At 30.6% G+C, this 57,671-nt stretch carries 56 protein-coding genes and 1 other annotated feature (2 of these 57 cut by a window edge); of the genes, 47 read left to right on the forward strand and 9 right to left on the reverse strand.

Going from position 1 to position 57,671, the window contains the following annotated elements; translation table 4 throughout:
* The 11 genes from G319_RS04735 to G319_RS09745 form a co-directional block, all read left to right on the forward strand.
* Positions 1-90, forward strand: partial view of a Gfo/Idh/MocA family protein gene (locus G319_RS04735; protein ID WP_051350876.1) — the 3' end only. Its footprint begins 873 nt before the window's first position; the window shows 90 of its 963 coding nt (coding positions 874-963); its start codon lies beyond the left edge, outside the window; the stop codon is at positions 88-90.
* 89 nt (positions 91-179) lie between these two features.
* Positions 180-1,901, forward strand: a complete 1,722-nt coding sequence (gene ptsP / locus G319_RS0103195; protein ID WP_026389640.1) for a phosphoenolpyruvate--protein phosphotransferase — start codon at positions 180-182, stop codon at positions 1,899-1,901.
* 95 nt (positions 1,902-1,996) lie between these two features.
* The gene (locus G319_RS0103200) at positions 1,997-2,473 is read left to right on the forward strand and encodes a PTS sugar transporter subunit IIA (RefSeq protein WP_026389641.1); all 477 of its coding nucleotides are present in this window, start codon (positions 1,997-1,999) and stop codon (positions 2,471-2,473) included.
* Between the two features lie 189 nt (positions 2,474-2,662).
* Complete coding sequence (gene infC / locus G319_RS0103205) at positions 2,663-3,208, forward strand: translation initiation factor IF-3 (protein WP_026389642.1); 546 nt, start codon at positions 2,663-2,665, stop codon at positions 3,206-3,208.
* Positions 3,209-3,232: 24 nt separating this feature from the next.
* Positions 3,233-3,427, forward strand: a complete 195-nt coding sequence (gene rpmI / locus G319_RS0103210) for a 50S ribosomal protein L35 (RefSeq protein WP_026389643.1) — start codon at positions 3,233-3,235, stop codon at positions 3,425-3,427.
* A 23-nt stretch (positions 3,428-3,450) separates the two neighbouring features.
* Positions 3,451-3,810: a 50S ribosomal protein L20 gene (gene rplT / locus G319_RS0103215; RefSeq protein ID WP_026389644.1), complete on the forward strand. Its 360-nt coding sequence runs from the start codon at positions 3,451-3,453 to the stop codon at positions 3,808-3,810.
* 67 nt (positions 3,811-3,877) lie between these two features.
* A complete protein-coding gene (locus G319_RS09725) occupies positions 3,878-4,228 on the forward strand; it encodes a hypothetical protein (protein ID WP_026389645.1) in 351 nt (116 codons plus the stop codon).
* Positions 4,229-4,368: 140 nt separating this feature from the next.
* Positions 4,369-5,691: an ATP-binding cassette domain-containing protein gene (locus tag G319_RS09730; RefSeq protein ID WP_026389646.1), complete on the forward strand. Its 1,323-nt coding sequence runs from the start codon at positions 4,369-4,371 to the stop codon at positions 5,689-5,691.
* Positions 5,681-6,706: a hypothetical protein gene (locus G319_RS09735; protein WP_026389647.1), complete on the forward strand. Its 1,026-nt coding sequence runs from the start codon at positions 5,681-5,683 to the stop codon at positions 6,704-6,706. The genes G319_RS09730 and G319_RS09735 overlap by 11 nt, the downstream gene beginning before the upstream one ends.
* Positions 6,699-7,655, forward strand: a complete 957-nt coding sequence (locus G319_RS09740; RefSeq protein WP_026389648.1) for a hypothetical protein — start codon at positions 6,699-6,701, stop codon at positions 7,653-7,655. The genes G319_RS09735 and G319_RS09740 overlap by 8 nt, the downstream gene beginning before the upstream one ends.
* A 1-nt stretch (position 7,656) precedes the next feature.
* Positions 7,657-7,860, forward strand: a complete 204-nt coding sequence (locus tag G319_RS09745) for a hypothetical protein (protein ID WP_026389649.1) — start codon at positions 7,657-7,659, stop codon at positions 7,858-7,860.
* A gap of 41 nt (positions 7,861-7,901) precedes the next feature.
* On the opposite strand, the gene G319_RS09750 is transcribed toward G319_RS09745, so the two are convergent.
* Complete coding sequence (locus G319_RS09750) at positions 7,902-9,074, reverse strand: formate/nitrite transporter family protein (protein WP_026389650.1); 1,173 nt, start codon at positions 9,072-9,074, stop codon at positions 7,902-7,904.
* A gap of 415 nt (positions 9,075-9,489) precedes the next feature.
* Between G319_RS09750 and G319_RS09755 the strand changes: the two genes are divergently transcribed.
* Positions 9,490-10,047, forward strand: a complete 558-nt coding sequence (locus G319_RS09755) for a hypothetical protein (RefSeq protein WP_026389651.1) — start codon at positions 9,490-9,492, stop codon at positions 10,045-10,047.
* Between the two features lie 35 nt (positions 10,048-10,082).
* Here G319_RS09755 and G319_RS09760 read toward each other — a convergent pair whose 3' ends face one another.
* Positions 10,083-10,274, reverse strand: a complete 192-nt coding sequence (locus tag G319_RS09760) for a hypothetical protein (protein WP_026389652.1) — start codon at positions 10,272-10,274, stop codon at positions 10,083-10,085.
* Between the two features lie 11 nt (positions 10,275-10,285).
* The gene (gene trpS, locus G319_RS0103260; RefSeq protein ID WP_026389653.1) at positions 10,286-11,296 is read right to left on the reverse strand and encodes a tryptophan--tRNA ligase; all 1,011 of its coding nucleotides are present in this window, start codon (positions 11,294-11,296) and stop codon (positions 10,286-10,288) included.
* Positions 11,297-11,637: 341 nt separating this feature from the next.
* On the opposite strand from trpS, the gene G319_RS0103265 reads away from it, so the two are divergent.
* The 4 genes from G319_RS0103265 (at position 11,638) to rbsK (ending at position 16,012) form a co-directional block, all read left to right on the forward strand.
* Positions 11,638-12,270: a coiled-coil domain-containing protein gene (locus tag G319_RS0103265; RefSeq protein ID WP_026389654.1), complete on the forward strand. Its 633-nt coding sequence runs from the start codon at positions 11,638-11,640 to the stop codon at positions 12,268-12,270.
* A 56-nt stretch (positions 12,271-12,326) separates the two neighbouring features.
* Entirely contained in the window at positions 12,327-13,055 is a 729-nt protein-coding gene (locus tag G319_RS0103270) for an SDR family oxidoreductase (protein WP_026389655.1), read from the forward strand.
* 169 nt (positions 13,056-13,224) lie between these two features.
* The gene (locus G319_RS0103275) at positions 13,225-15,036 is read left to right on the forward strand and encodes a ribonuclease J (RefSeq protein WP_026389656.1); all 1,812 of its coding nucleotides are present in this window, start codon (positions 13,225-13,227) and stop codon (positions 15,034-15,036) included.
* Positions 15,037-15,091: 55 nt separating this feature from the next.
* Positions 15,092-16,012: a ribokinase gene (gene rbsK / locus G319_RS0103280; RefSeq protein ID WP_026389657.1), complete on the forward strand. Its 921-nt coding sequence runs from the start codon at positions 15,092-15,094 to the stop codon at positions 16,010-16,012.
* A 28-nt stretch (positions 16,013-16,040) separates the two neighbouring features.
* Here the strand turns inward: rbsK and G319_RS09765 are convergent, their stop codons facing one another.
* From G319_RS09765 to G319_RS09775, 3 genes are all read right to left on the reverse strand, one after another.
* A complete protein-coding gene (locus G319_RS09765; protein WP_051350877.1) occupies positions 16,041-16,817 on the reverse strand; it encodes a BspA family leucine-rich repeat surface protein in 777 nt (258 codons plus the stop codon).
* Positions 16,818-17,091: 274 nt separating this feature from the next.
* Positions 17,092-18,576 carry an SGNH/GDSL hydrolase family protein gene (locus G319_RS09770; protein ID WP_026389658.1) on the reverse strand — a complete coding sequence of 495 codons (1,485 nt, stop codon included), beginning with the start codon at positions 18,574-18,576 and terminating at the stop codon, positions 17,092-17,094.
* Between the two features lie 160 nt (positions 18,577-18,736).
* The gene (locus tag G319_RS09775; RefSeq protein WP_026389659.1) at positions 18,737-20,359 is read right to left on the reverse strand and encodes an SGNH/GDSL hydrolase family protein; all 1,623 of its coding nucleotides are present in this window, start codon (positions 20,357-20,359) and stop codon (positions 18,737-18,739) included.
* Between the two features lie 196 nt (positions 20,360-20,555).
* Between G319_RS09775 and G319_RS09780 the strand changes: the two genes are divergently transcribed.
* Entirely contained in the window at positions 20,556-22,103 is a 1,548-nt protein-coding gene (locus G319_RS09780; protein WP_051350878.1) for a BspA family leucine-rich repeat surface protein, read from the forward strand.
* 46 nt (positions 22,104-22,149) lie between these two features.
* Here G319_RS09780 and G319_RS09785 read toward each other — a convergent pair whose 3' ends face one another.
* Positions 22,150-22,650 (reverse strand): hypothetical protein, encoded by a 501-nt coding sequence (locus tag G319_RS09785; RefSeq protein ID WP_026389660.1) that lies wholly within the window; start codon positions 22,648-22,650, stop codon positions 22,150-22,152.
* 401 nt (positions 22,651-23,051) lie between these two features.
* On the opposite strand from G319_RS09785, the gene oppB reads away from it, so the two are divergent.
* The 14 genes from oppB to G319_RS0103375 all read left to right on the forward strand — a co-directional run bounded on the left by oppB (position 23,052) and on the right by G319_RS0103375 (position 39,815).
* Complete coding sequence (gene oppB, locus G319_RS09790; RefSeq protein ID WP_026389661.1) at positions 23,052-24,395, forward strand: oligopeptide ABC transporter permease OppB; 1,344 nt, start codon at positions 23,052-23,054, stop codon at positions 24,393-24,395.
* An 18-nt stretch (positions 24,396-24,413) separates the two neighbouring features.
* The gene (gene oppC / locus G319_RS09795; protein ID WP_051350879.1) at positions 24,414-25,415 is read left to right on the forward strand and encodes an oligopeptide ABC transporter permease OppC; all 1,002 of its coding nucleotides are present in this window, start codon (positions 24,414-24,416) and stop codon (positions 25,413-25,415) included.
* 14 nt (positions 25,416-25,429) lie between these two features.
* Positions 25,430-26,989, forward strand: coding sequence for an ABC transporter ATP-binding protein (locus G319_RS09800; RefSeq protein WP_026389663.1), 1,560 nt, complete (start codon positions 25,430-25,432; stop codon positions 26,987-26,989).
* A gap of 1 nt (position 26,990) precedes the next feature.
* Complete coding sequence (locus G319_RS0103325) at positions 26,991-28,856, forward strand: ATP-binding cassette domain-containing protein (RefSeq protein ID WP_026389664.1); 1,866 nt, start codon at positions 26,991-26,993, stop codon at positions 28,854-28,856.
* 16 nt (positions 28,857-28,872) lie between these two features.
* A complete protein-coding gene (oppA, locus tag G319_RS09805; protein ID WP_026389665.1) occupies positions 28,873-31,677 on the forward strand; it encodes an oligopeptide ABC transporter substrate-binding protein OppA in 2,805 nt (934 codons plus the stop codon).
* A gap of 89 nt (positions 31,678-31,766) precedes the next feature.
* Complete coding sequence (locus G319_RS09810) at positions 31,767-34,676, forward strand: DNA translocase FtsK (RefSeq protein ID WP_051350880.1); 2,910 nt, start codon at positions 31,767-31,769, stop codon at positions 34,674-34,676.
* Positions 34,677-34,748: 72 nt separating this feature from the next.
* A complete protein-coding gene (gene uvrC, locus G319_RS04755) occupies positions 34,749-36,350 on the forward strand; it encodes an excinuclease ABC subunit UvrC (RefSeq protein ID WP_051350881.1) in 1,602 nt (533 codons plus the stop codon).
* A 79-nt stretch (positions 36,351-36,429) separates the two neighbouring features.
* Positions 36,430-36,900: a transcription elongation factor GreA gene (gene greA / locus G319_RS0103345; protein ID WP_026389666.1), complete on the forward strand. Its 471-nt coding sequence runs from the start codon at positions 36,430-36,432 to the stop codon at positions 36,898-36,900.
* Positions 36,901-36,973: 73 nt separating this feature from the next.
* A complete protein-coding gene (gene rsmI, locus G319_RS0103350; protein WP_026389667.1) occupies positions 36,974-37,858 on the forward strand; it encodes a 16S rRNA (cytidine(1402)-2'-O)-methyltransferase in 885 nt (294 codons plus the stop codon).
* A gap of 23 nt (positions 37,859-37,881) precedes the next feature.
* The gene (locus tag G319_RS09815; protein WP_026389668.1) at positions 37,882-38,235 is read left to right on the forward strand and encodes a hypothetical protein; all 354 of its coding nucleotides are present in this window, start codon (positions 37,882-37,884) and stop codon (positions 38,233-38,235) included.
* A gap of 83 nt (positions 38,236-38,318) precedes the next feature.
* Positions 38,319-38,398 (forward strand) — a sequence feature (ribosomal protein L21 leader region).
* An 8-nt stretch (positions 38,399-38,406) separates the two neighbouring features.
* Complete coding sequence (gene rplU, locus G319_RS0103360; RefSeq protein WP_026389669.1) at positions 38,407-38,709, forward strand: 50S ribosomal protein L21; 303 nt, start codon at positions 38,407-38,409, stop codon at positions 38,707-38,709.
* A gap of 13 nt (positions 38,710-38,722) precedes the next feature.
* Entirely contained in the window at positions 38,723-39,037 is a 315-nt protein-coding gene (locus G319_RS0103365) for a ribosomal-processing cysteine protease Prp (protein WP_026389670.1), read from the forward strand.
* A 1-nt stretch (position 39,038) separates the two neighbouring features.
* Positions 39,039-39,329, forward strand: a complete 291-nt coding sequence (gene rpmA / locus G319_RS0103370) for a 50S ribosomal protein L27 (RefSeq protein WP_026389671.1) — start codon at positions 39,039-39,041, stop codon at positions 39,327-39,329.
* A 105-nt stretch (positions 39,330-39,434) separates the two neighbouring features.
* Positions 39,435-39,815, forward strand: coding sequence for a hypothetical protein (locus G319_RS0103375; RefSeq protein ID WP_026389672.1), 381 nt, complete (start codon positions 39,435-39,437; stop codon positions 39,813-39,815).
* Between the two features lie 43 nt (positions 39,816-39,858).
* Here G319_RS0103375 and G319_RS09820 read toward each other — a convergent pair whose 3' ends face one another.
* Together G319_RS09820 and G319_RS09825 are read right to left on the reverse strand one after the other, a co-directional pair.
* Complete coding sequence (locus G319_RS09820) at positions 39,859-40,737, reverse strand: HAD hydrolase family protein (RefSeq protein WP_026389673.1); 879 nt, start codon at positions 40,735-40,737, stop codon at positions 39,859-39,861.
* A 95-nt stretch (positions 40,738-40,832) separates the two neighbouring features.
* Positions 40,833-41,705: an HAD hydrolase family protein gene (locus G319_RS09825; RefSeq protein ID WP_026389674.1), complete on the reverse strand. Its 873-nt coding sequence runs from the start codon at positions 41,703-41,705 to the stop codon at positions 40,833-40,835.
* A gap of 56 nt (positions 41,706-41,761) precedes the next feature.
* Here G319_RS09825 and G319_RS04760 point away from each other — a divergent pair, with 56 nt between their 5' ends.
* From G319_RS04760 to G319_RS0103480, 16 genes are all read left to right on the forward strand, one after another.
* Positions 41,762-42,700 (forward strand): J domain-containing protein, encoded by a 939-nt coding sequence (locus tag G319_RS04760; protein WP_035358866.1) that lies wholly within the window; start codon positions 41,762-41,764, stop codon positions 42,698-42,700.
* A 401-nt stretch (positions 42,701-43,101) separates the two neighbouring features.
* The gene (locus G319_RS0103400; RefSeq protein WP_026389675.1) at positions 43,102-44,454 is read left to right on the forward strand and encodes a Sapep family Mn(2+)-dependent dipeptidase; all 1,353 of its coding nucleotides are present in this window, start codon (positions 43,102-43,104) and stop codon (positions 44,452-44,454) included.
* 191 nt (positions 44,455-44,645) lie between these two features.
* On the forward strand, positions 44,646-45,446 hold the full coding sequence (gene rpsB, locus G319_RS0103405) for a 30S ribosomal protein S2 (RefSeq protein ID WP_026389676.1): 801 nt from the start codon (positions 44,646-44,648) through the stop codon (positions 45,444-45,446).
* A gap of 42 nt (positions 45,447-45,488) precedes the next feature.
* Positions 45,489-46,385 carry a translation elongation factor Ts gene (gene tsf, locus G319_RS0103410; protein WP_026389677.1) on the forward strand — a complete coding sequence of 299 codons (897 nt, stop codon included), beginning with the start codon at positions 45,489-45,491 and terminating at the stop codon, positions 46,383-46,385.
* 2 nt (positions 46,386-46,387) lie between these two features.
* Positions 46,388-47,071 carry a hypothetical protein gene (locus G319_RS09830; RefSeq protein ID WP_026389678.1) on the forward strand — a complete coding sequence of 228 codons (684 nt, stop codon included), beginning with the start codon at positions 46,388-46,390 and terminating at the stop codon, positions 47,069-47,071.
* Positions 47,072-47,187: 116 nt separating this feature from the next.
* Positions 47,188-47,901, forward strand: a complete 714-nt coding sequence (pyrH, locus tag G319_RS0103420; protein WP_026389679.1) for a UMP kinase — start codon at positions 47,188-47,190, stop codon at positions 47,899-47,901.
* Positions 47,902-47,919: 18 nt separating this feature from the next.
* Positions 47,920-48,468 (forward strand): ribosome recycling factor, encoded by a 549-nt coding sequence (gene frr, locus G319_RS0103425; RefSeq protein ID WP_026389680.1) that lies wholly within the window; start codon positions 47,920-47,922, stop codon positions 48,466-48,468.
* Positions 48,469-48,528: 60 nt separating this feature from the next.
* Complete coding sequence (locus G319_RS0103430; RefSeq protein WP_026389681.1) at positions 48,529-49,767, forward strand: hypothetical protein; 1,239 nt, start codon at positions 48,529-48,531, stop codon at positions 49,765-49,767.
* Positions 49,768-49,858: 91 nt separating this feature from the next.
* Positions 49,859-51,523 (forward strand): arginine--tRNA ligase, encoded by a 1,665-nt coding sequence (gene argS, locus G319_RS0103435; RefSeq protein WP_425277886.1) that lies wholly within the window; start codon positions 49,859-49,861, stop codon positions 51,521-51,523.
* Positions 51,524-51,537: 14 nt separating this feature from the next.
* On the forward strand, positions 51,538-53,037 hold the full coding sequence (locus G319_RS09835; protein WP_026389683.1) for an MFS cation transporter: 1,500 nt from the start codon (positions 51,538-51,540) through the stop codon (positions 53,035-53,037).
* An 8-nt stretch (positions 53,038-53,045) separates the two neighbouring features.
* A complete protein-coding gene (locus G319_RS0103445) occupies positions 53,046-53,627 on the forward strand; it encodes a hypothetical protein (protein WP_026389684.1) in 582 nt (193 codons plus the stop codon).
* 418 nt (positions 53,628-54,045) lie between these two features.
* Complete coding sequence (locus G319_RS0103460) at positions 54,046-54,882, forward strand: hypothetical protein (protein ID WP_026389685.1); 837 nt, start codon at positions 54,046-54,048, stop codon at positions 54,880-54,882.
* Between the two features lie 53 nt (positions 54,883-54,935).
* A complete protein-coding gene (locus G319_RS0103465) occupies positions 54,936-55,757 on the forward strand; it encodes a segregation and condensation protein A (protein ID WP_026389686.1) in 822 nt (273 codons plus the stop codon).
* A complete protein-coding gene (scpB, locus tag G319_RS0103470; RefSeq protein WP_026389687.1) occupies positions 55,750-56,388 on the forward strand; it encodes an SMC-Scp complex subunit ScpB in 639 nt (212 codons plus the stop codon). The genes G319_RS0103465 and scpB overlap by 8 nt, the downstream gene beginning before the upstream one ends.
* Entirely contained in the window at positions 56,388-57,140 is a 753-nt protein-coding gene (locus G319_RS0103475) for a pseudouridine synthase (protein ID WP_026389688.1), read from the forward strand. The genes scpB and G319_RS0103475 overlap by 1 nt, the downstream gene beginning before the upstream one ends.
* Positions 57,141-57,178: 38 nt before the next feature.
* A protein-coding gene (locus G319_RS0103480) for a deoxynucleoside kinase (RefSeq protein ID WP_026389689.1) crosses the window boundary here: on the forward strand, positions 57,179-57,671 show its 5' portion. It continues 134 nt past the right edge of the window; only the first 493 of its 627 coding nucleotides appear in the window; its start codon is at positions 57,179-57,181; its stop codon lies off the right edge, out of view.

Genomic DNA, 57,671 nt, shown 5'->3' on the forward strand with positions numbered 1-57,671 from the left:
TCAAATCAAGACTTTAAAAGAATGAAAAAGTATCTAGAAATGAACAAACAAACAATAAAAGTTTTAGAGAACACGGAAATGGGTAATTAATCGTAGAAATAATTCTAAATATCATATAAGACAATGGAAATAGAAATAATATAATTTATAATAATATACATAGTATGGAGAGAAAAAATATGAGTAAAAAAATGAACGGAATCGGAGCTAGTGAAGGTGTTGCTGTTGCAAAAGCCTTAGTACTAGCTGAAGAAGAAATTAAAATTGCTAAAAAAGTTATTTCTGACGTTGATGCAGAATTAGCTAAATTAAATGATGCTGTAACAAGAACTGTTGCAGATTTAGAAAGTTTAAAAGCTACTACTTTAATTAAATTAGGAGAAGAGAAAGCTGCTATCTTTGAAGCACATAAAGATATCGCTGCAGATCCTGCAATTAAAGAAGAAATCGAATCAATGATTAAAAACGATAAAGTGAATGCAGAATTTGCTGCACACACAATCACAAACAATTACTATGAAATGTTCGCTGCTATGGAAGATGCTTACTTCCAAGAAAGATCAGCTGATATTAAAGATGTTGCTTCAAGAATGATTAAACACATAATGGGAATCAAAATTATTGATTTATCAACAATTTCTGAAGAAGTAATTATTGTAGCTGAAGACTTAACTCCTTCACAAACAGCTCAATTAGATAAAAAATTCGTAAAAGGATTCGCAACTAATATTGGTGGAAGAACTTCACATGCTGCTATTATGGCAAGAAGTTTAGAAATCCCAGCTGTTTTAGGATTAAGAACAATCACAACAGATGTTAAAGATGGAGAAGTATTTGCATTAAATGGAGCAACTGGTGAAGTTACTTTAGATTTATCAGAAGCTGATAGAGTTGAATTAGCTGCAGCTGCTGAAAAATTTGCTGCTGAAAAAGCTGAATTAGCAAAATTCAAAGATGCTAAAACTTTAACAAAAGATGGTAAACATAAAGAAATCGAAGCAAACATCGGTTCTCCTTCAGATGTTGAAGGAGTATTAGAACATGGTGGAGACGGAGTTGGATTATTCCGTTCTGAATTCTTATACATGGATAACGATCACTTCCCAACAGAAGAAGAACAATTTGAAGCTTATAAAGAAGTTATGACAGGAATGAATGGAAAATTAGTAGTTATCCGTACATTAGATATCGGTGGAGATAAAAAACTATCATACTTCGAATTCCCACATGAAATGAACCCATTCTTAGGTTACCGTGCTATTAGATTTACATTAGATAGAAAAGATATCTTCCGTGATCAAATTCGTGCTTTATTAAGAGCATCAGCATTTGGACCTTTAGGAATTATGTTCCCAATGATCGCAACAATTGATGAATTTAAAAATGCTAAAGCATTCGTTGAAGAATGTAAAGCAGAATTAGATGCAGAAGGAATTGCTTACGATAAAGAAGTTCAAGTTGGAATGATGGTTGAAATCCCTGCAGCTGCAGTTAATGCAGATAAATTCTCTAAATATGCAGATTTCTTCTCAATCGGAACAAACGACTTAATCCAATACTCAATGGCTGCTGACCGTATGAGTGAAAATGTTTCATACCTATACCAACCATTAAACCCTTCAATCTTACGTTTAATTAAAATGACTATTGATGGAGCACACGCAAACGGTAAATGAGCTGGAATGTGTGGAGAAATGGCTGGAGAAGTTCAAGCATTACCAATTTTATTAGGATTAGGATTAGACGCATTCTCAATGTCAGCTACTTCAATGTTAAGAGCTAGATCATTAATGTCAAAAATTGATTCTAAAGAAGCTGAAGAATTAGCAAACAAAGCATTAGCAAGTGAAACAACAGATGAAGTTGTAGCATTAGTAGACGCTTTCTTAGCTGATAAATAAAAATAATAAACAAACCAAAACAAAGTTTTGGTTTTTTTTATTTAAATTGGAGTAAAATAATAAGTATAATACATAAAAATAAGGGGAAAAATATTATGGGATTATTTGGTAAAAAAAATAAAACTATCGAAATCTATGCACCAGTTGATGGTAAATTAGTAGGTTTAGATAAAGTTGAAGACGAAGTGTTTTCAGAAAAAATGATGGGAGACGGATTTGCATTTGTACCTGCTGCAAACGGAGAGTTCGTAGCACCTATCGAAGGGGAATTAGTAACTGTATTCCCAACTAAACATGCTTATGGAATCAAACACAAATCAGGTGTTGAAGTATTAATCCACATCGGATTAGACACTGTAACATTAAACGGTGAAGGTTTTGAAGCTTTCGTTGAACAAGGTGGAAAAGTTAAAGTTGGAGATAAATTAGTAAACGTTGATATTAAAACAATCAAAACTAAAGTTCCTTCAACAACAACTCCATTAATTTTCACAGATCAAGCTGGAAAAGAAATTGAAATTGTTAAAACAGGAAAAGTTGCTAAAGGTGATTTAGTAGCTATCTTAAAATAATCGAAATATTTACTTGTATTTAGTGTGTCATTCTTATACAATATTATTGTTTAAAGAAGAAGCACTAAGCTCACCATTAGCATTAAGCGATGTGGTAGTCAAATATATAGATTTATACTTATATAAAATGTGCTTTCTAATTCTTTAACGGCACATTTTTTTATATTTAAAAAAAGAGGAGAATCATACATGGATCAAAGAAATAGAAATTCGAGACCAGTTAAAAATCAAGATCCTATCAACGATTTCATTAGAGCGAGAGAAATCTTCGTTATTGATGAAAACGGTGATAAGAGAGGTGTTATGTCTAAACGTGAAGCTATTGAATTAGCTGAATCAAAAAACTTAGACTTATACCAAGTTGGAACACAACCTGATGGAGTTGCAATTGCTAAAATTGTTAACTTTGGTAAGTTCAAATATGAACAAGCTAAAAAGTTAAAAGAAGCTAAGAAAAACTCATCAAAAACTGAAAACAAAGAAATTCGTTTAACAGTTAATATTGGACAACACGATTTAGAAACTAAAGCTAGAAAAGCTCGTGAATTTTTAGAAGACGGAGACAGAGTTAAAATCTCATTAAAATTTAAAGGTAGAGAAATCGCATACTTAGATTTAGGACATGAAACACTTAAAAAATTCTACGCCTTAATCGAAGACATAGCTAAGATTGAAAAAGAACCTAAATTAAATTCTAGATTCTTAGATATGTACGTTGTGCCTAAGAAAAATTAGTAAAGGATAACAGGAGACAAAATTATGCCAAAAATGAAAACTAAAAAAGGTTTAGCAAAACGTGTTATTGCTAGAGCTGATGGTTCTCTAAAAAGAGGACAAACACGTAGATCACACCGTGCTACAGGTAAAACTACAAAACAAAAAAGACACTTAGAAAAAATGACTTTAGTACACAAAACAGATTTAAAACGTATTAAAGGTTTATTACAAAAATAGGATAGGAACGAGAGGAATATACAATGGCAAGAGTTAAATTCGGTAAAGTAACAAGAGCAAGAAGAAAACGTTGAATCAAACGTGCAAAAGGTTACTATGGAACAAAAAAATCTTCATACAAAAAAGCACATGAACAAGTAGTTCGTTCTATGGCTTACGCCTTCATTGGACGTAAACAAAAGAAACGTGATTTCAGACAATTATGAATCGTTCGTATCAACGCAGCTGTTAGACCTTATGGTTTATCATACTCAAGATTTATGAATGGTGTTAAATTAGCTAACATTGATGTTAACCGTAAAATGTTATCAGAATTAGCAATTAACAACCCTGAAGAATTTGAAGGATTAGTAAAAACTGTTCAAGCAGCTTTAGCTAAATAATTCATTAAACAACCGCAAGGTTGTTTTTTTATGCTTTATAATATTAATAGATTAAATGAGGTGTAACATGGCTAAAGTTAATGAAGAAAAAGGAATAATAGAATTCGGTTTAAGTGAATTTGAAGCGGCATGAAATAATGCTCCAGTACTTGTTAATAAAGACGCAACAGAATTTAGATTATGTTATATCTGCAAGTTCCACTTAGAAAGAAAGTTGTTTGCCGAAATAACAGAAGATGGTTTTGCTTGAACGATCGATTTAATTAACACAAAAAAACCGGTTCTTGAAGATTCTAACTATATCGCAATTCACCGTAATTGTGTTGGAAGTAGACCAAAAAAAGATGCATCTAAAATTTTAAAATACATCTATGCAACAGAATGAAAATTCGATGAAGGATACTATTCAGAAAAATAATTTAACAAATCCCTAGCTGGATTTGTTTTTTTCCATTTATTTGGAAAAAATATATCTATTTTTCAAACCAGTAGTAAAATAATTTTAAGAAGCAATGATAGATTCAAAAGGGGATTAGATAGCTTATCTAATAAAATAAAATGAGAGAAGTAGAGAAAAAAACAATAGATAAAAAAATCCAACCTGAACCTTTGGTTGAATTAAAAAACGTCTCAAAAGTTTTCAAGAAGAAAGTTTGGGCAATTAAAAATTTGGATCTTAAGATTTATCCAAAAGAATGTATTTCAATACTTGGTTCAAATGGAAGTGGTAAAACAACTTTGATGAGTTTGATTGCTAATGATGCAAAACCTACATTTGGAGAAATTGTATATTCACTAAATGAAAATGACTTAACAAAAGCTATTGGATTTCAAAAACGAGAACAAGAGTGACCCAATGGTTTCATCGTAAAAGATATCGCAAAAATATGAATAAATGCCTATGATGTCAAAGATGAAGAATGGATTGCCAATATTAAGAATGTATTTGGGGTTAATCAAATATGAGAGAAGAGCCTTTCAAAACTATCGATAGTTAAAAAACAATTATTTGCTCTATTCTTAATATTTTTATACAAACCTGAATTAGTTTTAATTGATGAATTATCATCTAATATAGATTGAAAATATACTGAGCAAATAACTAACTTTTTGGTTGAATATTTGAAGAAAGGTAATACTGTTATTTTGAATTCTCCAAGTTCAAGTTTCTTAGAAAAACTATCATCGAGAGTTATATACATTCATGATGGTGAAATCTTAGATGACTTACAAAAACGTAAAATAAAACGCGATCATAAATCGATTGCAAATTATCAAAAGACAGTTTTCAAAGAAGAATCTATCAAAGAAAGATCATCTAATAACAAGAGAAAAATATTTACACCAATTGAAAACAAATTAAATTCTTATATCAATGAGTTAACTAGGGTTATTGATGATATTGAAGGCTCAAGGTATGACCTGAATCAAATGGATGCACAAGTTAGAAATATTGTTTTCTATACAGCTGACCTTAAATGAATTATTCATGATTTCTCAAGAGCAGACATCAACAAACACACTACAAAAGTCGCTTTAAAGCGCATTAAAGCTACAGCGGCTGAACTTACAAGTATTTATAAGGAATTGAAGAAAAGCGATGAAATAGGCGCCCATTATGCCACAAAGATTTTAAGTAAAATTATTAATTTTGGACGAAACGATTTAACTGATGCTTTCTCTAACGAACGTAAATTGTACGAATTGGATTCTGCCGAAATCATACTTTCAGCAAAAGAGAAAAAAGAATTGAATAGATTAAAGAGAAAATATATAGCTGAAGAAATAAAACGTTTAAAAAACGAATCCAGAAAACAAAAATTGAAAGATTCCATTAAGTTAAAAAATACGAAACCCAAAGATAAGCATAATGCAAAATAGAAATAAGGCTAGGGTATTTGGTAAGTTGTTTAAGGCACAACTCTTGAATTACTTTACCGATCCTACAAATATTGTATTGAACTTCGTAATTACATCAGTTACCATGTTGGGGTGGGTTGCATTGAAACCAGTTGGAACAGATGGCTTTTCATCTGATCCATTCGTTTTAGCAAGTGCGATTGCGATAAGTTCAATTAGAAATTCTCAGCATACTTTAACTACAATTATGTCTGATTGAAGAGACAAGAGATTTTTCAAAAAGATATCAGCAACACCTGTATCTAACTATTTAACGTATAGTTGTATATTTGTGTTTAATTGATTCATAAATATATTAATGTTTGCAGTACTTTTTGGCTTAGGGATGATATTTGAGTCACAAAGAGCTGTATTATACAAAGTGGATATTCTCCCGTTCATAATAGGGTTTATCTTAAATGTAGTTTTATCAAACGTGATGGCATTAGTGATTGTCCAAATATTTAAAAATAGTCAATTTGCAGCCATTGTGACAATGCTTTCTTACTTCTTACCGATGTATCTATTAGGACTTGGTATTCCTTGAAATGTTGTTGGTCAAATTAAAGAGTTAAATATTGTTATGTATTTATTCCCACATAGATATCCGTTGAACCTAATTCAAGCTTCTTGATCTGGAGTTTCTAGTTCAATGGAATTCCCTGGGGTATCACCTGATACTTGATTGGGCCAACAAGGTTTTGGTTATGGAGGCAATGGATGGTGGTTACCATCTGTTATATCAATAGTATGGATATTTGGGTTTAGCTTTTTATTCATTTGATTAGTTAAAAGAAGTCGAAGCTATAAATCTAGATTGAGAAAATATAATAATGCGAAAAACTTTAACCAAAGAATTGAAAATATAAGAAGTATTAAATATGTAAGTTCTAAGAGTGAATTAGAAGAACAAATGAAGATTATAAAATCACAGAATAGAAGAGTTAAAAAACCAAAAAGAAAAACCAATTCTAAAGGTGGTGATCAAAATGTTTAAGAGTAATTTTAAAAGAGAGTGAAATACATTTTGATCTTTAATGCAATTGCAAACCAAAGCTTGATTAATGAACTACACAAATATCTTTTTGGGGGTTTTTGTGTCATTGTACACAATTCTTTGTTGGGTTGGATTTAAATCAAATGATCCGTTTTTATTGATATCAGGAGTTTGTGTTGTTGTTATTAGAAATTCAATGTATATATTCTTACGAACATTAAATGAGTGAAGAGATAAGAAATTTTGAGAAAGAACAAAGAAAACATCAATGTCTGTATGAACAAGACATTATGCTTTGATTTCATTCAACATTCTTTCCACGGCTGTGATAGCTGGAGTAATTATTTTAATTACAATTGCACTATTCCCATCACAAATAACCTTGATAGGACAGGCAAATCAACTAATGGTTTGAACTGGATTAATTTTATTATGATTAACATGTTATTTTGTGGCTTTGGTTGTTCATCAAAATGTTGGCCACTCTAAGGGTTCTAACATGATTGGTTTATTATTATATGTTGCAGCCTTACAATTTTTAGGATTAGGATTCCCGTTTGAAACTATTACATCAATTGAATGGTTGAATTATGCAATGTATGCGCACCCATTCAGATATTCAGTGAACATAATTCAAGCCGGGTTTGTTAATTCTCCAGATTTAGTTCATACATATATTGGACATGGTGGAGTAGAAGTGACGGTTAATTTTGGGTATAATAGTATTAGATGACTTCCATACGTAATAGCGATATCTGCTATTACCATATTTATGGTCATTTACTTCATTAGATCTAAAACTATGAAGAGCATCGCACAAAGGGTGGTTTTATCAAATTCAATAGTTAATATAAATAGTGTTGAATATATAAAAATGCTAAAACTTAGTCAAAGTGTAGATGAGTTAAAACAAGTTAGAAAAGGACATAAGTCCAAAAGAGGAAAATAAAATGATTTGTATTAAAGAAGATTGCAATTTACAAGCAAGTGCTGCAATTGCAGAGGACGTATTAGATGTAACTATCACAGAAAACAGATGAGTTACTGATGAACCTACTTTTAGAAAAACATCAGTTTACTACTGTAAAGAACACTTCCAAGAAGCTATGGAAAGCTTAGGAAACTCAAGAGTTGTTAAAGAACAAATCTTATAGGAATTAAAAAAAACATCTCGTAAGAGATGTTTTTTGTTTATCTATTTTTCAGATTTAACAGTTTCAGAAACAGTTTTATTTGTTCTTTTAATGTGTAGTCTGTGTTTTTTAAGATGTGGGTGTGCTCTATCTTCGACAATTTCATGTAAGAATTTCAAACGAGCTTCTTTTAATAATAAAGTATCGTAATCTTTATTATATAGTCCCATGAATGTTCCGATGATTAAAGCTCCAAGGAAGTTTCCAGCAATTGCAGGTAAGATGTTTAATAAGATGAATAATCATGATGCATCTTTACTGAACATAATAGCACCTTTTATTAATTCCATTTCACCTGTATCCTTATTAAGAACCATTTGAGCTGCATTTATTGCTTCAGTGGCAGCTCCATTATCAAGGGCCATAACAATTAATAATCAAGCTCCGAATCAGTTAGCAACAGAGTGTTGGTAACCTCCGATAGCGAAGAATAATAAGATGAATAGGTACATGATCATTGAAGCTACTGTATTACCTTTAGTTGATTTAGCACCTTGAGTTGCTAAACAGATTAAGAAGTTACATAAAATTGAACTTCCAAATACTCATCCCATAGTTTTACCTATGTGTGAACTAGTGTAATCTTGTCCTGCTCCAAGTTGATGACCAACTTCAAATATTTTGTGTAACCCGAAGTTATCGTAAGTTTTAAGAAGAACTTGTCCATCTCCAAATCCATTTGAAACATAAAGTAATGAAACAAATAATCCAATACCAACAATGTTCCCAATGTATACTCAGAATCAAGCTTTTAAGAAGATTGATCATTTTTCAACTCTCTTAAACATTGTTCTGTTGTATCACATGTGAGCTGTGGCAAATCCTCCACCAAGGAAAGAAATCATTAAGATGTCTCCGGCGAAAACTAGCCCTGTTAATAATTTAACAACAGAAGGGTTATTGATGTAAGCAGTAGTATAAGCAACAGCAGTATAACATACTCCAATTCAGATACCTGCTAGTAATCCACCCATTAGTTGTTTGATTCAACTTTGACGTAAACCGTCTGAGATAACCCTGAAAGTATGGATATATCCATAGTTAGCATAGGGGATATCTTTGTTGTAAAGAGGTAAGAAGTCAGTTTGCTCTAACTCTGAAATTTCTGTTTGAATTTCTTCATCAGTTAAATTACGAGTTAATTTCTTACTTCTCTTAAATTTAGTAAATTCCATAAGACCTTTCTTTTCTATATTGATAACAATCTTTTTGAATGTAGCTGAGCATTTTCGAAAAAATACTAAGTTACACATCACCAAGATTTCATATAAATTAATTACCAATATGACATTTTTATATTCTGCATTGACAGAATTGTTTTGTTTATTTATATTAAATAAAACAATAGTGTAGCTTCATTTGAAGCGTCGATTTTGCTTTTGAAAAGAGAACAAAATCTATGAATAATTATAGTCTTAATAAAAATTAAATCAACAAAAAAACCCATCAAAAGCAAACATAAAAACTATATTAAATAGAACTGTGTCAAACTGTTATAAATTTCATAAAAATATGGTCATTTGAGCCACTATTTTTTATGTATTGTATAATTTAAAAGTATTTATAAAACAAAATAAAGAGGGGTAAACCATGGTACATAATATAGTTAATGGAATGTTGTATACAAATGGTCAAATAAATCCAATGTTGTGAATAGCAATCATATTACTTGTTTTTGCACTTCAAGGTTTATGTGGTTTTGTCTATTATTATATTAAGATGTTGCACAAACAAAATTGTTCAACCAAGGTCATAAATAATAAATGAAATTTAGCTTATATTTTAATGTATGTAGTTTCGATAATCTTATTTGCTATGACGATTTTATTTATCTGTAAAGCAGAAATGCTACCTAACAAACCTGGAGATATATTTACTTACACAATCACTTTATTTTTAACTGGGGTTTTTGTCTTAGCACTACTAGTTTATCTATATACTACAAGAGGTGTATTATTAGGTTTTTATATAACTGAAGAAGTTCTTGGTTATAATGGAGCAGAAATTAAAATTGATAATATTCTTAATATTTTGAATGATGAGAAACATATTTATGTTGAATACCTTGATAAAAAAGGACGTCATAAGATTAAAGCTTTCAAATATAAGGATAAAAGAAACTTATCGTTACTAGAAATTAAAAAGTAAAAATAAAAACATGATCTCGCGATCATGTTTTTATTTTATTTTGTTGATTCTTTTTCAGCAGCTTCGCGGCGTTGTTTTTGACCTTCTAAAATTTCTTCTAGATTTGTTGAACAACTAGCTAATGGACTATCACATGTTGAGTTAGACATTTCCATTCACTCTTCATTTGTTAGTTCATCTAGGTATTTACTAAATGCTGGTACTCATACTCTATCGTTATTTGCCATAATATGACTCCTTATTTGCGGTTATAATTTAAACCCATCAAGTTTTGAACTTTATTTAATTTTTTGCGAGCAATGATTCTTGCTTTGTTAGCACCATCTTCTAGGTATTGTTCAAGTTCTTTACTATTGTAAAGTTCTTTGTAACGATCTTGGATAGGTGTAATCATTTCTAAAATTGCTTCAGTCACATCATCTTTAAGGTCTTTGTAATTTTTACCTTCTCAGTGAGCTTCGGCTTGTTCTTTTGTAATTCCTTTTAAAATCATGTAGATGTTCATCAAGTTAGTTACACCTGGTTTGTTTTCATAATCATATTTGATTAGATTTTCTGAATCAGTAACTGCAGCTTTAATTTTTGCAGTGATTTGTTCTGGTGTATCTAACATCATGATAATGGCTTTAGGATTATCAGATGATTTACTCATTTTTTTAGTTGGATCTTGAAGGTCCATAATTTTAATATTGTTTTCTGTTATTAAGCATTCGGGAACTGTAAACATTTCTCCGAATCTGTTATTCATTCTTGTTGCAAGATCACGTGTTAATTCAACGTGTTGCTTTTGATCAACTCCAACTGGTACAAATGCAGCGTCATATAATAAGATGTCTGCAGCCATCAGAGTAGGGTAAGTGAATAATCCTGCTGGAATATATCCTTTTCCTGATTCTTCAGCTTTTAAAGATTTATCTTTGAATTGTGTCATTCTTGATAACTCACCCATTGTAGATTGGGTATTTAAAATTCAGCCAAGTTGAGCGTGCTCCATTACATCTGATTGCAATCAAATTACTGATTTTTCAGGATCCATACCACATGCGAAGTATAGAGCTGAAATTTCTTTGATGTTTTTTCTTAATTTTTCTTTTTCTTGAGGCATTGTAATTGCGTGTAAGTTAGCAATAAAAACATGCATATCATAGTTTTCTTGGAAATCTACCATACGTTTTACAGCACCTAAGTAATTACCTAAAGTCATTGTTCCACTTGAAGTAATTGCTGATAACATTTTTTGTCTTGTCATTCTTTTATCTCCCTTTCTATATCTTAATTTTATAGGAAATTAAATTAAAGGAAAGGGAAATATACCTTAATGACTAATTAATAAAAAACTTATGATTATAAGAGGTTTTTATAGTTATCTCTATATTAGAATAGCAATGAGGTGAAATAATGAAAAGAATCGATTAATATTAAATAATCAAACTAACACCCACGTGGCTGTTTTTTAATATTTATTTATGAAAAGTGGTAAAAAATACATTTAAAAATTAGTAAAAAGTAGTGTTAATATGAAATTGTAGGTCAATAAATTTATTTTTCCCCTAATACATATTGGAGGTGCACGTATGTGCGATTAAATATATGGGAAAAAATCAAAGATATATCAAATTACCGAAAGAAGAAAATGGCAATTATTCGTATGAAATATCAGATTATTTAGTTAATATCTGAACAAAAATGACCGAGTCGGAGATGAAAATTGAATCTAAAAAACTCACTAAAATCACAAATGTAATCATTAAAGATTGTTTAACAAAGGAGAAAGAGGATATGAACACAAAACAATTTGAAGAATTGGCAGGAATGATTAAAAAACTTGGAGAACAAATAAGCGATATCAGAGAAGAAATAAAAGACATCAGAGAAGAAATAAAAGATATCAGAGAAGAAATAAAAGATATCAGAGTAGAAATAAAAGACATCAGAGAAGAGATAAAAGACATCAGAGAAGAATTTAAAAACGATATTCAAACATTATCGACAAATATGAATGCAAGAATGGATAAAATAGAGGCTGATATAGAAGAATTCAAAATAGAAGTAAGAGAAGAATTCAAGATCATTAATCAAAGATTAGACAATATAGAAAAAGCTATAATAAACCTTAATAAAGCGGTGTTTGGTATAGCTGAGTTAGATGTCGGCCCTGATGCTAAACCTGTATTTACCGAAGTGGTGGAATGATTCCAAGCAAATAGAACAAAGTTTGCATAATAATTTAGATAGGTTTTTATCAGAGGGTATAATCATATTGAGAAGAGGTATTAAATATGAAAAATAAAAAACCACTAATTGCTATTACTGGAGCATCATCAGGAATTGGAAAAGCAACAGCTGAACTATTTGCTTCTAAAGGGTATCCTATTTTAGTTATGGCCAGAAGAGATAAAGAACTAGAGAAAATACCAGCGGAATTCAAAATAGTTGCTAAAGTTGATGTTACAGATTTGAAACAAGTTCAAGATGCTATTGCTAAAGCGGAAGCTGTATTTGGACCTGTGGATATGATCTTCAATAATGCAGGAACAATGCCTCTTGGTGATTTCATAACTCAACCAGAATCAGAAAAAGAAATGACACTTGATGTCAATATTAAAGGTGTGATGAATGGTATGACAGCGGTTTTACCAGGGATGGTTGAACGACAAACGGGAACAATTATTAACACAAGCTCAGTGGCTGGGAGATGGGTTTCAGCAGAACACTCAGTGTATAATGCTGCCAAATTCGCTGTTAATGCATTGACTACTCAAGTTAGAAGAGAACATGCGAAAGACAATATTAGATTCACACTTCTTGAACCAGCTTTTGTAAATACACCTTTAGCAGATGGAACAAGCGATAAAGCTATCTTAGAAAAATACCTATCTAATCGTGATGCACTTGGTGGAGGATTAACTCCGGCCGAAGTCGCTGAAGTTGTTTTAAATATATATGAAATGCCTCAACATATAAGTATTAAAGAGGTTGTACTATCACATACAAAACAAGCTATTTAATGTAATAAATATTTAAATAAGGGTAACCTTATTTTTTTATTCCAAATAGTGTAAAATTATTAAAACAAATACTTAATAACTAATCTAACGTTTACCGCGATTAGTGAACTTTTAAAATTGAAATAATATACATTCATTTGAAAGATTAAAAATACAATAAGGAGGACTTATGTCAAATATTAGATTTATGGCCATTGGTGGTCAAGATGAACGTGGGAAAAATATTTTCGCATTAGAAGTTGATAAAGAATTATTTATCTTTGATGCAGGGATCAAATTCCCTGATAAAGGTATTTTAGGAGTAGATGTTGTTATTCCTAAATTAGATTTCTTAAAAAACAACAAAAAAAGAATTAAGGGGATTTTCATTACGAATCCTGCTTCATACAACTCAGGGGCTATTTCATACATCCTAAAAGAAATTGATGTACCAGTTTACTGTAATGAAATCACTACTTTGGTATTAAAAATCAAAGCACAAAGATTACGTGTTAAAAACAAAGAACAAAACTTCAAAATTATCAAAGATAAAGAAATTATCGATTTTGGAAATGTTCAAGTTGAAGTATTTAGAACAACTTCATCATCACCTCAATCATTTGGATATGCAATCCACACTGAAAACGGTGTAATTGTTTATGCCGGAGATTACATTATTGATGGAAAAGAACAATCATACTTCTCAACTGATTTTGCACATTTACAAGAAATTAGTAAAAAGGGAGTTTTAGCCTTAATTGCTGATACTGAATTTGCTTCAAGAATGGACTTCACAGTACCAAACCATAAAATCGAAAACTATATTTCTTCACCATTCAAAGAGAAGAAAACAAAAATTGCTGTAGGTATTTTTGAAGAAGATATCTTTAAAATAGGAGAAGTTATCTTGGCAGCAAAAGAAAACGGACGTAAAATTGCTGTTTATGGAAGAACTATGTCAGCTATCATCGAATCAAACTTGATTCATGAAAACCTAACATTAACAAAAGATGACATGATTTCTGTTGAAGAATACATGACATCAGAAAATGGTGTATTAATCATTTCAGGAACTGGAGATGTTCTTTACTCAAAATTAGCGAAAATTGCTAATGGAAATGATAAAGTTGTTGAATTTGGACCAAAAGATTTAATCATCTTGGCAACACCACCAGCAGCTGGAGTTGAAAAACGTCATGCTCAAATTTTAGATGAATTAGCTAGAACCGATGCAAGATTAATTGCTTTATCAGATAAAAACATTTGATCTATGCATGCTTCATATGAAGATATTAAAATGATGGTTTCAATCATGAATCCCAAATACTTCATCCCTGTTAAAGCTTTATACAAAGAATTCTTAAAGGCTGAAAAAGCCGCTATCGAAGGTGGGGTTAAACCTGAAAATGTTGGAATTATTGATAACGGACAAATCTTAGTATTATCTAAAAATCATTTAGCTATTTCTGAAGAGAGAATTGATACTGGTGATATTTATGTTGATGGGGTTGGTGTTGGAGATGTTGGTTCAGTAGTTCTGAATGAACGTAAACAATTAGCAACAGATGGTGTAATTATTGTTGGAGCAACTGTTGATATTAGAAATAAAGAATTAGTTTCTTTAATTGATACTCAAATGCGTGGTGTTCTTTACATCAATGAAGATAACCCAATCTTTAAAATCTTACAAAAACAAATTGCTGAAATTATTGTTAAAGGTCAATCTTTATTCAAAGAAAATCCTGCTCAATATGATTTAAATGATATTAAACGCGAAATTATTTCAAAAGTTAGATCATCAATTAAACAAGAATCAGGAAAACAACCAATTGTTTTAGCAATCATCAATGAAATTGATGGTAAAAAAGAATTTGTTCCAAATGTAAGAAACACAAGAAATGTAACAAACTACCAAAATAGAAACAGAAACACAAATAACAGAAACAATACAAATGGTAACTCAAATAACCGCGGTCCTAAAAAACCAAATGGTCAAAAATAACAAAAAGGCGAAAGCCTTTTTTATTTTTCACTTATAATATTAGAAAGAGGTATTTATGAAAAAAGTTTTAGTATTCGGATCAATCAATATAGATTTAATTTATCATGTGAATGATTTACCAACTGTCGGAGAAACAATCATCAGCAATGGGTTTGCAACTTCAAATGGTGGTAAGGGTGCTAATCAGTCTTATGCTATTGCTAAAATGGGATTACCACATAAATTCATTGGTAAAGTTGGTTATGACGAGAACGGAAAGAATGCCATTCATAATTTAAATGAAGTAGGAGTGGACACAACTTTTATTACAACAAGTGAAAAAACAACCGGAACTGCAATTATTCTAGTTGATGATAAAGCTGATAACATGATTATTGTCAATTCTGGAGCAAATCACGACTTTGACATCAATGAATTAGAAAATTACCTAGATGTAATTGAAGAAAGTGATATCGTCTTAACACAACTTGAAAATCCAATTGAGTTTACTTTTGCACTCCTTAAAAAGGCTAAGGCAGCCGGTAAAATAACAATACTAAATCCTGGTCCAGCTATCAAACTAAATGAAGAACAAATTAAACTTTGTGATTATATAGTTCCAAATGAAACAGAACTCTCAATAATATTGGGTTATGAGATATCTGATGATATTGAAATAATAAAGCAAAGAGCAATTGAATTACAAAAAAAAGCTAATAATACAGTAATCGTAACTGTTGGTTCAAGAGGTTCTATTATTGTTGATCAAGAGGGATTGAGACAAATTGAAGCACAAGTTGTTGAAGCTGTCGATCCTACTGCGGCTGGAGATACATTTATCGGTACTATAACTATGATGTTGGCAAAAGGGGGAACTATTGATTCAGCAATAGAAATGGCAACATTTGCATCAGCTTTATCAGTTACAAGATCTGGGGCACAACCTTCAATTCCTTCATATGATGAGGTTATTGAATTTAAAGAAAATAAAAAATAATTTGGCATATTACAGCCAAATTATTTTTTTATTCAAAAGTTGGTTTTAACTCAGAGGTCCATTCCAGACTCGTGTCCTTATCGAAATCGGTATATTCTGAAACATTATCTACTTCTCACATAGACAAATCGTTGGTAAATCCAAAAGCTCCTCAAAACATCATGGCCATGTCGGTCACTTTAGAAACATCTCAAACTCCAATCGGAAAGTCGAAGTTGATTGCACCTAGAAACATGGATCTCATATTAGTTACCTTTGAAACATCCCAACTTGACAAATCATATTTAAATGATGTAGCATTGTAAAACATATACTCCATATTAGTGACCTTAGATGTATCTCATCTAGAAATATCTTGATTAAAGAACATAGCTAAACTAAAAACTCATTGCATATCAGTTATGTTTGATGTATCTCAATCTGTAATATCACCATTAAAAATACACATTCTAAACATATTGTCTAGACTTGTTATATTTCTAGAAATTTGTTTAGGCAAATCTGTAGCATACCTAGGAATGTTGTGAGCAATTCCGTATTCACTATATCCGATTTTAGTGACTGTTTTAACATACTTATCGCTTCCTTCGACCTCCATGAATGGCATTCTTTCTCCTCGCATCTCTTGACCACTAGGATCTACTCAATATGAATCATAAGAATCAAATCAGTGATGCGTTATTCCTACCTCTCCATGATACTTACCTTGATTTTCCAGATTAGCTTTACCTACAAAGGTATAGTCAGTAGTAAAGTGTCCTTCAGCGTAGTTTCCATCTTGATATTTCTCATTTGAAATTCTCAACTCAATGTTGCTGTCATCAAGAATATCCTTAATGTTCTCTAATAGATTATCGTGATTATGCGGTTCTTCTACATCATAGACTACAGCCTTTTCGATTTCATAAAATTTAGATGATAAATCAACTGTTACTTGTCCCGGCTCAGCGGGGGGGGGTTACTCCCTTTAATGAAGTCGTTGTCATTATAATAATTGGTGTAGCTAAAAGTGCTAATGATAATAGTATAATTATGCTTGCTCGTAATTTTTTCATATTATATTCCTCCTCTTTCTATTGCTAACCTTTATAACTATCGAGTGTTTTAACCAATTCATAAATATCTTCGGCAATTTTAATGTGTAGTCATTTTGCTGGATGTACTTCGTCAAAATGGAAATACTTGTCAATATATTCATAGCTATCAGCTCCACCTACAAAACCCGGTTCTTTAGAGCTTAGTTCATTTGAAATTATGATTTTGAATTTAATGTCTTTGATGGAACTTCTTTGTTTCGGTAGTTTTGATTCTACTCTTTTATACTCTGAACTATCAAAGAAAAGTTCTATAACTGGTGTTTTAGATATTTTTTGATCAGCATTAGATATTTCATAGAAGTTTAATTCATTTCAAATGGTTAATGCACTTAAGTTTAAAAAGACAGAATTTTTATCAACTTGGGGTAAGTGTTCCTCGATTAGAGAATTTAATTTATTTAAAATAGGAATGAAATCTTTTAAGACATCCATTTTAATAATTTTTTCATTGTCTAAAATAAATTCTATTTCAAATTCAGTCTTACTCAACATCTTGGTTGCTGGTATGTTTGTAATTCCACCCTTTTTCTCGAACTCAATTAGTAAATCTGCAAACTTTTGTGAGAAATCATAACAATGAACTGCACTATCAAATTCAGAAGAAAGATCCGTACAAACATTCTCTAGTCTTGTGTTGAATTCCTTTGTTAATAAACTAGCTTGTTCAATTTGGAATCCATTTTTACCGCTTGTGTGTACAAAAGGGATGGTTGAAATATCAGGGATGGTCAAAACCACAATGTTTCGTATTCCGTTATTCAGTAAAACTAATAAACTGTATTTTATATTGTTGATAGATTCGGTTAATAAAAAGTTTTGTTGCTCGAGAGTCCTGTCCAACATATTCATTAAATCATTTCCACCAATTTCAAAAAGAACAAGATCTGTTGGTTTTAAATGGTGTTGTTTAACTAAGGCAATTGCTTGTTGTTGGATTTGAAAACTGTTTAATAACAGCCCGTCGATTCCATCAATCGTACAACTTGCAGCACCACCAATTGCATAATTTCTTCCTCAAACATCAAAATCTTTATTCTCGTTATGATTACCAATATTTTTCTTGTTAAAGTTAATTCCTGGTATGAATTCTTCTTTTACATTCAATCCAATTTTTTCTGCAAGGAATCCGGCAGCTGTCTTATCATTTGTATATGCATTGTATAAAGAGGGGTATCCAAATTCAAATATAATTTTTGCTTGGTGTAGTAATTCTGCAAAATTTGATAAGTCACACTTTAATTCCTTTCGCAATAAATTTCTAATTACGAAATTTTGAAATAGAAGACTGTTGATGTTTTCGTACTTTGCAACTGTCGCCAAAACCTTACCTCCCATATCTGAAAAGCTATCACCGATTGTAAAGAAGTTGGTGAAATTTCACTTTTCATTAGCTTCTTCAAGTGGGATATTTTTATTTTTTACAATTCTAGTACCAATTAACAAATCTTGTTCTGACAATTTATTCATAGTTTCTCCTTGTATTAATAACTTGGTAAAAATTTTACATCAACATTGGTGTGTATTATAAAAACTCAAAACTATATGTGGTAGTTAAAAACTTTTATGGTAATTTATTGTTTTATAACAACAAAAAAACAAATCTCATCGCCGAGATTTGTCATATTTTTTATCCTTTATAATCTTCAAATGTTTTAACTAATTCAAATAAATCATCTGCAACTTTTTCATGTCCTCATTTAGTAGGGTGAACTTCATCGAAGAAGAAATATTTATCTATTTCATCTTGTGATTGAGCACCACCGGCAAATCCTGTTTCATTTGATCCAAATGCATTAGCCATATTTAAGTCTATTGCTGCTTTGAAGTTTTCAATACCTTCACCAAGAGCTCCTAATACGGGCATCAATTTACCTAAAAGAGATCCGAATATTTCATCCTCCATAACAGAGTTAAGAATTTCACCGATTGCTTCAACTTGTTCATCTGTTAACCCTTCAGTTCAAGACATATCTTGACTAACGGCTGCCATAATAATTTCCAAAGCACTTAGTTCTGGTTTGACTTCTTTAATTTTAGCATCAGCTTCTGAAATCAATGTGAAAGCCGGAATTATTTCATTTAATAAATCTAGTTCAATTGGTTCTAAATCATTAATTTCTAATTTAATATTTATTTTCATATCACTTAACATTTTTGTGGCAGGAACATCAACAATTCCACCTTCTGCTTTAAATTCATCTAACATAGTGTTGAATTTATTTTCTAAATCATATAATTTAACGGCTCCATCAAAGTGGTATGATAATTCATCAGTTATTGTTTTTAATCTTGCATTAAATTCTTTGCTTAGTTCATCAGCTCTTTTAATTTCATCAGAAGTTCTACCATCAGTTATCATACGTGGTATTTTTGAAATGTTAGGTGCGTTAAGAACAACAACATTTCCCATTCCGTTATTTAATAATGTTAGTAGGGCATATCTAATATTGCTCATGGCTTCATTTAGTAAGAATTGTTGTTGATCATGGTCTTTATCCAACATGTTCATCAAATCATTTCCACCAGTTTCAAAGATAACTAAATCAGTTGATTTAACGTTGTGTTGTTTAATAAGTGATCTTGCTTGATCATGAATTTGGAAGCTGTTTAATACCATTCCCATAATTCCTTCGGTATTTGATGCAGTTGTAGCTCCAATCGCGTAATTACGTCCTCATTGATCAAATACTTTATCTGTATTTAAATCACCTTCTGATTTTGTGTTGAAGTTAACTGCAGTTGTGAAATCTTCACTTTCTGTTAACCCAATTTTTTCAGCTAAGAAAGCAGCTGCCGTTTTACCATCTGTAAAACCACCTTCTAAGTTTGGTCCACCAAATGATGAAGTAATATCAATCATTCCTAATAAAGGCAGAATAGTACCGCCTAAATCTCCAAGAGCTCCTTCTAATAATCCTTTAATAGTTTCGTTTTCTAATAGGGTACTTTTTAAAGCGTTTAATTTAGCTCCAATCGCTGTTGAAAATCCACCCATGTCTGAAAGACTATCTCCAAGAGTATAGAAGTTTGTAAATCCTCAAGTATCTTTAGCTTCGTCTTCAGGAATCCCAGTATTCTTTTTGATGTTAGTTCCAATTAATTTATCATAGACTGATAGCTCTGGGTATTTTTGTTCCCCGGGTGTAGTTGGCTTTTCTGTATCTTTGTTGCTATCACTGCAAGCAACTGTTGTAATGGCTGCTGTACTTGTTAATGTAACTGCAGCTAATATGCTTAATAATTTTTTCATTTTATTAATTCTCCTTTTTTGTTATATCTAGATATTAATTCCATTTTGAGAATAAAAAAATAGAAAATATTTCCAAATAAAGTACTTTGGAAAAGGAAAAGTAGAATAATTTCCATATCGGAAAGTCGTTGCGTATGTAATTATAAAATATTCATTGTATATACATTAATATAATAATTAGCGTGAGGTATAGGAAATGAAGAAATTATTCATGTTAGCTAGTGCATTTATTTTACTTTCTACCCCTGTAGTACTTATGATGCTGAAAAGCGATGTTAAGTTAGAACAAAAACAACTTAAACATATTTCTGAAATAAGTGATGAGTTACAAGAAATTTTAAATCAGAGACCAGAAACTGTTTGGGAAGTTCAAGAACTTCAAAGTAAAGTTCAAGAAGACTTTGACAAAATGATCACTGTGAAAACTATCCAAACTAAAACAGGGATTTTTGAATCAGGAAGCACAGGTTTTATTTTTAAAGGTAATGGAACACTTGAAAATGATGGAGTATATGAGGGAGAAATAACCCTAACTCAAGATTGAAGCGGTATAAAAGACACAACTGTCCACATTTCTGAAATTAAAGAAGAACTTCAAAGTGCTTTAGTTGGTCTTGAGATGACTACAGAAGAGATCATGTTTAATATCACAGAACAAGGTATTGAAGATTCATTCATAAAAATTGAATTAGTTGAAGAAGTTGAAAGTGATGACGGTCTTTATAAAACAAATTCATATAAATTTACTGGTGAAGGTACTAAATATAATGAGGGTAAATATAATGGTGATATTATTTTGGATCACAGAATTATTTATCCGAGTGAATCGATATACATTTTAAATGGAGAAGAGGCAAGAGGCTTTGAGATTCCAAAAGAAGTAACTGAAGTAATTTTCATTGGTTATGATGGTTATGGAAAAGCTCATAAAATGCCACCCAGAGTAACGAAGGTACCGACTAAAATTACCTACATAATCGAAAGCTTAGAAAGTCTATTTAAAGATTGTGGTGTTTTTAATCAAGACATTTCGATGTGAGATACTTCAAACATAAAGAGTTTTGCAGAAATGTTTAGAAGCGCTAAAGCCTTTAATCAACCAATCGGAAGTTGGGATGTGTCGCAAGGAAAAAGTTTTTCGTGAATGTTTGTTTTAGCGGAAAAATTCGACCAACCAATTGGTGAGTGAGATATGTCTAATGCCGTGGACTTAAGTAAAATGTTTTATTGGGATACAATATTCAACCAAGACATTTCAAAGTGAAATATTTCTAATGCAACAAATTTATCTGGGATGTTTTCTGGTTCAATAAAATTCAATCAACCGATAGGTGGATGGGATACAGGTTGCGTGACTGATATATCGGCGATGTTTTCATCTTCTGAAGCGTTCAATCAGGACATTTCCAAATGAGACACTTCTAATGTCGAAAACATGTATATGACATTTACTCTTGCAGAAAAATTTGATCAAGATCTTTCGGATTGAAACACTTCAAAAGTTAAAGATATGAGTAGGATGTTCGAAAGAACTTCACTGTTTAATCAAGTTATTTCTGATTGGAACACTTCAAATGTAACTGATATGAGTTCAATGTTTTATGGTTCTAAAAAATTCAATCAAGACATTTCCAAATGAGATGTTTCTAACGTTGTTAATAATTACAAATTTTCAGAAGAAACTCTAGCCGAATGAATTGATGATTGAAAGCCAAATTTTAAAATACTTGAAGAATCATTTTAATAAATAACTATTAAGCCTTAAAAAAACCTGACCAAGTCAGGTTTTTTTATAGTATTGTGAAAGTTAAAACTAAAGGAATGATAGAGATGAACATGCTTAGGAAAACAATTTTTTTAACATGTAATATTCTAGCTTCTCATTCAGTCATCATCTTTTGATAGCGTCTACGACGATCATTGAAGTGTTTTGTGGCTTGATGATTACGAACTCAAGCAATAGTCATATAAACTAATAAAGCTAACATTCAAAACATTAACATCATTCATTTGGTAGCTCCCCAACCAGGCATTTCATCAAATTCGTTTAAGTTCGGATTATTTCTTAATAAGTAACCTAGTAAAAATGATAAACCAACACTAACTGCACTAACTGCTAAAGCGATTAAATAACTTCATCATCTAAATTTTATAGTTTCACGATAGAAGTACATTTTCTCAGCATGTTCAGAACTATAATAAGTATCTCTAACTCGTTCTGAAACTTCTTCTTCATGAACTCGTTTTTGCGAACTACGAAATTCACCTAATTCTTTTTTAATCTTTCCCATATGCACCTCCATATATAATATAAATATTAAACTATTTAAATTCATAAGAAACATTAACTAGAAATAAATTAGTTTTAAAATGAAATTTTTTAAAAATTTTTATTTCATTTACGTCCATATTAATGTATAGTTATAACTAATAAATCAATTTAATACAGAAGGGACAAGTGGTTATGCGTTTACAATACCTAAATACTCAAAATTGCAGCTTTTGACCTGCTTGCCCTGCAGAAATGCGCCGAATGGCCTAGTGAGTTAAGACTCAATATATAAAGTAAACAATAAAATAAAAACAATTAAATAGACTATTTTTAATATAAAGATGGGTAAAGAGTATACTTTTGTACTCTCTACAATTTAGGGCATTTTATATAAAAATAACCAGGAAGGAAATATAAAATATGATTACCGATAAACAAAACACAAACGAATTTACAGTAAAGAAAAAAACAGGATCTAATAATATTGATATTGAATCAATTAACTTTAACTTAGACGATGAATTAATGTATGGTAAAGGATCATGATTAAAACAAGCTAAATATAAATATGAAGATGTTACAGCTGACATGCACAGATTCTTTAGACAACACCCATTATTTGGATACTCATTCAAACGTATCTTTTATGGATTTGCAACTTTACTAGTAGCAATCATTGTTTTATTCTTAATTGTTAATGCAGTAACTGATGTTGAGCAATACATGCCAGAATATTGAAATAAATTAGGACTTGGTTCTAAGGGTTCAGAGAAATACATGGCTTTCCTTGAGAAAAGGATGAGGTTATTTGGGGTTTATGGAAGTGTTGGAGATAGACTTGCAACATATTTACGTAACTTAACACCATTTATTCCAAAGACTATTATTACTAGTCAAATCTTCTCAATTGATGGAATGGATGTTTCAGCAATTACTGGACAAAACGTTACTTTCGTATTAGAAGACTTAATTAAAATGAATCCAGGAAACATTGATTCAATTATTAACTCATCAATTCAAACTAAAACAGTTTTAGTTCACTTGGGAGTAGTTTCTTCAAAAGCAATCGGTCAACCGGGATCAACAGAAATTATGGGGTTATTCAATAAAGCAATTCCATATTCATTCGCATTTGGTTCAGTGTCAGTAATTATTTCTTACTTAATCGGAGTTCCACTTGGAATTCAAGCAGCGAAAAGAAAAGGTAAAACATCTGATTCAATCATCAACGGTGTAAACATCTTATTAGTGGCTATACCTGGAGTAGTTATTATTATTGGTATTTACTTATTATCAATCTCAGGATTTGGACATTCAGCTATTTTCTCATCTGGATCATTCTGAACAAAATTCTGACCGGTAGTGGCATTAGTTATTATGATGACACCATCAACAGTTATTTTAACAAGACGTTACGTAATTGATGAAATGACATCAGACTATACTAAATTTGCATTTGCAAAAGGTATGGGTGAAGCTAAAGTTTACTACATTCACATTTTTAGAAATGCCGGAATTAGAATTTTACGTCAATTCCCATTAGACTTAGCAGTTACATTATTCGGAGCTTCAATCTTAACTGAACAACAATGAGGAATCCCAGGGATGTCACCATTTATCGTTAAAGCGATTTCAGGAGAGAAAGATTCATTCGTTATCTTAGGATATATTTCATTTGCTGCATTCGTTCGTATTTTTGCTACATTAGTCTCAGACTTAATGATGGTTTGAATGGATCCACGTGTAAGCTTAGGTAAAAAATAGAAAAGGAGTTTATTAATTATGGAACTTAATAAAGAAAAATTTTTAAAAGACACTAAAGTTTCTTACGATGAAATAGACTCATCTAAGTTTGCCTTAGTAGGTGCTCAATCAAGTGAAAGTGAACATTTAGCATCAAAACCATATAGTTACTGAAAATCAGTAGGTAAATTATTAATTAAAAGTCCAATCTTCATTATTGCAATGGCTATTTTAATAACATTTATTATTTTAGCTATCGTAGTACCTTGAGGATTAGAAGCAACACCATTAGAAAAACCGAACATTTTGGATCCAAGTAATCCGATTGTTGGTTCAGGTATGCCACATGCACCAACTTGAAAATATTTATTTGGACTTGGTGTTCAAGGAGAAGATCTTTGAGTTAAAGTTTGAGCTGGTATGAGAACAACATTAATGTTTGCTTTTATATTAACCGTTATTCAATTGGCGATCGGAATCTTCTTGGGTTCAATTTGAGGATATTTCAAAAAAACAGATATCTTCTTCGTTCAATTAACAAACATTTTAACTTTAGTACCATCATTAATCTTATTGTTATTCGTAATATTCGTTTGAGATAAAGGTTATTGACCAGTTGTTTTAGGGGTTTCGCTTCAAGCTTGAATTGCAATTGCTTCAACTGTAAGGGTTCAAATCATGTTAGTTAAAAACACTGATTACAATACTGCTTCTGTTTCATTAGGAAGTAGTTCAACAAGAATTATTAACAAAAACATTATGCCAAAAATCTTACCAGTAATTATTCAAGCTGGAACATTCGCAATTCCAAATGCTATTTCTGTTGATGCATCATTAACATTCTTAGGATTCGGATTCGTTGAAGGAAGAAAATCAACATCATTAGGAGCTATTCTGAATGAGATTATGGCTGGAACTTTATGACAAAACTTCCCGCACCTAATCATCATTCCAATTATTTTAACAACAGTGATTTCAATTATTTTCTTCGTTGTTGCTAAAGTATTTGCTGATTCATTAGACCCTAAAAACCATAGATAATAAGGAGATACGTTATGGAAAACAGAAATAAAATATTATCTTTAAAAGATATAGTAGTAAAATTCAGAGTACGTTCAAAAATGCTTACATCAATCCGTAACGTTTCTTTTGATATCTACGATGGAGAAACTGTCGCAATCGTTGGAGAATCAGGATCAGGTAAATCAGTTTTAACAAAGACTCTTACTAACATGTTGGAATCAAATGGTTATATTGCCAATGGTTCAATTATGTACTATCCAAATGAGGCATCTAAAAATGACCCAAAAACATTCTTCAAAGAAGACACGGATTTAATTAAGTTCCACAAAGGTGCTTTAACATCTGAAGCTCGTAAATCAATTAAAACTTACAACAAAGCAAGAATTAAAGATGCTAAAGCAAAAATTAGCATCTTACAAAAACAAATCGATCAAAATATTGACGTTGAGAACGCTAAATTAGAAATCGAAACACAACATGATATCATGGAAAATGCTTACCATGAAATGTCATCATTTAACAGACTATCAAGAAGAACAAAACTTAAGTTATACCCATTATTCAGAATCTTAAAAGAAACAACTTCTTTTGCTAAAGTTAAAAAAACTATGCAAAAAGAAATTCTAAAACACCTTGAAGGTGAAGAATACTTAACAGAAATTGAAATTATGGTTCAAGAAGCGTTATTAAAACTTAAACGTAAAGAAGAAGTTACTGAAGATGAAGTTAAATTATTATTAGAAACTTGATCATTTGCAACAACTTCTCACCTTAAGTCAAAAATTGATGCTACTAAAAAACTTAAAAAATTACGTGGAGGAACAATTGCTACAATTTTCCAAGACCCTATGACTTCATTAAACCCACTATTATCAGTTGGTTACCAAATTACTGAAGTATTAAGAGCACACCAAAAAATGTCTTACCATGAAGCTAAAAAAGAAGCTATTGAATTAATGCAAAAAGTAGGAATTCCAAATGCTGAAAAACGTTTCAAAGATATTCCTGGTAAATACTCTGGAGGGATGAGACAACGTATTGTTATTGCGGTGGCTCTTGCATGTAAACCAAAAATCTTAATTTGTGATGAACCTACAACTGCTTTAGATGTAACAATTCAAGCACAAATCTTAGACTTAATTAAAGAATTAAAAGAAGAATACAAATTTACAGTTATTTTCATTACTCACGACTTAGGGGTAGTTGCAAATATTGCTGATAGAGTGGCTGTTGTATATGCTGGGCAAATTATTGAATATGGAACTACAAATGACATTTTCTTTGATCCAAGACACCCATATACTTGAGCTTTATTATCTGCTTTACCACAATTAGGTAACAAAGGTGAAGAACTATATTCAATTTCTGGAACACCACCATCATTATTCAATGAAATTAATGGTGATGCATTTGCTCCAAGAAATGAGTTTGCATTAGCAATCGATTATGAACTAGATCCACCTATGTTTGAAATTAGTGAAACACATGGAGCTAAAACATGATTATTAGATCCTCGTGCACCAAAAGTAAATAAACCTAAACAATTAAGTAGATTAGCAGAAGCTGTAAGTGAAGCAAAGGTTGGTGAATAGTATGACTAAGAAAAAACAAGATGAAGCAATCGTTCAAGTTCGTGACTTAGTTATTGAATTCGGATCTGGCCGTAAAAAAGTTAAAGCTGTTAAAGGTGTTAACTTTGATGTATATAAAGGTGAAACTTTTGGATTAGTAGGAGAATCAGGTTCTGGTAAAACTACTGTTGGACGTGCTGTAATGGGAATTCAAGAAGTTAGTGATGGAACAATCTACTTTAATAACACAGTAGCTTATGGAACACCACCAAACTTACATGAATTAAATACTAAAATTGCTCGTAACATTAAAATCATGAAAATGAACCAAAATACAACAACTAATAGACTTGATGCTTATGTAAATGAATTCAAACGTGTTTACTACAAATACATCGAATCAAAATTTTATGATTTCAAAACTAAAGAAGTGAGAGATTATCCAGATGGTAAAAATAGAATTATTCCTGAGGGAACAAATTTAAAAGATACTAAAATTGTTGGAGTTAAAAAAGATGCTAACTTAAAATTCGTTCAAGAATCTGTTGAAGATAACTTAAAACGTTTATTAAAAATCATTAGACTACAACAAAAAACTTTACAATTCGTAGATCAAATTTCTGATTATGCTGATGTTCCAAAAGAATTAGAAACAGCTATCTTTAAATACCAAAAAGAATCACACGATATCATTTTAGGTGTTAAAGAATTAGAAAATAAAATTTACTACACTTTGGAAAAAATGATTGAAATTAGAAAAGATGTTATCGCTGGTAAATATACATCAACAACAAAATTCTTTAATGATTTAGGAAAACAATTAGAATTAATTGTTCAATACCACAAATCAATTTCTACATTAATTGATATGGCAAGAAAAAAACACAGAATCAATTTCTCATTATCTGCAAAAGGTGGAGAAAAAAGAGCTGCACAAAAATTAATTCAAAGTAAAATTGCTAAAAATGAAGCTAAAAACAATACATTATTAGCTGAAGAACTAAAAGAAGTGTTGGAATTGATGAAATTACCCAACATTCAAGATTCTATTGCAGAAGCTGATAACTTTAAGTTACCAACTAAATCTGAAAAAAGAGATCTTAAAAAGAAAATGCAAATGATTTTCCAAGACCCCGCATCATCACTAAATGATCGTATGGCAGTTGAAGAAATTATTGCAGAAGGTTTAGAAAACTTCCCAGAATTATACAAAAATGAAGAAGCTGCTAAATCTTATGTTGAATGATATAACGAAGATAAAGAAGATGATAAGAAAATCACTTTAGACAAAGTTAACTACAAAGATGTTAAAAAATTCTTAATTTTAGAATTATTAACAACAGTTGGAATGTTACCTGAACACTTATCACGTTATCCACATGAATTCTCGGGTGGTCAACGTCAACGTATTGGTATCGCTAGAGCATTAGTTATGAAACCAAGTTTCATTGTAGCTGATGAACCAATTTCAGCACTTGATGTTTCAATTAGAGCTCAAGTTATGAACTTACTAGCTAAATTCCAAAAAGAATTTGAATTAACATATATTTTCATTGCTCACGATCTTTCAGTTGTTAGATTCGTAGCAAATAGAATTGCTGTTATTTATCGTGGTGACATTGTAGAACTTGCAGAAGCAAATGAATTATTCTACAATCCATTACACCCTTATACAAAATCTCTTTTAAGTGCTGTGCCTTTACCAGACCCAGAACAAGAGAGAAATAAAGTTCATTACAAATATGAACCAGAAAAAGAACATGCTGATTACATCACTGACTTCCCACAATGAACAGAGATCAAAAATGGTCACTTCGTTTACGGAAATGACAGAGAAGTAAAAGGATATAAAAAAGAATACGCAAAATTTGTAAAATCAAATAAATAAACAAGGAGGAAAGAGTATGAAAAAATTATTAACAAGTTTAATGGCTTTAGGAATGGTTGCTTCAACAGCTACAGCAGTAGTTGCTTGTGGTCCTTTGACTAACACAAAGTTATTAGCTAGAAAAGTGAATACAGAAAATTTTAGAGGAACATTCGCATTCCCTATGACAACTTGATCTCACGCTTCTACTCAACAGGCAGAAGATGCCATCATCCAAACCCAATTACAAGATACTCTTTTAACTCCCAATGCAGTGGACGTTTTTGAAGGTTCTCTAGCTGATTGATGAGGTAGCGATGAAAATAGTATTGAATGATATTTCAACGTTAGAGACGAAGCTACATGAACAAGCATGGACAACGGTAAACCTGAGCAAATGGGTAAAATTGGTGGACAAGGTTTCTTAGATGTCTTCCGCTTTATTTTCAACCCAAACAATTTATCAGCTACTGCTTCTTCATGATCTACAATGGTTGCTGAAGGTGCCCAGCTTACTGATTACATTAACAAATTGGTTAAAGATTTCCCTGAGTACTTTTCTCAAAATGAAGGAAGCGAATCAAATCGTGAGAAGCAATTATTCAAATCATCTGTAATGATTGATGCCGCTATTTTAGATTTCAACTTACAATACGGGCTTTGATTAGATAACGAAGGTGGAAGAGAAGACGAATGAACTCAAGGTTCAGGAGCAAGTCTTGAACACACAAGATCATTTACAAATGATTCAAGTGTTTTCAAACAAATGACTTCTAAAGCGTATGTTGAAAAATTAGCTGCAAAAGTATTTACACAAGATAAAACTTCTAATGGTTATAAAGAATTGATCAAAGAAAGTGGTCTTAAAGGTGGAATTATCAGAATTAATGATAAAGATGTTACTAAAAAGACTCTTACTAAAACTTTAAAAGATGGTTCTTCTGCTGAATATAATTTAACTTTCAGAATCCAGAAACCAGCCCCATATTTTGAATCTATTGCTGCATTCCTTTCGTTTGCACCAATGCCACCTAAATCAGTCGATTATTCTCGTCCTTTAAGTGCTGGTAATGCATACGGAGAAGGTCCCACTAAATTATGATATTCAGGTGCATATATTGTCGAAGATTACAATCCAAGTCAAATTATTAAGTTGGTTCAAAACCCATACTACTTCAATAAAGAAAAGGCATATATCAAAACTCAAACATACAACTTCTTAGGTGGAGCAGATGTTTCTAAACCTAGATTATTATTTGAAGCGGGAGATATTAGTGAAGTAACTATCCAATCTACAGATTATTCTGGATGAAAAAGATACGTTGGAGAAGATATGTTTAATCCTGTTTTTGAAGGTACTCATGCAGTTGCAAAACCAGCTCAAAGTGCAGGAACATTCTTCCAATTATTTAACTATGGAAGATTTGATGGTAAGGAAAATTTGACAGAATCATCAAAAGCTTTATCACAAAAATCAGTTCGTGGTTATTTATCTTACTTCCTTGAAAGAAGTGAGTTAGTTTCATACTATTCACAAGCGATGGATGGGGAAAGTAATGAACGTGATGTTGATGGTAAAATCGTTGCTCAACTTGTAAGAAATAGATATACTCCTAAAGACTTTGTTTATGATGCTAAAAACAATAACAAAGATTATGGTGCTTACATTGATGAAGTTTATAGAGAAAATGTCGTTGAGAAAGCGGCTGAAACATTATTGGCGGACAAAACTGGTGAAAACGTTATTGAAAATGCTTTAAAATACAGCAACTTGGATGATGGTTTTGACCCATTCAAGAAAAATGACTTTATGGCATATAATTTATTCAAGACTGAGTATGGAACTGGTTTAGCTGCAGATACAAAGGCTAAATTAGAACAACAAGATCAAGAATTACTTTTAAAATTTAGTGAAGGTGTTCTAGCTTCATATGATAACGATGGAAACCTTGTAAAAGGTGAAGCAAGAGTTCAAGCTGAAAAAGTTAAAATGGAAGCTTTAAAGCAAAAAGTGAAAAACGATTTACAAAATGTAATTGGTAAAAACTCTATTACTTTAGATTACATTCTGAATGGGGCTAATAACTCTACACTTAACATCAACATTAACAATATGATCGATTTATTTAATAGAGATCATTCAGATGTTATTAAAATTGATAAATTAATAGCAGTTGATGCATCTGATTATAGAACTAAAATGTCATCAGGTACATTTGATATTACAAGTAATGGTTGAACACCTGACTACACTGACCCATACAACTTCTTAGAAACTATTGGTTGAGAAGGTTCATATGAAGTTTACCAAAACTTAACAAAAATCTTCTCAGATCCTTCTAAGAAACAAGAACCTATTGAAAAAGAAGTTTTCAAGTTAAACTATAATGAGAAAATTTCTGATTCGCTTAAACCTTTCTATGATGAATTCAAATCTAGATTTGAAACATTTGTAAATGACATTAAAAACACAGATAAAGATGGTAACCCATCAACACGTTATCCTGGTTTTGCAGGTTCTGAAGTATCAGCTTTATATTTAAACTACTTCATTACCCCTTTATTTGTAAAATCACCTAAAGAGGCATTAATGTTAAGTTATACTGATCCATTTACTCGTGCAGCTTTCCCATCTGGAGGAAGTCAATACAGATTATTTGGTGCTAAAATGACTCAACAATTAATGACTGCTAAAGAATATTCTGACAGACAAGCGGCATCAGCTGCTGTTAGAAACAATGATTTAGTTGCAGATTTAACTGAAGTTCAAAAAGTTTACTATAATGAATACTCACAACATATCTGAGATTACTCAGAAAACTCTGGTGAAGTTGTTCAATAATAAACATTATAAAAAAGGCTTATGCCTTTTTTTTATTTACCACAATAAAGTATAATTATAAGAGTAATACATAAATAGGGGAAATTAACATGGAATCAAAATCAAGAAAGACAAACCAAAAAGTTCTTGCCAATCATGCATTTAATGAAGATCGCACAGTAGCTTTTAACACAACTAAGAAAAAATATAAACAAGACTCAATTGCTTGAATTGTAACTGGACTAATATTATTTTTCTTCACTTTATTCTCATTGGGAAGAATTACTGTTGTTGGACAGTTTTTTGATGATGTCTTTTTCAATCTTATCTTCGGTTGATTTAAATTCCCTGTTTATGCAATCCTTATCTTAATTGACATATGCATTTATGCAGGAATAAGATTCAAATTCAAGGGGCGATTCTTAGGAATGGTGATTGTGACATTCGCGCTTACTTGCTGAATTATCTCATTGTCATTAATGACTAAAGTAGCTTATGAAGGTTATGGTGAAGAATTCCCAATTAATAAAGGACACCAGTGAGATATAGTTTCGGTATCATTTGATATCTATTGAACAGAGTGATTAAACACATCTATTTTTAGCGGAAGTTTTTATACAGAAACTATCGATTACTTCATTTCAAATAGTGGATATGTAAACTTCTATTCTGGAGGTGGGGTTATTGGAACGTTGTTGGCTTCAACAACTTCATTGTTATCAATCCCATTCTCATTCATATTAGCAACATTCTTATTTGTAATTGATATGATATGAATATTTACAGGAGATGCTTTCTACTTCTTCAAAAAGAAAGAAAAACGTCGTGGTAAAGGTTTACGTATTTTATCTCTTAAATCAAGAAACAACCCAAACCAACCAAGTCATTTAGTATCGGTTAAAGAACAAGAAGAAACTCATACTGGTTGAAATTCATTAAATGTCTTTGACAGAGATTCAGATCTAGATAAAACAATTGGAGATTCTGACTTAACTATTCAAATGCCATCATATCAAAAACGCCAACAAGATTTAAATAGTGGTGAGATATATAACTTTGAACAAGGTTTATTTGAGATTGAAGAACCAGCAACACCTCATTTTGAAGATTTTGATCAAATTGCAAAACGAGAAGAACAAATTATTAAACAAGCATCAGAAAATGTTGATAAAGAATTAGAATCAACAACACCAGTCTTCAGATCTAGAAGATCACAAATGCAAGCTCCTGATGATTATGAAATGGTATCTAAACCAGAAATTGAAATTGTTGAAAATGTTCAAGAATCAATCTTAAATGAAATGCCTGAAACAGGAAACTTTGGTGATATTGACCCAAGTGAAGCTAGAAAAATGTTTGAAAGAGAATTGAACGTTAGTCCATTTGGTAAAGCTCAAGAAATTATTGTTGATGATGTTCATGAAAAAGATGAAATATCAGATACTGAATTCTTTGGTGAACTATTTGGTGAAGAAGAAATAGTTGAAGCACCAGTTGAAACTCCAATTGTTGAATCTAAACCTTCAGAGCCTTTACACAATATGTATGTTTCAGAAACTCCAATTATTGAAGTAGTGGCAGAACCAGAAGTTATTGAAACTTCAATTGTCGAAACTAACAAAAACTATAAATTACCACCTCTTGAAACTTTAAAAGTTCTAGAACGTGATTGAGCTAAAGAAAAGGCTAATAAAGAAAATGGAGCATTAAAAGCTTTAGCAATTAATGAAACATTTGATCAATTTGGAATCAAAGCAAAAGTTATTAATACAATTATTGGACCATCAGTTACTAAGTTTGAAATTCAACCAGAACCTGGAACTAAGGTAAATAGTATTACAGCGTTAGAAAACGATTTAAAACTTGCTCTAGCAAGTCAAACTATCCGTTTAGAGGCCCCAATCCAAGGTAAAAACCTTGTTGGTATAGAAATAGCCAATACAAATTCAGAAATGGTTTCTATGCGTGAAATCATCGAATCAATCCCAAAAGAAAAAGATGATTCAAAATTACTGTTTGTTTTAGGTAAAAACGTTTTAGGTGAACCATTAACAGCTGAATTAAATAAAATGCCACACTTACTAGTAGCTGGAAGTACTGGATCTGGTAAATCAGTTATGATTAATACATTGATTTGTTCTATCCTTTTAAGAGCGAAACCAAGTGAAGTTAAATTCTTGATGATTGACCCTAAAAAAGTTGAATTATCAGTATATACAAATATCCCACATATGTTAACACCAGTTATTTCAGATATGAAACAAGCTGCAAACGCTTTAAAAATGGTTGTTTCTGAAATGGAACGTCGATATGAATTATTCATGGAAGCTGGAGTAAGAAACATTGAAGGATATAACAAGAAACATAACGGAGTTAAAAAACTTCCATTTATGGTTGTTATTATCGATGAGTTAGCCGACTTAATGATGACTGGTAACCGTAAAGAAGTTGAAGAGTCAATTATGAGAATTACTCAAATGGCTCGTGCAGCAGGAATTCACTTAATTGTAGCTACTCAAAGACCATCAGTTGACGTTATTACAGGAACTATTAAAACAAATATTCCTACACGTATCGCCTTTGCCGTTACAACAGGAACAGATTCAAGAACAATCTTAGATTCTATTGGAGCTGAAAACTTATTAGGTCGTGGAGATATGTTGTTCATGCCTCCAGGAAGTTCAGAATTAATTCGTGCTCAAGGAGCATATATGTCTGATGATGAAATTGAAGATATTGTAGAATTTGTTACTAACCAACAAAGGGTTATGTATAATCCTGAATTCTCAAGAGAAAAAATTTCAGCAAGTTCAACAGATTCTTCAAAAGGTTCTGATGACATGTTTGAAGAAGTTAAACAATTTGTTATCCAACAAAGAAAAGCATCAACATCTTTAATTCAACGTAAATTTGGATTTGGATACAATAGAGCAGCTAACATCATTGATGATTTGGAAGCTAAAGGAATTATTGGTCCTCAGAATGGTTCAAAACCACGTGAAGTATTAGTTGACAAATAATATAAAACACAATCGCGAGATTGTGTTTTTGCTTAGTAAATAGATTAAAATTATAAAAATGAGGGGGACAATATGACATTAGAAGAAAAAGTTAAGAATCTCCCTAATAAGCCGGGATGTTATATATATTACAATAAGGAACATAAAGTTATTTATGTAGGAAAAGCCAAGAAGTTAAACAAAAGAGTGGCTTCATATTTCAATAGAGTGCACAACATTAAAACTACAAGATTGGTGCGAGAAATAACTGATTTAGAATACTTTGTTGTTAACAATGAAAAAGAAGCTCTATTACTTGAAGAGAACTTAATCAAAAAGTATCGTCCAAGATTCAACATCCTTTTGAATGATGATAAAGCTTACCCATACATTATTATTACCAATGAAAAAGATCCTGAATATAAATATGTTCGTAAATATGATCGTAAAGCCACTAGAAGTTTTGGACCTTTTCCACAAGGTTCGAATGCTAGAGAAGTTATGATAACTTTACAAAGAATTTTTCCATTACGTCGATGCAAAGGTAACTTGGGTAAACCATGCCTTTATTATCATATTGATCAATGTTCTGGAGCGTGTTTCAAAGAAGTTGATAAATCTTATTATCGAGATCAAATTAAAAAGATTTCAAAATTTTTTAGAGGAGATATTAGCGAAGTTGTTGAAACTTTAACTAACAAAATGGTTATTGCTGCTGAAAATTTACAATTTGAGGAAGCTCAACGTATTAAAGAAACATTACAAAGTCTAGACTTCATAACTGAAAAACAAACTGTTGAAATGATCGATAATAAAGATCGTGATATTGTTAACTACTGTTTAGAAGAAGATAAAATAGCTTTTGTTACTTTATTTTTCAGGGCAGGTAAATTATTATTTAAAGATGATCATATTCAAAGCTACTATGATTTACCAGTTGGGGAAATGATGGGGGACTATCTACAACAACTTTATCAAAAGAATATGCTTCCAGATCAAATAATGATTCCAAGCGATATCGAAATAGATTTCATTGATGAAGAGATTGAAAAAATCATTTACCAACCGATTACTAAAAAAGAAAAAACTCTTAGTGAACTAGCAAGTGAAAACGCTAAAGAAACAATGAGGAAATCAAATCTAAATTCTCAAACTGTAAATAGTAATGAGAAAGTTGTTCTTGAAAGACTGCAAGATATTCTGGGGCTTCAAACATATCCATACCATATTGAAATGTTTGATATCTCAAATATTGAAAATGAATATGTAACTGGAAGTTGTGTTGTTTACAAAGAAGGTAAACCAAGTAGAAATGAATTTAGAAAATATAATATCGAAATCGATGAACCAAGTGATTATGCAAGAATGAAGAATATGATTTATCGTCGTTTTCAAAAGGCTTTGATGGAAAAACGTGAATTACCTGATTTGATTATCATGGATGGTGGTATCATCCAGATACATGCTGCAAAAGAGCAATTAGAGCTATTAGGGCTTGAACGAATCCCGGTTGTTGGATTAGTTAAAGATGAACACCATAAAACAGATCATTTACTAGATTTAAATGAGCAAGTGATTGAAATTAAAAAGGATGCTAAGTTATTCAACTTGCTAAGTGGTATCCAAATTAGAGTTGATGCTTATGCTAAATCTGGATTTAGATATAAACAAAATAAAGATTTTCTTAAAAAATAATCTATAAAACATTTGGGTAGATATAAGATAGAAAATATTATATAATTGAAAAGTTAAATTAGGTAAAAGGAGATTTATTATGTCAAAAGAAATTATCTTAACAAAAGAAGGTTTAGCTCTTAAACAAGCTGAATTAAAAAACTTATTAGAGGTTGTTAGACCAAAAGTTATTGAAGAGTTAGTTGAAGCTCGTAACCAAGGAGATTTATCTGAAAATGCTGATTATGATGCAGCAAGAAACAGACAAGCTGAAGTTGAAGCTAAAATTAAAGAAGTTGAAGCAATGATTAGTCAAGCTAAAGTTATTGACGAAGCCGAAGGTGCTAAAGACGAAGTTAAAATTGGATCAACAGTTACAATGGTTTCAGTAAATGAGAAAAAAGAAATGACAATTAAAATTGTTGGTGCTACTGAAGCTGACCCATTCGAAAACTTAATTTCAAATGAATCACCTATTGCTAAAGCTATGCTTGGACAAAAAGAAGGGGCAACAGTTGAAATTAGAGATGTTGCTACACCTTACAAAATCTTAATTAAAAAAATTAAATAATTAATCAATACTCGTAAGAGTATTTTTTTATTGCCTAATAAGTTGGTAAAATATAATAAGCAAAGAGGTATATATGAAACTACAACAAACATTTAAGAACAACTTACCAACTATTTATTTAGTAGGAACACCAATTGGTAATTTAGAAGATATGAGTCCAAGAGCTATCAAAGTTTTAGACGAAGTTGATTTCATTTGTTGTGAAGACACGAGAACAACTCAAGTCCTTTTGAAAAAGTTTGATATTAGATCAAAACTAATCTCATTACATATGCATAATGAGGTTGATCGAGTTGAGGAAATTGCTATTGCTTTGAATCAAGGCAAAAATATTGCGATTGTATCTGATGCTGGAGCTCCTGTAATTTCGGATCCTGGAGCAGCTTTTATTAATCGCATAAAACAAACTGAAGTTGATTTTAATGTAACATCAGTGAATGTTGGACCAGCATATATTCATGCTATTGTGGCTGCTGGTTATACAAATAAAGAAAACTACTTTTATGGTTTTATTGAAAATAAAAATTATCAATCTAAAAAAGATGAATTGGTAAATGTTATTAATAAATATAATGATTCAGCTATTATAAGTTTTTATGAATCAGTTCATAGAATCAAAGATACAACAGCCTTACTTAAAGAAATCTTAAATCCTGAACAAGAAATAACAGTGGCTAGAGAACTAACTAAATTAAATGAGGAATTTATCAGTGGGAAAGTCGGAGAAGTTTCTGATTTCATTAACTCAGATAAGTTTATTGAGAAAGGTGAATTTGTAATTGTAATTGATAAATACGAGCAAAAATTAGCTCAATTATCAGATCAAGAATTAGCTGATAAAGTCGAGGAATATATTAAACAAGGTTATAAATTAAAACAAGCATCTGAAATTGTTGCTAACCTTTATAACCAAAAGAAAAACGAAATTTACAAAATATACTTAAACTTTTATAAATAATCCCTAATACTATAGGGGTGAACATGAGAAAATTAACAGAACAAGAAACAAAAGATATTCACGGTGGTGCAATAAACATCACTGGAGCATTATTTGATGGAATAGCCAAAGTTATAAATGGCTTTGCAAATTTCTATTCAACGATATCTAATTCAATCTTTATACATAAAAATTTTAACGTTGATGCAGTTAAGGGTTCAATTAAACTTGGCGACTCAGCTATGACATGAGATAACAGTTTAAGAGAACAACCAAATGAAGTACAAGTTAATTTAAGAAGTATTGAATTAAATGACGATAACTTTTCTGAAATGACAATCGAAGATGAAATAAATAATCTTGAAATCCAAGAATTTAGCTCACTAGATTTGATATAGAAAAATAAAGGTAGAAACATAAAAGTTTTTACCTTTTTATATTGTATTTATATAGGTAAATATTGTATTATATATATGTTGAAAAAAAGTTTCAACCGCTCTTTAAAAGTATGTTTACAAGAAGGTGAAAACCTCACATGCAAAGGCGAGTCTAGACTGGAGGAAATATATATGTTCGCAATCATTAAAACAGGTGGAAAACAAATTAAAGTTGAAGCCGGACAAGAAATCTACATTGAAAAAGTATATGGAGAAGTTGATTCAAAAATTACTTTTAATGAAGTATTAATGATCGATGGTTTAATTGGAACACCTTTCATCGAAGGTGCAACAGTTACAGGTACTATTGTAAAACACTCAAAAGGTAAAAAAATTAGAGTAGTTAGATACCACCCAAAGAAAAATGTTAATAAAGTTTATGGTCACAGACAACCATTTACAAAAGTTAAAATTGATGAAATTTCATCAAAATAATTAATTTAAACCCATGGTTAAAATTAACTTAAAATACAAAAACGATAAATATCAAAGTATTCAAATGTCTGGACATGCTAATGCTGGTGACTATGGTCATGACTTAGTATGCGCCGCATTAACAGGAATTGTTAGTGGAGCTATGAATGCTATGGATACTTATCATAAGGAAGATATTGAAATCAAGGTTCTTGATAACAAAATCATTATCGAAGTTAATACTTTCGAAAATGAAGAACTACAAATAATGTTCAAGATGTTAAAAGTTCAATTGGAAACAATTGCAGTTCAATATCCAGCCAATGCAGAATTGAAGGAGGTACGTTAATATGCGTTTCTTATTAGGATTACAGTTCTTTGCTTCTAAAAAAGGAGTAGGGTCAACTAAAAACGGTAGAGATTCAGAATCAAAACGTTTAGGAGCTAAAAAAGCTGACGGTCAATTCGCTAATGCAGGATCAATCATTTTCAGACAAAGAGGTACAAAAATTCACCCTGGTCAAAATGTAGGTCGTGGTGGAGATGATACTCTATTTGCATTAGTTTCAGGTATCGTTAAATACGAAAAATTTGGAAAAAACCGTACAAGAGCTATCGTTATTGCTCAAGAAGCTAAATAATTAGTTTAAAAATAAAAACTAGCATCGCTAGTTTTTTTTATTTCCGATTTTTAACTTTTACTATTTTTATAAAAAAGAGTATTATCAAATTATAAGAGGTGCAAAATGATACATTCTAGAAAAAATATATTGATAATACTTGTGATGAGTTGTGTTTTAGCTTTTGCCTTATTAATATTTTGTATTTTCTTTGATGTTACGATCAACGATCATATCATTCAAGGGCAAACAGAACTTCAAGGTGATAGAGTTTTTTATATTATATTAATGGTTCTGGCTCACTTTAATTTAGGGCTATCAATTACACAAATCGTTCTTTCATCAATTATTGCTAATAACAAGTTTGTGATGAATGAAAAGATGTTTAAGATGCTATTTATAACTTGCATGTTTAGTATTACTTCCTTCCCATTGGGTTTAGTGAACTTCATTACTGGATTTAGTTTAAGAAGAGATGTTAAGTTGGTACAAATTAATAATCAATAGTAAAAAACACTTCAATAAATGAAGTGTTTTTTTGTTATAGCAATTATTTTTCTAACCCATTCATATATTTAATTAATCCATCATTTGAAACTGTATCACAAACATCATAAGCAATTTCTTTGATTTCATCTAAAGCATTTCCCATAGCGATTGAATACTTATGTTTTGCAAAAACTGAATAATCATTCATAGCATCTCCAAAATAGACAACATTATCCAAAGTGATTGGTTCTTTATCTGGATTTTGTTCATTGATTAATGCAATCGTTCTTTGTAAACCAGTGAACTTGTCAAAGTTAGGAACAATTAGATCAGCTGCTCCTTTTTTTCATGACATGGCAGCGAATTTATCTGTTCCGATTTTTTGGTTTAACTCATCCATTGCTTTATCAAATGCGTCATGAGATTTAGTCTCCATAATGATTTTTGGTGATTTAATATTTTCTAATACTGAATCATCGAAAATTCTGTAATCTGAATCTGGAATAAGTCCAGTTTTTCATAATTTATAATCTCCCATTTCTTCATTTGAAAAGTAAGCTACTTCTAGTTCATCTGAATTTATACAAAAGTTACAATCATTATTTTTTAAGATTTCAACAATCTCTCTAACTGTTTGATTATCGAAAAAACCCTCAACATGGCTTTCATCTTTTAGAAAGTCATGAATTATGATTCCGTTATTCCCAATAAAGAATCTATTGTATTCATTAAAAGTGGGGGCGTATTGCTTTACAATGAAAGAAACCATATCGTGCATGTTCCCGGTGTTGAACGCAAAATAAATACCTTCATCATTTCATTTTTTAATTTGATTTGCTGTATTTGGTGATAATCCAAAGTAGTCCTTATTAGAGTGATCTAGAACGGTACCATCCATATCAGCGACAATTAATTTAACTTCATTTCCATTAATTTTCATATTTAATATCTCCTATATGTCTTGATAATAATCTTAATTAAAAAATAATTCACCCTTTTGTTAATAATCAAAAGTACTTTAAAAATTAAAAAGTATTAAAGTGTAAGTAAAAAGTTTGCTAAACCATCTTCATTTGCAGCATCAGTGATTTTATAAGCTAAGTTTTTTAATTCATCAATTGCATTATCTACAGCAATTGAGTACTTATGATTTTTAAAAACGTCGATATCATTTCCTTGATCTCCAAAATAAATAACATTATCTAAAGTGATGTGGGAGTTATTTGGATTTTCATTATTTACAATATTTATTAATTCTTTTATTCCTTCAAATTTTGTAAAACCAGGTTTAATCAGATCAGCACTTCCAATCATTCATGACATAGGGTGATAATGGTCTTGGCCAATGTATGTATCTAATTTTTCAATCACTTTTTTGTATTCTTCAAGATTATTATTTTTAACTTTAAAAGTTATTTTTGGTGAGTTTAGTCCCTCTAAAATTTCATCTGATATAAGTTCATATTTATTGGTTTTAAGAGTTTGAGCTTTTCTTGTTCTGACCATTTCAAGTTCTTCTTCGTCTGAGAAGTATATATTTTTCAAAGTCATATCTGTTATATTAAAAATGACATCAAATTCTTTTAGAACTTTAATGATTTCTTTAACTTCGTGATTTTTGAAATAACCACCAATTTTACTTTGATTGGTTTTAAAATCATGGATGACAACACCACTATTTCCAATAAAATATCTTAAGTATTCTGCTTTTGCATGACCAATTGAATCCACAACTCAATTTACCATGTAGGGCATATTACCGGTATTTAAGACAAAATAAATCCCTTTATCAATCATTTGTCTAATCACTTCTAATGTTTTTGAACTTAATTCTTCATTTCCAAAAGGTAATAAAGTTCCATCCAAATCTGTGACTATCATTTTTATTTCATTATTTTCAATTTTCATAAAAGTTCTCCCTTATAATTAAGATGATATATTACAAATGAAAGGTAAACAATAATATGAAGTTTTTCTCAAAAAATAAAAAACCAAAACAAAACAGAGAATCTTCTAATCCTGTTGCTGAAGCTTTTGAACGTAATAAAACCATTTGAATGTACAATAGTAAAAAAACAATCAAAGTACCTTACTATGATTATTTTGAAGTTTACGGAGAATATCCCTTTTTAAGTAATTACAATGAAACTAAGGTTTTTTTGAATAAACAAAAGGGAGTGTCTCTGTCTGATGTGAATTTGCTGATTCAGACTCTTGACGGATATGAAGCTTTAGTTATCAATGAATGGAAGTTAAATTCAGGAAACCTTTTAAAATCATTGGATAAAGTATTGTTAAATAAAACTCCAGAAAATATCCAATTTCTGATTTCTTATTATAATGTCTTACTAGATGCATTTAGAAAAACAATGATAGATCAATTTGTTGGGGTAATTTTAGTAGCTGAACTAGATTTCTTCTTTAATAAAATTAATGGAGATGTTCGCCATAAAACAATCAACAAAGCTTTTTTTGATATAAAGAAAATTTTAAGTGAAAAAACAAATCAAATAATTTCTAAATTATATGATGATGTTAAAGAAAGGGAAAATCCTTTCAAATATTATCAAAGAGATGAAAGTGCTTATAATCGTGATCACAACAGACATAATTATGGGAATCGTAATCAACAATCATACCAAGAACGTTCTAACCAACAACAATATAATCAACAAAGTCAAAACCAACAACAAGATTCTTTCCAAGAATCATTTGATGATATAACTTTAGCTTATAAAACTTTAGGGGTTGAAAAGGGTACATCAGCAACTGATATCAAGAAGGCTTATCGTAAATTAGCTTTACAATATCACCCAGATAAAAATTCATCAGAAGAAGCAAAAGAAATGATGGCAAAAATAAATGCCGCTTATGACTTAATTAAGAAAATCGAAAAAATATAAAACACCGTAAATAAATTACGGTGTTTTTTCATAATCTTCAATTTCTTCTTCTAAACATGCTTTGCAACATCCGGCTTTGGCAAGTTTTTTAGCTTTTCTTGCTGCTCTTCTTTCACGTCTTTCGGCCTTCATTCCTTGCTAAAAATGAAAGCTAGTAATACATAAGAACGAAGAAGAATAAACCCTCGAATATATAACTCATTTCATTGCACCTCGCCTGTTAAATATATTGTATTCCAAAAATATTTTTTATATTACATTACTCTCAAAATAAAACTTATGTATGAATTTAAAAATAAAGATCTTGTTTCTAGGGGATACTTTATCAATATTTAAAATTAGAAAGGAATATCAAAATGAAAGTATTATAATTATTGTATAGACAACTAATGGAGGTCAAAATGAAAATAGATACAAAAAAATTAATGGAAGAATATTTCCCATTAGCGTATGAACAAACAAAAAAACTTTTATCAATCCCATCATTTAAAACTGAAGCTTTGCCTGGTGCACCATATGGTCAAGGAACTAAAGATGTTTTAGATTATGCAATTAATCTTGCAAATGAAATGGGTTTCGAAACTCATCAAGATGCTCAAAATAGATATGGTTTTGTAGATTATGGAGAAGGGGACAAATTATTCGTTATCCTTTGTCACTTAGACGTAGTTCCACCAGGAAACATGGAACAATGAGTAACAGATCCGTTTACACCAATTGAAAAAGACGGAAAACTAATTGGACGTGGTGCTTTTGACGACAAAGGTCCTACAATGATGAATCTTTATGCTCTTAAATATTTAAAAGACCACGGATACAAATCTAAAGACTACAAAATTCGTTTAATTTTTGGTTTAACAGAAGAAACAACTTGAGAATCAATCAATGCTTATTTAGCAGATTATGGTATTGCTGATGCTGGTTATGTACCAGATGGTGAATTCCCTGTAGTTTATGCAGAGAAATGAATTGTTGATATGGATATTAACGGAACATTACCAGCTGAATTTGAAATTACAGGTGGATCAGCATATAACGTAATTTGTGATCAAGTTACATACAAGGGACCAAAACAAGTTGAAATTGCTAAATGATTAAATGAAAACAATATTTCTACATCAAATGATGCAGAAGGTAGATTGGCAGTTCAAGGAGCTGCTGGTCATGCTTCACTACCATGAGTTGGGATTAACGCTGCAACTTACCTAGCAAAAGCTATGTTTGAATCTGGAGTACATCACGCTGCAACAGATTTCATCGCTGAAAACATGCACATGGATTATAATGCCTCAAACATTTTTGAAGACATTAAAGATGAAACTGGAGACCTAACTCAGAACTTGGGAATTATCGATATTAGAGATGGATTCCAAAGAATTGCATGTAACTATAGAGTTCCTGTGTTTACTGATCCTAAAGAAGTATTTATTCCAACAATGCAAGACTTTGTTCAAGATTACTCATTAAATGGTGTTGTTGAAGCTGTTGAAGATAGTGTTTATGTACCAAAAGATTCTGAATTAATTAAAAAAATTATGCAAGTATATCAAGAAGTTACTGGAGACATGGAATCACAACCATTAGCTATTGGTGGTGGAACTTATGCTAAATCAATGCCTAATGTTGTAGCATTCGGAGCTGAATTTGATATGGAAGAATCAACAATGCACGCTTACAATGAATATGTAAAAGTTGAAGACCTTAAAAAGATGCTTGAAATTTACGCAAAAGCCATTACTTTATTAACTAAATAATACTCAAAAATATAGAGCTAACGCTTTATATTTTTTGCTTTTTTTGGTAAAATTAAACCATTGATATGTTTTATAAAAAATATAGTCAATCACAAGTAAGAATTCATATGCCCAGTGCCTTATTTAATATATAGGTGGTATATGTTCGAATTATTTGGAAGTATAACAAAAAAGAAAGAGAGACCACAAACATGGCAAAAGAATTAACTAGAGAAGAGTTATGAGAAGCGGGAGTTCAATACGGACACCAAACTAAACGTTGAAACCCAAAAATGGCTCCATACATTTATGGAACAAAAAACAAAAACCACATCATTGATTTACAAAAAACAATGGTTCAATTAGAAGAAGCTAGAAAAGTTATGGCTGCAATCGGAGCTAAAAACGAAAAAGTATTATTCGTTGGAACAAAAAGATCAGCTAAAAATGCAGTTGCTGAAGCAGCATTACGTTCAGGAAACTTCTTTGTAAACCAAAGATGATTAGGTGGAACATTAACAAACTTAAAAACAATTTTAGTAAGAATTAAACACTTATGACAAATTGAAGAAGAAGAAAAAAATGGAAAATTAGCTTTAAGAACTAAAAAAGAACAAATCTTAATCTTAAAAGAAAAAGCTAAATTAGAAAAAACTTTAGGTGGAATCAAACAAATGCACAAATTACCTGCAGCATTATTTGTAGTAGACCCAAAAACTGATGAAATTGCAGTTAAAGAAGCAAGAAAATTAGGAATTAAAGTTATCGCAATTTGTGATACAAACGTTGATCCAGATATGGTTGACTTAGTGATTCCTGCAAACGATGATTTACAAGAATCAGTAAACATCATTGTAAACAACATGGTAGATGCTTATGCTGATGCAGCACAAATCAAAATGCCAGAATCAAAATTAAAAACTGTAGCTCCTAAAAAAGAATACAGAGAAAACACAAACAACAATGGTGAAAGAACTTGAAAACCAAGAACTGAAAGACCAACAACTAAATAATTAAATTAAATTATTTATCATAAAAATCAGGGGGATAAAAATATGGCAGTAGATGCAAAATTAATTAAAGAATTACGTGAAATCACTCAAGCTGGAATGATGGATTGTAAAAAAGCTCTTGAAGCTACAAACAACAACATCGATGATGCTATTGTTTGATTAAGAGAAAACGGATTAGCTAAAGCAGCTAAAAAATCTGATCGTGTAGCAGCTGAAGGTGTTACTTTAGCAGTTGAAAACGATACAAAAGCAGCAATTATCGAAGTTAACTCAGAAACAGACTTCGTTGCTCAAAACGAATCATTCTTAAACTTAATGAACGAAGTTGCAACTTCTTTATTAAACTCAGATGCTAAAACTTTAGAAGAAGCATTAGCAGTTAAAACATCAAAAGGTACAACTATTGGTGAAGAACTAATTACAGCAACAGCTACAATTGGGGAAAAAATTGAATTAAGAAGATTTGTAATCGTTGAAAAAGGTGCTGATAAAACAGTTACTTTATACAACCACGCAAACAAAAGAGTTTCTGTATTATTAGCATTTGATGGAAACATGGATGCTTCAGACGCATACAACGTTGCAATGCACGTTGCTGCAATGTCACCAAAATACAAAAACAAATCAGAAATTCCTGCTGAATTCAAAGAATCAGAAATGCACATTATTAAAGAATTAGCAAAAGAAGATCCTAAATTAGTTGGAAAACCTGAAAACATTATCGAAAACATCTTAAATGGAAAATTATCTAAAAAATTATCAGAAATTTCTTTAGAAGATCAATCATTTGTAGTTGATGAAAAATTCACAGTTGGAAAATTCATCGAATCTAAAGGTGCTACTTTAACTGAAATGGTACGTTTCGAAGTTGGAGAAGGTATTGAGAAAGTTGTGACAGACTTCGCTAGTGAAGTTGCTGCACAAGTTGCCGGTAACTAATTATGTTTAATCAATTAACTAATTTATTTCCAAAAGTTTCAACTAATCTATTAATTTTAGGAGTTATTTTATTAGCTGTCTCAACATTAATAGCTATTATGATGACTTACTACGTTTATAAATTCGTAACTGCTAAGTCAAAGGCTAAAATAATTGGTAAAAATTTATTATTTGTTTTAGTTGGGATGTATATAGTACAACTTGCACTAGCAATCTCTGTAATTGCGATTTATTCAAATGCGGATGAAATCTTCACTACAGAAAGTTCAGCATTAGGTACAATCGTGGCCTTAATCGCTGTAGGGTTTGTATTCCTAATTGCGACAGTTGTTCTATTATGATTTGCTTTACCAAAATTTGGTATTGCATTCGATGAGAAACAAATTTCTTTCATGGGAGAATCAATTGGATATTCAAAAATTACAAAAGTAATTGATGATGAAACTAAAGGTGCTGTTTATATTAATTACCTACAAGGTAAAAGAACTAACAAGCGTCAAAAGATATCTAAATCTTCTATGTTTGGACCATTTGTTATTAAAAACATCGAACTTACAGGTCATAAAATTGAAAAAGGTAATGCTGATGAATATTTCAAAAATATGGCAGCGTTAGCTAAAAAAGCTGAAATTGAAAAAGAAAAAGAAATAGTTAAAAAAATTAAAAATAAAGACGATCAAAAATAATTGTTTTAAAACATCTCTCACAAAGAGATGTTTTTTTATTTCTATAAATTAACATTAGATTTTTAGGGGTTTAATTAGTATAATTAATAGGATAAACAGAATAATAGGGGTGTAGAATGACTTTAAAATACAATACAGCACTTTTAAAACTTAGTGGAGAAGCTTTAAAAGGTGAAAATGAAATTTATGACAAAGAAGCATTAGAAAATGTTTCTAAACAAATTATTCAATTGGCTCGTGAAGGAGCAAAATTGGGAATTGTTATTGGTGGAGGAAATATCTGAAGAGGTAACCTTGGCCCAAGTATCAACATGCCGCAAATTAATGCAGACTACATGGGGATGTTAGCGACAGTTATGAATGGTTTGGCTTTAGAGTCAACAATCAAGACAATGGGTTATGATAAAGTCGATGTATATTCATCACTTGAAATTAACACTGTAACTGAGCCTTACAACTTTAAAAAGGCTAGAACAAAAATGGAAGAAGGACACATTTCTATTTTCGTTGGTGGAACTGGTTATGCATATTTCACAACAGATACAAACGCGACAATTAGAGCTATTGAAATTGGAGCGGATGTTATCTTAATGGCTAAGAACGGGGTTGCAGGAGTTTACGATAAAGATCCAAGAACAAATGCCGATGCCGTATTATTTGAACATTTAACACACAATGAAGTGGCAGAAAAGAAATTAAGAGTTATGGATTTAACTGCTGCTACTTTAGCACAAGATGCCAACTTAAAAATCGAAGTATTCGACATGCAAGGACAAGATAACATTGTTAAAGTTATGCATGGAGATTTAAAATCAACAATTATTGAATAAAAAGAGGAGAAAAATATTATGATGGACGAAATTTTATTAAATGCTGAAATGGAAATGCAAAACACTATTTCAGCTTGAAAAGACTATATGACAAAAATTAGAACAGGTAGAGCTAATGCTTCTATGCTTGATAGAGTTATGGTTAACTTTTATGGTACACCAACACCATTGAACCAAACTTCACAAATTCAAGTTCCTGAACCACAACAAATCTTAGTTAAACCATACGATAGATCACAAATTCAAGAAGTTTTATCAGGAATTAACAAAGCTGATTTAGGTGTTAACCCTATTGCTGATGCTGAAGTAATCAGAATTAATATTCCAGCTTTAACTGAAGACTTACGTAAAGATTTAGTTAAAAAAATGTCAAAAGAATTAGAAACTTTTAAGGTAAGAATTAGAAACTCACGTCGTGATGCTATTGATGCTGCTAAAAAATCTAAAGATATTTCTGAAGACTTAGTTAAAGGTATGGAAAAAGATATTCAAGCTTTAACTGATAAATTTGTAAAAGAATTAGAAGACTTGACAAAAGGGAAAGAAAAAGAATTAATGACAATTTAGTTGTCATTTTGTTTATAATCTCATTATAAGAAAATATTTATACATTAAATAGGAGGAAATATGAGTCAGAATTTTAAATTAGGACAAGTGGTTGAATACAATGAACAGCCACAAACAATTGTTGGGGCGGGAGTTCGTTTTGACGATGAAAATAACAGAATTGAAACTGTTAAAATTGAAAACCAAAAGACTAAGGAACTAGTTATTGTTGATGCTGATGAACTTTGAAATGTTTTAGCGAAAAAAGAAGAAATCAAAGTTTCTGCCGCTAAAACAGTGACTGTAGAAAAAGTTGTTGTTGAGTCTGTGAAAGTTGTTGATGAAGAAACTCCTATTAAAGAAGTTGTAAAACAAAAAGTAACTGTTGAAAAGAAAGTTCAAGTTAAGAAAGAAATCAAAGTTGAAGTTAAAGAGACTGCAACTGAGGAAATTAAATCTGAAAAACCAACTGAACCAGTTGAAGTTAAAAAGGTTGTTGAACCTAAAGTTAAATTAACTAAAACAAATAATGAACCAATCATTAAACATACTCCTGCACCTAATGCTTACAAAGATGCAGAAGAATATGATGGATTAATTGGGGGCGCTTCAAAATTACAAAAAGCTAAAGTATATGCAATAAACAAAAATAAGAGAATTAAAAATACTTTAGAATTAGTGAATCAAGAAAAAGTTCTTTCTACTCCTATCAAATCAGAGAAAACTTTCAATGAAGATGGAGTATCACAATTTAAAATTGGGGTTGTTTCTAAGAATACTTCTGAAAATCTTAAATCTACAAAAGCTGTAGATGTGATCGTTGAAGACGAAATTAATGATGGATTCTCAGCTGTAAAAATTGATATTGAAGCTTATGATACATCTATTATTTTTGAAGAAACAGAGAATAAATACTTCAATGATAAAACTAATACAATTGTTTTAAATGGTAAAGCATTTAAGAACAAAGAAAAATATAATACTTTAAAAACAATGTTAGCAGTTCAAAAGAGAATCAATAAAGCGCTTGTTATAATGGCATCACTATTATTGGCAGCATTCATGATTTTCTTCATGATGAAAGTATTAAATCAAGCCTTTAATTTTGAAGGTGGTTTAAACAACAACTTCTTAATTGGGCCAGATAAAGTTTTTGAATTAGATATAGATAAATTAGGATCATTAATATACAACGTTGATTTTGCAGCTAATATTATTTTAGTGGCGATAATACCTTTAATTGTTATGGTTATTCTGATATTACTTATGAAGAAATCATTTTCAAAGAATAAATTTTCTAAAAAAATTAACAATATTTAAAAATAACATAGATAATATAAAAAACATTGGGAAACCAGTGTTTTTTATATTAAAATTAGGATAACTATATTAATTAGTGAGAGGTAAAGAAATTATGAAAAATGTTATAGATATATTTAAACAAGATTTAAAAACCGTTGCTCTATCATTAGGGATTGAAGCAGATCCAATTGTAGAGATTAACAAGAATGGTGTTAATGGTGATTTTTCATCAACATTAGCTTTGATGGCTGCTAAAAAATTAGGAAAAAATCCTAGAGAATTAGCTGAAATCATTAAGTCAGAATTAGAAAAAACAGGGAACTATGAAACTATTGAAGTTGCTGGTCCTGGTTTTGTTAATGTAAAAATTAACAAAGTTATTTTGAATGGTGTAATTAAGAAAATTATGACTGAAGAATCTGAATATGGAAAACAACCTCGACGCAACAAAGTAATTAATATTGAATATGTATCAGCAAACCCAACAGGATTCTTACACGTTGGACATGCAAGAAATGCGGTTTCTGGTTCTACATTAGAAAAAATATTTGAAGCAGATGGATTTGATGTTCAAACAGAATACTACATGAATGATGCGGGTAACCAAATCAATATTTTAGCAGTTACTGTATTTGTACACTACTTACAGGCTTTAGGAATTGATGCTCAAAAACCTGAAAATTCTTATGGTGGAGATATGTATGACGAAGTTGCTGCATACTTCGTTGATGAGTTTGGAGACAAATTTAAAGACGTAACTTTTAGTGATACTAAAATTAATGATGAAGAAGTTCACCAAATTTTTAGAAAACGTTCAGTTGAGCATTTCACAGATATTATTAAAGAACAATTGGCAGACTTCGGAGTATTGATTCCACATTACTCAAGTGAGCAAGCTATGTATGATGAACACGAAATTGAAAAAATGTTAGACCTATATGCAAAATTGGGAGCAACATATGAAAAAGATGGAGCCCTTTGATTAAGAACTACTGACTTTGGTGATGACAAAGACAGAGTATTGATCAAATCAGATGGATCATACACTTACATCGTTCCAGATTTAGCAACTCACCATATTAGAATTCAAAGAACTGGTGCAGAAAAATTAATTAATGTATGAGGTGGAGATCACCATGGTTATATCGCACGTATGAGAGCTGGACTAGCTTTATTAGGACACAACCCAGATATTCTTGAAATTGAAATGGTACAAATGGTACGTCTTATTAAAGATGGTCAAGAGTATAAAATGTCTAAACGTAAAGGTACAGCTGTTTGATTAGTTGATATTCAAGAAATGGTTGGAAAAGATGCTTTACGTTATATGTTGGCATCTAAATCATCAAGTTCACACATGGACTTAGATCTAGATTTAATTCAACAAAAAAATGCATCCAACCCTGTTTACTATGCACAATATGCAACAGCAAGATGTAATTCTGTTTTACGTCAAGCAAACGAAAAAGGATTCACAGCTAACATTAATACTGGAGCAGCTTTAGAAACTGCTAAAGAATCTGAATTACTTGTTACTTTAGACAATTATGCTGAAGTTATTAAAGCAGCTTCAAAAAATAGAGCGCCACAAATGATTTGTGATTACATTCAATTAGTCGCAAAACAATTCCACTCTTATTACTCAGAAACAAAAATTTTAGATGAAAATAATAGAGAATTATCTGAAATGCGTTTAGCTTTAGTTTCAGCAGTTCTACAAGTATTACAAAATGCTTTCGCACTTATCGATGTAAATGCTGTTGAAAAAATGTAAATAAAGGAGAAATCATGGTAAATAATTGAGATTTATTTATCTTAGATCCATTAATAATACTATTAGGTTTAATTGGTATTGGATATATTTGGAAAAAAGAGAATGCTTCTAAGAAGTGATTGATATTTTACGTAGAAACAATACTAATATGATTCGTAAATGGTTTCCTTATCAAGAAGGGAGCAGAGCATATTCAAATTAGTGAAAGCTATTCTACGCCTGGCGCAATAGCATTAGCACTTTTTGGAGCTTCTGCTTTTTTTGCTATATTATTAAAACCTCTTGCAACCTATTTAACGGGTCGAATAAGAAGTCGTCGAGTTTGGATGTGATCTGCACAAGGAACTAGTGCTATAGCATTGCTGATGTCATTATTCATTGGTTATAACACTAGTGGTTCGGCTGCACTGATCGTATTTTCTGCTATCTTTATAGGATTTTCATTAGCATCACAATCTCTATACTTTTTACTAGTTAATGAACAACACTACTATAAGATATTTCCGATGACATCTTCATTTAAAATGGCTTTTGTAATAACATTAGGAACTTTTATAGGTACATGAATTTTCAACACTAATTTTGTAGCTCAGAAGGGTTATGAACAAGGAACTAATATTAGTTACGTTGGTGTTTTTATAGTAACGCTAATAGCGTTATTAATCTCAGTGGTGTTGAGTTTTAAAAACATCGAAAAACCTTCGTATATTCAATCATTCTCAATCAATACCAAGGAAAAATTAATGCCATACAATAAAAAAGTTTTGATAAACTTATTAATCTTAATGGTTGGTCTAGGAATTATTTTTAGTCTTTTAAATTCATCGGTTTATGAGTTATTTATTGCTGCAAAACTTAAATCACATAATATGTCATTAGGGGCAATATACGGATTCTTGAGAAGATATAGCGATTTATTCTATATTGCTCAATTTATACTAGGGTATCCAATATACCGATATTTAACAAGAAAAATTGGTTATAGACAAACTATAACAGGGGTTTTAATCATAATGTTGATAGTTGTTGTGTCAACTACATTTGTTTATAATGAGAATTTATTGTTGTTTGCAAGATTTATTTTTGGAATAGCTTTTTCACAGATATTTTATATTTGATTTGGAATGGCTATAGCTTGAAACTATCGTTCTTCAGGTATCCCGATCACTGGGTTGGCTGCATCAGCATACCTAATCGGAGACTTCCTTCCAACATTAATAACAAGTATCTGTAGATTATCTGGTGCTGGGTTCTTTGGAACAGCCGCTAGTGTCAGTGATATTGTAAATAATGATTTTGATATTACAGAATTTATTACAAAATTGGAGAACGCAATGGCCATAATAGGATGTATCGTTTTTGCAGCCATTGCTGGGTATTTAACTTATCATATTTTTGCATCAAAAATAGTATTAGTTGAATATACAAATCTGGAAGATATAGAAGCAAAACTGATTAGTTTAGAAAAGAAAAATATTCAAAACAAAATCAAGTCAAGAATAACTCTTGATTAAGGAGAAATATGTTTAAAAAAGAATTTGAAGATAAAATTGATCTAAATGTAAATTTAGAGAACATCAATGATAAAGTCTCAAGAGACTTCCTAAAATACTTAGTATTCAAAAATAAGGAAGATATATCTCTTGATACTTTAAATAAATTGAATGAGTCTGCTAAAATTGTGGCAGCCAATAATGAACATGAATTCGTTACTCAATCTGATTTGATAGCGATGAAATACTTAGAACAAGACGAAATTGAAAACTTTAGTGAGTTATTTGACATGTGTTTGAAAAATACAATGTTTAGAGAACTTAATGTTTATTTAAAAGCTAATATCGAATTTAAAGATCAAGCGACTACGGATTTTGAAAATGGAAGTCTTTCAAGTGAACAAAAAGAGCATGCTGTTAAACTACTTGAGTGAACAACTAATAAAATTGTTGAACTTGAATCTACGAAAGAATCTGTTTTGGCTGGTCCACAACTAGTTAATTCAATAACAGGAGTTGAGGCATCAGAATTTTATGAATCTAAAATTGCAGAAATCATCACTATGATGAAATGACATAATGTTGGATTTACAATAATTAAGAATGCTTAGTCTATTTATAATTATTTTTTTGTAATATAATATAAATAGAAAGAATGAGGATATAAACATGAACAACAAATTAAAAAGAGCAGTAGCTTGTTTAGTTAACTGATTAGTAATCGTTCCAATCATTAACGTTGTATTATAATTCTTAGGTAAAAAACCAGTTGGTCAAAACTTATTTGATACAGCTTTACCAACAGATAAAAATGAACAATTAATTTTCGGATTAATGACATTAGTTACTTTCTTCTGTACATTTGGTATCGGAATTATCGTAAACATTTACTTCTGATGAAATGAAGAAGATTCAATTCCAACAATGTTAACTAAAAAAATCTTAGCTTAATATTTGTCACTAAAAACACCCTTTTTATGGGTGTTTTTTTATATAATAAGAGTATTGAATGGTTGAAAGGGGAAAATTATGAATGGTCAAAAATTAAGTATGTATATAAAACAACTTAAACAAATAATTACAATCCTTAAAACTGGCGAACAAGATGAAGAGAAATTAAAAGACTTGATTCAAGTTTTAATAAAAATAATTGACGAAACCGTTTTAGAAGATTCTATAATAACTTATTGATTGGAAAAAAATCAACAAAAAAGTAATAGAGTACTAGAGATGAAAATCAGAAACTTTGATAAGACAATTCTTGATATGAGTCTTGTTCATAATTTTTTATATTTATTAAAAACAACTGGTGCGATATTATTGACTAAATATAAGGCTTTTGATTTTTACATTTATACTGAAGTTAATACTATGTTAAATTTTTATATTAAGTCATCAATTGATTCTGGAATGTATGATGTTACTGATACAAAATTTAACATAAATGACATTGAATATCATTTGCAAAACCAAATGTTTAAATACATATATTCATTCTTTGATAAAATCACATACATTAATCACTTTATTATCAAAAAATACGAATTAGAAAGTCTTAAGGAAGCAAGAGAATATAAATTTATTAATGATTTTGTAAAAATTTCTAGCCCTTTATTTAAGACAAGAGCAGCAATGGTAAGAATGCAGAAATATGTAGAAAAACTATATAAATCACAATCTTTTCATTATGTGCGAAAATTAAGAAACAACTTAGAACATTCGTTCACAAACCCTGAAAGAGATTACTCAGTTTCTCTAGAAATAGAATTATTATTCATTTTAATTTTCAGAACAATTTTACAATTGAAAAGTGATTTCAAGACTGACAATGAGATGTTTAGAATATTTAAACAAAGAAAAGATTAACAAGCAAAATTAAGATAGAATTATAAAAGAAGAAAGCAATGAGGTGGAATGTCGTGAGACGTTGAGAAGAAGTTAATATCGGTGAATTTTCAGGTCCTTTGGATTTGTTATTAGCGATGGTAAAAGATAAAAAAATTAATATAATGGATGTGAACTTGATTGAGTTATCATCTCAGTACCTTGATTACATTAATGTACAACAACAATTAGATATTGAGATTGCTAGTGAATATTTAGTAGTGGCTGCACAACTAATTGAAATTAAATCGAGGTTGCTATTACCAAAAGAAGTTGAATTTGAAGGTGATGAAGATTCATCATATGAAGACCTATTGGTGCAATTAACAAAATATGAACAAATAAGAAGTGTGACTGATTTCTTTGCATTTAGACAAGAAGAATATTTAAAAACATTCTCAAAACCTAAAACTAAAACAAACTTTGCTACAAAATTAGCAAAGGATGAGGGAGACTTACTAGTTGATCCTCTAAATATGGATATGGAATCATTTGCACAAATATTTAAAAAAATCATGATGCAAGCTGAAATGAGAAATTATGATGATTTTGATTTAATCGAAGAGGAATATAACACTATTACAACAGATGTTATTTCACCTCAAGAAATTGCTGATATTATTTTAAATAAAATGAAAAGCAATAAATTTAAAGAATGACCACTTGAAGAGTTATTAACAAGTGATCAATTCAATATTAAGAATTTAATATCAACTTTCTTAGCTATTTTAGATTTGGTAAGACACCAAATAGCAACAGTTAAGCAAGCTGAAAATACATTACACATTCGTTTTACTGAAGATGTAATAAATGATGAAAGTTTAATCGAAAGAATTGAGGTAGAGGGTTATGAATAATAAAGAAATCCAAGCAATAATTGAAGGTATTTTATTTATTTATGGTGAGGAAGGAATTTCATTTTCTGATTTACAAAATGTGTTAGAAAATGAAAAGTCTTCAGCTATTAAGAATGCTATTCAAGATTTAAAAGTTAAATATGATAATGATGAAGGGTCTGCTTTTTCTATTCAAAATTTTGGTCAAAATAAATTTAGACTACAAACTAAACCTCATTTACATGAATATTTTGCAAAACTTGAAATGGCTCAATCTCAATCTAAACTGTCAAACTCAAGTATTGAAGTATTGTCAATCGTTGCCTATAAAGGGCCAATTGCAAAAAGTGGAATTGATGAAATTCGTGGTGTGGATTCTTCTTACCAAGTTTACAAACTTAAAGAGAGAAACTTAATTAGAGTATCTGGTAAATCAGAAGAAATCGGTAATGCTAATTTATATACAATTACTGAAAACTTCTATAAATTATTTAACCTACAAGGTGGGTTAGAAGTGCTTCCTTCAATCGGAGAAGACGAGTTACAAAATATTATTGATGAAAACTTAGCGGAATTAGACAAAAATAAAGAACAAAATAAAAATAGAGATATTTTCGCCGATGAAGATGATCAAGTGGAGGTATCAGAATAATGGCAGTCGAGAGATTACAGAAGATTATTGCAAACCGTGGAGCGGTTTCAAGAAGAGCAGCAGAAAGACTTATCGAACAAGGTAAAGTTATGGTAAACGGTGAAGTTGTTACTGAAATGGGTTTCAAGTGTTCAACTGATGCTGAAATCACAATTAACGGACATGAAGTTGTTTCTGATAATGAGAAATACTACTTCTTATTCAACAAACCAAGGTTAGTTTTAACAACAATGGATGATCCAAAAGGGCGTAGAACGGTAGCTGAATTTTTTGAAGAAATTCCTGCAAGAGTTTACCCAGTTGGTCGTTTGGATTATGACGTAGCTGGTTTATTATTGATGACAAATGATGGTGATTTTGCTAACTTTGTTATGCACCCTAGATATGAATTTTTTAAAACATATCAAGCAATGTGTAGAGGACATGTTTCTAAGAAGCAAGTATCACAATTAATTAAAGGGGTAACTATCGATGATGATTACTTCACAAAAGCTATTGATGCTAAAATGGTTAACTACAATAAAGAAAAAAATATCTCTATTGTAGAAATGACAATTGCCGAAGGTAGAAAACACCACGTTAAAAAAATGTTAGCAGCCGCAGAAATTGATTTGGCTAAATTAAAAAGAACTAAAATCGAGTTCCTTGAAGAAGGAAATCTTGAGGTTGGAGAATTCCGTGAATTAAAAGCTCATGAAGTAAAACAATTTTATGGTATTTATAATGCCACAAGACGTAAAGGTGATTTATAATTATATTTATAAAACAATAAATAAGAGGAGAGAATAAAATGAGAATAGCAATATTTGGAACTGTAGGAGCAGGTAAGTCTTCAATATCTGAAGAAATTAGTAAACGTTTAGGACACGAAATCTTCCCTGAACCAGTAGAAGAAAATCCTTACTTTGACGATTATTATAAAGACTTAAAAGCTACAGTATTTAAAATGCAAATTTACATGCTAGCAGCACGTTCAAAACAATTAAAACAAGCACATCAATTGAAAGATATTATCTTCGATAGAACTATCTTAGAAGATCCTATCTTTATGAAGGTTAACTATGACTTAGGAAATGTTAATGATGTTGATTTTAAAACTTACAATGATTTCTACGAAAATGTAGTTTTAGAAAACTTAAAAATTCCAGATGAAAGAGTAAAATTTGATATTGTTATTTATTTAAAAGTATCTACTGAAAAAGCTATTGAAAGAATTCACCAACGTGGACGTAGTGGAGAACTTGAAGTTGATAATAAATACTGAGAAATCTTAAACAATAACT

Origin of the sequence: Tullyiplasma multilocale ATCC 49900 (genome assembly GCF_000483165.1) — a bacterium.
Taxonomy (GTDB): Bacteria; Bacillota_I; Bacilli_A; order Mycoplasmatales; family Mycoplasmataceae; genus Tullyiplasma; species Tullyiplasma multilocale.